The following is a 57,671-nucleotide window of genomic DNA, read 5'->3' as shown; positions in this document are numbered from 1 at the left end:
TTCAAATAAAATGCCATCAGAGCGTTCGACCAAGAACCCCTGAGCATGCTGCTGAGAAACAATCCTAATATAGTTTCTTTCTGTTAAAAAGGCTAAAAATTCCTCAGCGTGTTTGAGCACTTTTGGCAGCTTGTCATTTTTGAAATGGTTCGCTGTTTTTGCAAGTAAATCCTTTGCGATCGTATACTTTGCCCATTTTTTTGCCTCTTCGTTCAGCTCGGCTTTCTGAAGCGCGAATGTATGGAGAAGGTTTGCATATGATTCTCCGTCTTCAAGCTGGTTAATCTCGTGCCTTACATCTGCAAGCTGGCTTTGGAGAGCTGCAAATTCTTTTTCAGTTTCACCAAGTCGCAGCGTTTGTTTGGCCATCTCTTCATCGCTATCTTCTATTAATAAAAACGCAGCTATTTCTTCCGCCGTGATCGTCGTTATTTTTAATTGCCTGGAAAGACTGTCTAATTCGTCTGAGAGCTTCTCTTTCCTTTCTGAATCATGGGCAAGCTTTCGGAATTCTTCTGTTGTAGCCGCCCTTGCCAAGTTAAGCAATTTAACTTGTTCATCTTTAGTAACGGTTAATTCAGTCTCCAGTTCCTTGAGTTCTTCAGTTAATTCGGTTAGCTTAGCCAGTTTTTCGTCGTATTGAATCCTTTTTTCAAGCTCTGCTTTTACTTTGTTGCGCAGCAACAAGGCAGTTTCCTGAATCGATAGATGACTATTTTTTAAAAACTTGTCATTTAAGGTTTTAATCTGGGTTTCTATTTTTTCAAGGGAGCTTGAAGCAGTTCGATATTGTTCGATTAAATATTGCTTATCCCGATATGCTATTTTCAGCTGTTCAATCAACTGGAACGCATCGTTTAAATACTTTAAGGCAATATGGTCCGGCAGCAGCAAATCTTGCCCAAGCTTGATAAGCAATGCCTTATGGTTGATTGCATCCTGTTCCCACTGCTCAAAAGCAGAAATAATCCGTTCGTATTGCCCATTTTGCTCTTCCCATTTTATATGAAGCAAATGATACTTTTCTCTCAGCTGCATTTCCTTTTCAAGTTTTTCTGCTAAAAATGGCTGTTCACCCTTCGCAAACTCGGCAAACTTGTCTTTTAATATCTTTTCCTTTTCGCGCAGTTGTTCGATTTCAGCTCGAAGATCCTCGGTTCTATACGAAACCGTACTTTTACGGAACGAAATCAACACAAATAATGCTCCGATGGCCCCGACAGCGGTTAGCAGCCATTGGCTGCTCCATATCCCTACTACAATTAAAGCAGCAAACAATGCGACAAACGCTGTCCTTTGCGTCGTGAACAGCTTTTTCTCTTTGGCCGCCCTGCCCACTTCTTGTTTGTAGGCATTCTGCCGGGATGCCAGACGTTCTTGCAGATCAACGAGCCCAGCCTGAAGATCCTCCTGTTTGTCCGATTGGGCAACCCGTTTTTTAAGCTCCTCCACTTCATCGTCTGGGAGGAGTTGCGCTTTGATGCTTTTAAGTTGCTGCTCAAGGCTTTCAAGCCTAGCCTTTTCTTCATTAAACCTTCGGTCAAGATCATCCTTTTTTACTTTCAGGCGCGCTTGTGTCGAGTGGGCATCACTGATCTTTTCTTTCATAAATATACTTGTGTCGAGCATTAACAAGTCTTCTTCTTTAACTGTGAAATGGAGTTTTTCCCTTAAAGCTTTGACTTCCTGCTCCAATTTCTCCAACTTTAACTTGTATTGATTTTGCTCCTGCCTTAATTGTTCATATAAGGGTAAACTTTCTGAAGCATTCACGATTGCAGATTCACTGTTCAATAGATCTGTACAAACGGACAAATCCTCGAGCAGCGAAGCCGTTGCTGAAATTCGTGCAGTTAAACTATTCTTGCGGCTTTCATATTCCTGGGCTTTATTTTCAAGATGCTCGAGCCGTTCCGCTCCGTCCACCGGAAACTGGAGATTTTCGTACTGTTTTAATTCCTCCCTGATAACCGCCTGCTCTTTTACAACAGGATAAAGCTTTTTCCATTCCTCAAGCTTATTTATCTGTTTTTGTATGCGTGCATTTTCTTTGCTGAGATCGGTGATCCTGCTTTCGATCGTTTCTTTTTCATTAATCAAATCCGAGTATCTGCCATTTTGCTGTTCAGCTTTAAGAAGTTCGCTATGAAGATCGCGAAGCTTTAGCAGCTTTTCATTAATAATTGGCTTTTTGCCATTTGGCTTAAAAAGCAGCTCCATTTCCTTTTGCAGGCTGTTTTCTGCAATGAGCAGCTTGTCCGAGCCTACAGCGCCCGCAGAGAACAAAAATCTGCCCAGGTCTTCACTCTTAATGGAATGAACATTTTGCAGGCGATGAAGATTGAACGAAAAGATCGATTGATATAAATATTTATCGATATGGGAAAGCAAATCCTGAAGAAGTTCTTCCCCTCCATATGTACCATCCTCAAGCATTACCGAGACATCTCCGGCTGCTTTGCCTTTCACCCGCTCAATTACGGCTTTTCCCCGGCCTGAAAACACGACTGTCAGCTGTCCGCCATATTTGGCAGAGTTTTTCGGCTCATAGCGGAGTTCGGTTTGCTGTTTAGTGGGAAAGCCAAATAGAATACTATGTATGAACGACATGATTGTCGATTTCCCCGCCTCATTTCCCCCATAAAAAACCTGGAAGTCCTGCAAATCGGTAATTCTTGTATTCTCCAGCTTGCCGTATCCGTAAATATTGATTTCAAGTATTTTCATAACAATAAACCAACCTCCTTTCCGTTATTGATACAACAATCGGATCAGCAATTGTTCAGATTCCTTTATAAGCGCTGATTGCTCACTTTTTGTTAAACGTTCAAGGTATTTCCTTGCGGCAGGATGGCTGTATAACGAAGACAGAGTTCCTTCAGCATCATCATACTTGTCAATAATATTAAACAATTCACTGTAAAAATCAGCTTCGCTTTTCAATCGATCCCTGTCCCAATCGATTCTTTCTTCTATATGAATGGATGCTGTCCAGACGAATGACTCTTCATCCCGCTCTTGCTCCTGTAAAACCTCAAGCAGCTCCTCAGCAAGGACATTCGTTTGCGTTTCGAACGAGACGTTTTTTAAAGTGATCTGCAAAATAGTCGCCAGTCCTTCATGACGATGGTCTTCAAGGACCATGCTGCAAAGTTTGCATAAATCCCCAAACGTTGCCGCTTCTGAACGAGCCATATCCAATTCAGCTTTTTCCCAGATCACATCGGAAGCAGGAATAAATTCAAGTTTTGTTTCTGTACCGGCTAATGAAACAAAGTAACAGCCTTTCATGCCTGTTTCCTTCTTGTGGCGGCCTTGAATATTTCCGGGGTAAACGACCGCCGGCATCTCTGACAGCACCGTCCGTTTATGGATGTGACCCAATGCCCAGTAATCAAATTCCTTTTCGATCAGCTCTCGTAAATGAAACGGTGCATAGTTGCCGTGATCACTGTTTCCTTTATGATTGCCGTGCAGGATACCGATATGAAAGTCCGCACCAGTTTTTTTCACATAATCATTAATCCTGCGTTCAAGCACATGTTTTTTTACATAGCTGAAACCATATAAATGCACGCTGGTACCTTCACTAGTGTTATACGTTAATACTTCTACATTATCTCTGAAAATATGGACATTCGCCGGCATATTAAGCTCGACCCATGAGCCGCCTAAATGATCATGATTGCCATGAATCAAATAAACCTGGATATCGTGCTTGAAAAGCCTGTCCATCTCTTTCCTGAACCGGGTCTGGGCCCGAATGCTCCGGTCCTCGCCGTCAAATATGTCTCCGGAAATAATCAAAAAATCGACTTGGCGATTGATCGCCTCATCCGTTATTTTTCGAAAAGCCCGGAATGTGCTCTCCTGCAGCCTGTCAAATATCGCTTCCGGAAGATGCTTTAATCCGGACATAGGGCTGTCTAAATGAAGATCGGCCGCATGAATAAAGGTGATCTTTTTCATCAATAATTCCTCGCATCCGCTTTTTCTTCATTTTAACATTTTCAAAAAGCGAATGCACGTTCTTATAGAGGGTTTTTTTTCACGGAGTGGGCTGGTCGAGGATCAATGGCCTGCAATCTCCCAACAGTAGTTCTACTGATGCAACAAGTTACCATTTTACATCAAAAAACCCCGCCAAATCAGCGGGGTTAAAAGACTTAATAATAACAGACTTCGACCTTGCAGCATTTCGTACATTTCCGGTAGCCTTCAGCTTCAACAAAAACATGGGTACAATTTTGCTGAATCGTGAAAATACATTTTTCAAGCTCGATAATGTTATTTTTAAGCTGTGCAATTTCCTTTCTTAAACCAGGGACAGTATCTGCACCATGAGGATTAGCGATAAAGGGAAGATCCATGCTCGACAAACTCCTTTGCCTTTTCCTTCATTCCTTGTTCAACAACATCCTCTTCGAACTCACCTTCATTTATCCCCCGTTTGCGAATGTCGTGGGAAATTCTCATCGAGCAGAACTTTGGTCCGCACATCGAACAAAAGTGGGCTGTTTTGGCACCTTCTGCGGGAAGCGTTTCATCATGGTATTCCCGGGCCCGCTCCGGATCTAGCGATAAGTTAAACTGATCATTCCAGCGGAATTCAAACCTTGCCTTTGACAGAGCATTGTCACGGATTTGTGCTCCCGGATGCCCCTTAGCGAGATCGGCTGCGTGGGCGGCAATTTTATAAGCAATGACCCCCTCACGCACATCATTTTTATTTGGAAGACCGAGGTGCTCTTTAGGAGTGACATAGCAGAGCATGGCTGTACCGAACCAGCCAATCATTGCCGCGCCGATTGCCGAAGTAATATGGTCATAGCCTGGGGCAATATCGGTTGTTAACGGTCCAAGCGTATAAAATGGTGCCTCCTGGCAGATTTCAAGCTGCTTATCCATATTCTCCTTGATTAAATGCATTGGCACATGTCCGGGACCTTCAATCATCACCTGCACATCATGCTTCCAGGCGATTTTCGTGAGTTCTCCTAGCGTTTCAAGTTCGGCAAATTGAGCTTCATCGTTGGCATCGGCAATCGAGCCCGGCCGGAGTCCGTCCCCAAGCGACACCGAAATATCATAGGCTTTGAGAATTTCACAAATTTCCTCGAAGTTGGTATACAAAAAGTTTTCTTCATGGTGGGCCAGGCACCATTGCGCTAAAATCGACCCTCCTCTTGAAACTATCCCGGTTGTCCGCTTCGCTGTCATCGGAATGTAGCGCAGCAGCACCCCGGCATGAATCGTAAAATAATCAACGCCCTGCTCGGCCTGCTCAATTAATGTATCACGGTAAACTTCCCAGCTGAGATCCTCGGCGATGCCGTTCACTTTCTCCAGCGCCTGGTAGATCGGGACGGTGCCGACCGGAACAGGAGAATTGCGGATAATCCATTCCCGGGTTGCATGAATATTTTTCCCGGTGGACAAGTCCATAATTGTATCCGCGCCCCATCTAGTCGCCCATGTCATTTTTTCGACTTCCTCGTCAATCGAGGAGGAAACAGCGGAATTGCCAATATTCGCATTAATTTTCACATGAAAATTCCGCCCGATAATCATCGGCTCACTTTCGGGATGATTAATGTTAGCGGGGATAATCGCCCGGCCACGCGATACTTCATCTCTGACAAACTCCGGCTCCAAACCTTCACGGATGGCGATGTACTCCATTTCCGGGGTGACGATTCCCTTTTTTGCATAATGCATTTGTGTAACTGCCCGGCCCTGCTTTGCTTTCAAAGGTTTGGCAGCGATATTGGGGAAAGTGTCGATCTTTAGAGCCTGATCTTCCCGATTATAGCCGTTGTCTTCCGGCCTGACAGACCTTCCAGTGTATGCCTCTACATCCCCGCGTGCAAGGATCCATCCCCTTCTATGTGCGGGCAGCCCCTGATTAATATCAATCTTGTAATCCGGGTCCGTGTATAACCCGCTCGTGTCATAAACCCGTACCGGGCTATTTTCCTCTTTTTCTGAAAAACCTTCCGTCGGCTGCTGGGATATTTCCCGCATCGGCACTTTGATGTCCTCGCGAGAACCTTGTACATAAACCTTCTTGCTTCCCGGGAATGAAGTGTGCAGTTCAATTGCATTGTTCATCTTGTTTTTCCTCCTCAAATTTTATTGATTAAACCTTTTCTTCAAAAGCTTTACCTGTTCAGACCGGTTGGCAGAACGATGAATCGCAGAAATTACGGCAACCCCCGCCAACCCTTTCCCTGCCAGCTGATCGATGTTTTCCAAATTAATCCCGCCAATCGCTACGGCTGGAAGAGAGACCGATTCAATAATTTGTTCCAATGCACCCTCTGTGAGTAATTCCGCATCGGTTTTTGAGGAAGTCGCAAAAACGGCTCCGATACCAAGATAATCTGCTCCCGCTCTTTCCGCTTCAAGGGCTTGCTCAACATTTTTTACAGACACTCCCAGAATCATTTCTTTGGGGATGAAGGAACGGACGGCATCGGCCGGAATGTCTTCCTGACCAAGATGGATTCCCGCCGCGCCTACCGCCAATGCAACATCGATTCTATCATTGATCACTAATGGAACCTGGTATTTTTCAAGCATCAGTTTCAGCTGCTCCGCTTTCGCAAAAAAATCTTTTCCGGATGTATTTTTCTCCCTCAGCTGGACGAGCGTCACACCGCCTTTGACCGCCTCTTCAACATAGCCGACAAGCTCTTCTGCCGGGAGGCCGTCTGTTGTCACCAAGTATAGGTTCAGTAAGTCAGCAATTCTTCTACTCATTTAATCTCACTTCCTCTTTCCAGACATCCCCGTCGATTAATGATATTTCATCCCAGAGCCTTGTTTTAAAAGTACCAAGACCCTCACCAGAAGCGAGTCTTCTTGCGGCCCGTTCCCCGCAAATGCCCATCGTCGAAATGCCGGCAACCGCTGCTAAAAAAAGATTGTCGCCAGAGCCTGCAAAGCATCCTATCAAAGACGCTGTTGTGCAGCCCGTTCCGGTAATCTTTGTCAGGAGCAGGTCACCGTTCGCGATGCAGCATGTTTTTTCCCCGTCCGAAATGTAGTCTGTTTCGCCACTCACGACGACAATTGTGTTAAATCGCAATGCTGCTTTTTTCGCTGTATTGAAAGCCGATTCCGAAACCTCACCGGCATCAACACCTTTAGTGCTCGCAGTTATTCCTGCCAGACTTGCAATCTCACTATGATTGCCGCGAATAATTGCGAATTGAACCTCGTTTAGCAATAGCGCTGCTTTTTCATTTCGGTAATTCGTTGCGCCAACCCCGACCGGATCGAAAATAACCGGAATTCCGAGTTCATTGGCCCGCTTCCCGGCATTTACAATCGCCGAGAATGAACTGCTGTTTAAAGTCCCGAAATTGATGACGAGTGCGTTCGCATGAGCAACCATTTCGGCCGTTTCTTCCGGGCTGTCAGCCATGACCGGTGAACCGCCGATCGCCAGCGTAACATTGGCACAGTCGTTGATCGTTACGGCATTCGTAATATGGTGGACGAGAGGCTGTTTTTCTTTTAGCTTCAGAAAAAGCTTGCCAATTTCGTCTTTAAGCATGGCTATTCCTCCTTCAACGCAACACAGTTTTGTTCATACAAAGCGTAAAAATGGTTGGTTGGCCCATTTCCGTGGCCAATGTTTAAGCTATGTTTAATCGCGCCGGTGATATATTCTTTCGCATTTTTTACTGCTTCAACAATCGGCCAGCCTTTTGCGAGATTGGCCGCAATCGCAGAAGACAGCGTACAGCCGGTTCCATGCGTGTTCTTCGTGTCAATTCTCTGTTCACTAAAAATATGAAACTCATTGCCGTCGAACAAAATATCAATAGGATCCCCGGACAGATGGCCCCCTTTTAACAGGACCATTTCCGGCCCCAGCTTCTTTAATTCAAGGCAGGCGTCTTTCATTTCCTCCACGCTCTGAATTTTTTGTTGGAGCAGAACCTCTGCTTCCGGTAAGTTAGGAGTAATCACCTTTGCGATCGGGATGATCTGTTCTTTTAATGAATCAGCAGCTTCGCGCTGAAGCAAATGGTGTCCGCTTTTGGAGACCATAACCGGATCGACAATGATATTGGTTGCTTTCACACTGGTCAGCGCATCGGCAACAGCCGTAATAATGGTTGAGGTTGACAGCATGCCGATTTTCACAGCATCAACCGCAATGTCTTCATAGACCGCCTCTATTTGATCTTTGATAATCCCCTCAGGAATATTCGCAATTGAGCGAACTCCTGTTGTATTCTGTGCTGTTACCGCGGTAATCACCGACATTCCATAAACACGATGGGCCGCAAACGTTTTCAAGTCTGCCTGAATACCGGCTCCGCCGCTCGAATCAGAACCTGCTATTGTGAGTGCTGTTTTCATGTAAATTCCTCCCAAAAGGTACCTTTTTCAAAAACACATTGACAATAACCAATCCGATTGCAGCTCCAGCCAGGGAACTAAATACAAATGCCGGGATGAAGCCGAACAAAGCTGCATCCTGGCCAAGCAGGAGAACTGCAATCGGATAGCAGGCGACGGCGCCGATTATGCCTGTCCCGACGACTTCTCCTGCAAAAGCCATGTATGTTTTCTTTGTTTTCATAAACAACCAGCTGGCCAAACAAGCGCCGATCATGCTGCCTGGAAAAGCAAACACCGACCCGGTCCCGAGCATGTTTCTGAGCAGGGAAACGGTAAATGCCTGCATGACGGCATAGTATGGCCCGAGCAGCACCGCGGACAGCACGTTAATGAAGTGCTGCATCGGAAAAACCTTGGCGAACCCGATCGGGATAAAAAATGCATGGCTTGTTAGCGTGCCCACTGCAACAAGCAGTGCGGTTAAGGTGAGCTTTCTTGTTTTCCCCATAAAAAATCCCTCCAGTTTTAATAGGCACTGGGGGGATGGAATGGCAAACCGAAATTTTTGGCGTCCAATTTGCGGAGAATGCAAAAAGCAGACTCCAGCAATAGAGTCTGCGTATGTACGGTTTCGACAATACACTTCCCTACGCTGGTATTAACCAGATCAGGTATAAGGGTCAAAGACATAAACGGGTCTTAATCTCAGCCGGCCACGAATCCGGCACCCCCAGTGATAAACATATAATATTTTCATAGCTACTATATCATAAGTTTTTCCTTTTGCAAACCGCCTTAAATTGTCGAATGGCTTTTAAACTATTAGATAAAAGACGTGTAAAACCCACTATGGCGCACTGATGCCATTCATAAAAACTTTTTCCGTACCACGAGAAATCCCGCTTTATGCACAGACCATCCACCGATCGTCTGCATAAGCAGGGGGCATAGTTAATTCTTTTTCGTAAGCTGAAGTGCTTTTTTAATATCTTTGAACGAGTTTGACTTTCCGTACATTAAAACCCCTCCCTTATAAACGCGTGCCCCAAATACGGCTAATAAAATAATCGTCAGCAAGAGAATCGCGATGCTAAGAAGCGGTTCCCAAACTGGCAAAGTCAGCATACCAACGCGCATAAACATTAACATCGGCGCAAAGAAAGGAATGTACGATGTGACCGTGACAAACGAAGCTTCCGGCTGGCTTAAGCCTGTTATCGCAATCATAAAGCCTGCTACGACGAGCAGCGTCATCGGTGTAATCATTTGCTGGACATCCTCAATCCGGCTGACGAGTGAGCCTAAAAATGCGGCCATCGTTGCGTAAAGGAAATAACCGAGCAAAAAGAAGATAACTGCATAGATTATTGTTGCGAGTGGCGTTTCACCAAATCCAAAAAATTCGAAGAAACCGCCTTTCATCGTATCAAGGTTTTGTTCTATGGCAAAATATCCAACCGAAACCATCACCAATAACTGCGTTAAGCCGAGCAACGCCACTCCTAAAATTTTGGCAAACATCTGCTTAATCGGTGAAACACTTGAAATCAGGATCTCCATGACACGGGAAGACTTTTCAGTTGCCACTTCCATTGCAATCATGTTTGCATACATAATCACAGAAAAATAAATCACAAAAAGCAGGACGTAAACGAGCCCTCTTGCCTGGTTAAGCTCCTCTTCCGTTTTTGCGTTCTCCTCGAGAGCAATTTTGTCAAAAGTAACTGGCTCGTAAAGCCGGTTCAAATCCTCGGAAGAAAGATTAATTTGCGAAGCAGCCATCATCGTTTTCATCTGTTGCAGTGCGTTTTGCAAATCTGCTGAATCAGTTGTGTCGGCAATGCTCATCGCTTTATAGGTTGCGGATGGGAGTCCCGCCTCATCTAATGACAAAACAAGAAGGCCAGCAAATTTTTCGGCTTCGACATCAGCTGCAGCGTCGGCTTCAGAACCAGCGTATTTAGTCAGCTTTATTGTGTCATTAGCCGTAGCCAGCTGTTGCTCAAAAGGCTCATAAAGCTCTCCGCTCTTATCAAGCACTGCGATCGTGCCAGCTTCATCATCTTGATTAAAAAAGTCGATGATGTTTGACATATTGGTTAATCCGATCACAATGATTAAAGTGATCAGAGTCGTCACAATAAACGACTTTGTCTTTAGCTTGCTCCAGTATGTATGAAAAAGTATAATCCAAAAGTTATTTATAGGAATCACCTACTTTCTCGATAAAAATATCATTTAAAGAAGGCTCTTCTAATACAAATTTTCGCACGAACCCTTTTTTAGCTATTTCAAAAAATAATTGTTCCGCAACCTTTTCCCCTTCAATTTGCAGTTGAACTCCTTCTGTTGTTTGTTTCACCTTCGTAACCCCGGAAAAGTCCCTCAGAAAGTCCAAATTGAAATCAGCATGAATAATCAGGTTCTTCTTCCCGAAAGAACGCTTTATTTCCTTAAGGGCGCCCATTACGACTGGTTTTCCGTGATGCATGATGCATAAATGCTCACACATTTCTTCGACATGCTCCATCCGGTGGCTTGAAAAAACGATCGTTGTCCCGTTTTCTTTTAATTCAAGAACAGCTTCCTTAAGGAGCTCAACATTAAGCGGGTCAAGGCCGCTGAACGGCTCATCGAGAATAAGCAGCTTTGGTTTATGGATGACAGCGGCGATGAATTGAATTTTTTGCTGATTACCCTTTGAAAGCTCCTCTATTTTTTTATTCTTATAGTCGGGAACTTTAAAACGGTCCAGCCAAAAATCAAGCTCCTGAATGACATCCTGCTTCTTCATTCCTCTTAGTCTCGCGAGGTAAACAATTTGATCTTTTACGGTCAACTTTGGATATAAACCTCGTTCCTCTGGCAGGTAGCCGATCAAATGACTCGTCGTATAGTTGATTGGCTTGCCATCCCAAGTAATTTTCCCATCACTCGTATCGAGCAGGCCCAGAATCATCCGAAACGTTGTCGTTTTCCCTGCTCCATTCGCTCCTAAAAAACCAAACATCTCTTTTTCAGGGATAAGAATAGATAAATCATTCACTGCAGTGAAGTTTCCAAATTTTTTTGTAACATGGTCAAGCTGTAAAGCCATTTTCATTCCTCCTCTACCATATGTAGTACGGTTAACCGATTTAAAAAGTTTCCTTTCTCTTTTTGTAAGTTAAACTTTGCGTGCAAAAAGAAATTATGCAAGAATAATAGTGAGTAATCTGAATTTTATAATAAAGGGGTACTGTTATGAAAACGTATAAATTAACGGCGTTTGAAAAAGACGGGGAAAAGATTTTGGATGAAGCTTTTCATGCAAACAACGATGACGAGGCTAAAGCAGTTGGCGAAAAAATGCTCGAGGATAAAAATCTTCTCGACAAAACTCACCGCTGCACATCACCAAGTGGCAAACTCGTTTTGTTTCATCCATAGAAAAAGCAAAGGATCGCTCCTTTGCTTTATTAATCTTTATTTCCCAATAAACTTTGGCTGCCTTTTTTCTAGAAATGCCTGAATTCCTTCCTGGTGGTCGCGGGTTTGTCTTACTTTATATTGTCCGTGCTTTTCGAGTTCCAATGTTTTTAATAGATGTGGCCTGTTTCTTTCTGCCATGATTTTCTTTGTTTTCACCATTGCCTGTATAGGGCGGTTTAGCCAGTCATTTAATTTTTCGCTTAATGCCTCGCCGATTTCGTCTGCAACCTCCTGGATAAGACCCAATTGCATGGCTTCATCCGCAGACATAACCTTGCCATCCCAGATCAGCTGCTTTGCCCTTGTTTCGCCGAGCCGGCGCTCAAGGAAGAAGTGTGTACCCCCATCCGGGATCAGGCCGATTCCGATGAAATTCATGGCTATTTTACTTGATCGTTCAGCTAAAATATAATCGGTTGTTAACGCAAGGCTTAAGCCGAGCCCTGCAGCCGCCCCGGTAATTGCGCTAATAGTCAATTTTGGCATGCTGTAAAGGGTGACAATCAGCTCGTTAATACAATCCATCACTTGAAGGAAATCGCTTTCACTTATGCCCAAAAGCATTGACTTAATGTCGCCGCCGGATGAGAAAGCCCTGCCGTTTCCTTTAAGCAACACAATGTCAACATCATCACAAAGGCTTAATTCTTTCAATTTTACTGCTAATTCTTTAATCATTTCTTTATTGAGTGCATTTAAAGTATCGGGACGGTTCATTTCCACGGTTGCAACCCGGCCATCCACATGGACGTTTACCGTATTGGTGGCAAATTCAGTCTTCATTTGATCTCCTCCTTATCGACTCCGGTCTCGTTTCTATTATAAAACGAGAGCGCAGGATAAAAAAACAAATTTTTCGAAATAATTTTAAACGTTTGAAAACGAGACTGAATGCCAGTATACTGTTTTAAAAAAAGAATGTTAGTTAGAGAGGGATCAGCGTGACAACTTGTCGGGCTGGATCGCACAGTTATTTTATTTCCACCGTCAGACCAAGATTAAACATGGATGTCATTTAAGCAAAGTGCCCTGCGGAGCGAAAACTATCCGAAGAGACAGCTTGTGAAAAACCGATTGATGATTCAACATGTGTGCTGCACAATTTATCACTATGGCGATTCAGTGCTGCAAGTTAGTTCCGCCTTTGTCCGTTGGCCCGGCTTGCTGATGTTTTCATTTTTGCCAGGGCATTGCGGCCGCAGTTTAAGTAAGTGGCTGATCAATGCGATCATTCCTGGTTTAGCCGGGCCATCCTGTAATTTAATACAAACGATGGCCTGCCAGGTGCTGAAGGACCTAATTGCGCAAAACAGGGGAGATTAATTCAAATATTAAGAACGAACTTGCGGCTCGGTCGATTATTATATTTGTGAACATTAGCTTTCCTGCACCCGACCCTTACATAATTGATGGTACGAAACCTAGAGTAGATTATTGGTCGGTTTATGTAACCATTACATGTATTTTTGCTATTACATCACTTTTCTTGTTGTTATTCTCAATCTATCGCTCAATATTGACTATTCGTGAAGGCGACAAAGACAATTCGATTAGAAACATGTTTGTTTCCTTAGGATTGTTTATAATCCCCGAATCTTTCTTGTTCTGTCTAGCATTTCAATGGTTTTCCGATTATATTTAAGGATCAGATAGTAACATTTACAGTTATTAACAAGTATCATTCTATTAATAACTTTAATTAGATATATTAAAATCGAAACTTTGTGACATATAACTTTTCCCTTGTTCGTTTCTACTGAACACTTGCACCGTTACATGTTCATCGTCCTTCCAATGGAAGTCAAAATAATCTATTTCTTGAACATCATTGACTTCGAGTTCTTTATATTTATCTAGAACGCTTCCATATTCCCCATAATAAATACGAAGAGAATGAAATGCTGGTTCAGTTGTTCCTTCTTTTGCTTCTGTAAATTCTTCATACATTTCTTTAATTTCGACTATATTAACTTTGTTTGGAGATGTACTTACTGAAATTGAAAAATCACCAATAATTTCAGGTTCTTTGTTAATTTGACGTTCAGTATACCAATAGGTACCAGCGAAAAATAGACACAGTGCTAATAACAAAACGCCTACTGCTCTCGACAATACATCACACCCTATAAAAAGTAAATTATGTCATTTTAACATATTATTTATATATAAATAAGAGTCACTAGGATTTTTAAGGGTCAAATAGGGACATTCGTTGATTTTTAGAGTGTTCCAAAATTAATGTTAGGCGCTAATAACAACAAAAATTTATAAGTATAATAGAATTTCGAAAGGTCAAAACGTGCTTACCTGTTTTGACCTTTTCAGTGTTATGTTTGGATTCTTTATTTATTTACATACTTACTTCATTTCTAACATGCTCCATTAGCTTATCTGAAAAGGCATCAGCTATTTTGATCCCCTCTTCATCTGTATAATTAGGTACATTTGTATCAGTACCTAATACAATTCGGAGTGAAACAAGCGCCGGGTCCAAACTTACCATAGCACTTCTTGCAGCCAATCTTAGAGTATCTTCGTTGCTGACAAATTTATTGTTAAAGAATCGATTATAACGTGTGAAAACCTCTTCTTCGTAATAATTTCTAATGATATCAACAATTGACATTGAAGGGTCAGATAGGACCTCTTTGGCAATATTTACAGCATCAAAATCACTGAGCCAATCCTCAAACTTCATGTTACTTTCTAAGCTTCTGCTTCCTATGTGAGCATAAGCTGCGTTATACGTGCTCTCCAGTAGGTTGCTTCCAGCATATTTTGGTTCGTTCCTGTGGTCATAAGCATCTATAGCAACCGTGTATAAATCTCCTGCCCACCCTGCATAATCCTGGGTATGCATTCCAACCCATATGAAATCAGATATTATAGCTGACATTGTTGCCATCATATGTGGTGTATCAATTGGTTCTCTAGTAACAGGATCCGTGGCCCTAATAGGACTGTTTTCACCATACCTACTATGAACGAAAGCTTCAAATTCTTTATCTACTGGACCAGCAGTTCCGGTCCAAATACCACCCTCATAAACATCCCTGCGATAGTAATTTACTGTGAGTTTATTAGCTTCTTCAACAGAATTTCCAATATACTCAAGTGCTGATTGGTAAATTTCTTCTAACTGTCTGAAAAATTCTTGATTAAATTCATATGGAACTTCAACGGATGACTGTCCATTATCTCTGCCAGATTTAATATTATTATCTATTTGAATTCGTCCGTCGCCTGAACCAACCCAGACTGTTGAAATTTGATCAAAAGCCCAATTATTTGGCAATGGATATCCTAAATTTCCGCTGTATCCAGTAGACATTCCACTAACAAAACTTGTTGAAGCATATCCTTTTTCAGAAACTTTAATACATACAGCCCTTGGACCATACACCCCTACTTTATAGTAGTTTCCAAGATAGGCCATTTGTTCATTTATACCCCGGAAGTGGTCAACAATATCGTTTTCTGTTTCGTTTTCAATATGATGCCCGTAAGCATCAAAGTCAACGGCAAAATAAATAGTTGTCCCCCGCTTAAATCCATAATTTCTGGCTGCATTGTATGCCTCTCCAGCGGCCTTCTTCCCTTGTGCTCTACTGAAATATTTAATATCGTCCCCAAATGTTTGAAAGATAGGGAAAACAGTTAATCCAGCATTGAAAATATTATCTAATTCTCCTGGTTGTATCTTTTTATTTAACCCTCCTGGAACATTTGTAAGGTATCGACCCACTGTTTGATTTCCGGCACTCTTTAAAGCTTGAGCTTTTGCAAGGTCAATCATGGTTGAACAATCACACGCTGTACCCTTTCGGTTTGGATCGCCTTTACTTTGAAGTAAAGAAAGCCAAGTCAGCTTACCTGCAACTCCATCAGGAGTTAATATAGTAAACTTCTGAAATTCTATTACAGTAGTTTTAACACTTGTATCGTATTGGCTATTAAAGCTCCAGGGTCAAAATTTTTGAGATATAAAGCAAATTGGAACAGCTTTACGAAATTGCCGCTACTGCCAACGGATAACGTCGGAAGACGATCTGTTGTGGAAGGGCCTACTGCCCCAGTTTGTTGGCTTGCAGGAATCCCTTCTTCTGTTTGAATACCGTATATCAGGGCTCTGTTAGTTCCTCTTTGATAATGGCCATCACAAGGCTGTACACCAGCAGTACTAAAATAGTAGTAGTTCAGATCACGCTGTATTTCTCTTACTCTTAGGTCTCCACCGGCCATTAATACATAAGCATCCATTACTAGAAACGCCTTAAATACATAAGCATATACTTTTCCATCGCGAGCCGGCAGATTAGCATCTGTTTGCAATTTAATTACGGCATTCTTTGTTCCTTCTCCAAATGTCCCGGTAAATCCTCCTGGGTTATATCCCTTACAAAACATACCGCCTTGCAGAATTCTTACAATTCTTTGTCCTTGAAGAGTATCTGGTACCTTTCCGAGTTCCATTTCTCCCCAATTTCTAAAAGCTTGTGCGGTGCCATTTCCGAAATTGTCTACTGGAGTTAAGCCAAATTCAATTTGAAGAGCTCTTGTAAGAGCATACATTGTTGACCAACCTGTTTTTCCATTTTCCGGGGCCGGAATAAACCCGGGCATCCCTTGATAAGTTGAATTCACCCATCTTTGTACTTCATATACCATTACATCACCATCAAACATTAAACATCATCCTCCCTTAGTTTTTTTGTGTGACATATTCACTTTCACTTGAAGAAGTGGTATCTTCTCCATGCTTTTTTCAAGCTATTATGAACATGTTAATTATTAAAGAAAGTTTCATATAAATAGATACAACCCTCTTGAAAAAATTTTTATAAAGTAAAAAAGCCGTCATGCATATACTTAGATGATGTGTTCAGTTTTATTCAATATTTACAGTTTCCTTTTTTTTCAGCAGTTCAATCATTTGAAAATATCCTGGAATATTTTCCACATCGTAATTTCTAATGCAAAATAACAATTTCATTTTAATCTCCTCGGATAAATCTTCCCTATCTTGCTGATTTGTTTGATTAAGGGAGGACACAATTTTTGGAGAAAACAGCTCGATGACAGTATTCAGTGAATTATTATCTGTTTTGGAGTTTTTCACGAGTGTATATAAACTATCCTTCATTTTCCTTAGTGTCTGAACGTTGGTGAATCGCACATGTTCGGATTTGAGACATGCGGCTCGACTTTCAATCGCCAGTCCGTACCTATTCTGTTCACATTGAACGAGTGGTTAACCCCATCATTACTATATCTAGTGCGTGATCGTGAATCGAACCACATCCCGATGTTATAATCCCATCTTTGAAGTGTCATGGTGTATTTGATGTGCATGGTGTATTTATTCTCACATTCGCTGCAATGGCACTTGCTGAATAAGAAGAGCCACATACGGCAGCCGTGTTTCCCTTGAACAGACATTTGGATACGTTTCTCTACACGGCATTATGTTCCACCTCCTATTTATTTATTTTTCTTACATAATCATAAAGAAAGATTTAGAGTAATTTTCACAACCCGCAGATTAATATATTTAGTCCGCGGTACCATGTACTTTGTAATAAAAAAACCGCTCTAGTAATATCTACAGGAGCGGTTCTTTTTTAATATAACCCACGGGAACCGGGCCTGATCTTTAGATCAGTAAGTTATACATTAGCGGATGTAGAATGTTGATGAATAGAAGGTTCCTATATACTTTGTCTTCGGCAGCATTTAAATACATATCCACCCCAGCACCGAAAAAAATATTGCTGGAAGATGGGATATGAACAAGCAAAAATTAATTGATGTTTTAACTCCTGTCTTAGAAGCAGAAACAATTGTTAAAGAACAAGCTCAACAAAATGAAAAACCTTCTTCAACTTCCCATAAAGGCCGCACTCGTACAATTGAAGTTTTCAAAGATGGCCAACTGGTTAGAACAATCGAAGGATTGATCGAGACTTTCAAGTGGGCGAATGAAAATGCGATCTGCGATCAGGGCTGGGTGAAGCACAGTTTGAAAACTGGTACAAAATAGTCTCTGGTCGTAATTCTAAGAAGGTGGTTACCTGTTCAAGTAAGCCGAGTGATCGGTGTTTTTATCAGTTCGAAATATAAAAACAAAAAATCGGAGGTTCTAAATGAATTATTCAACTGCTTTTCAAAACACGATGATCGAACCGTTAATGCAACTAAAATGTTGGTTAAAAACGGATTCTGGAAGAAGGACAAAACACTTGATGAAAAGATCGTTCTCATAAATGTGGCTAAATCTCGTTTCTGAAGTTACCAAATTGAAAGAGCAGAAATCAGTTTTGATTCAGATGAAATCATGTACAATCAAACAGGTGGAGGTTTCTATGAACCTTGGATGACCCGAATAACCTTTTTCAAGAAGCTGAGCCTTGTAACTTTGCTTCAGGAGTTCATGCACCACATGCAAAACCAGATGGATCTGAAACTTTATCGAAAAGATATTGAAGAAGATGGTCGTGCTTGGTCAGTTAGCTTGTTCAAGGCTGCCACACCTAAAGCTTTCATGAACGCTGTAAATAAAGGAATTCTGCACTTCGACTGATCTAAATAAGACTGGACTTTTTCCAGTCTTTCTATTGACTTAAAATCTCTTTTTGTTAGTCTTAAATCAAAGGGGGAGATTTTTGAAATGAAGAAAATTGTAATCATAGCAGTATCTATACTTTGTGTTGGATTTGTGGCATCACAATTTATTAACACTGAAGGCACCAAAGCAGGGGAGAAACCAATAAAAAAATCCGAACCCATGGAACCCATCGAACAAGTTGAAGCTGCTGAACCGATTGAAGTTGCTGAACCTCCAATTGAAAATGAGGCTGCTGAACATCCAATTGAGACTAATATTTCTGAGTTCCAAGTGGAAGCTACCGAATTCAATAGTCTTGAAGGATTCGTAAACAGTACGCAAAGGGATTGGACTGAAGTGAATACCGTAGTGTATATGCAGATGATCGAAACGCTGAATTACAGTTATCCAACTCCGTAGTGCGTTATATTAACTATTTCGAAAACGAGATCAAAGAAGCTGGATTGAGCAAAGAATTTTCTGAATGGCAGAACGTAGCGTTTGAGATTTCTAAACATGATCCTGAAAATTATGAAGAGTTGGTTTCAGAATTCGAAACGTCTCTGAATATGATACATACGAAAATGAATGAGGATACGGGGTCCAAATAGCTATTCAGACATTATAAAATGTGTATAATTATTCTATAAGTAGTGTTCGAAGTGGACCAAACTTTAAAAGCTATTTAGCAACTAAGAACCGATATGAACCAACGGTTCGATAAAGTTGAAAAGAAGAGAAGAACATCACTAACCTGGCTTTCGGCTCCAATGACGATACGATTGTGCAATTCTAAAACGCATCGATAAGAATACGGAAGACTTGAATAAAGATGTTGAATATCTAACTGGTAAAGCAGGCAATCATGAAAGAATCTTGAACAGACTTCAAAATAATGAAGGACGATTTTTTTATGGATAAAAAATATACAGTTGAGCAAGTTCTGGAGATCATGAAAACTTGAAAAACGCAGAACGCTGGAAACTACTTGATAAGATGTACGATGAGTATTATAACCAGGGACCGATGTACCAAAGAATAATAATGGTTTAACTCCAATTTAAAACTGGAGTGCGTTTCCATTCTCGTAATTCTCAAGCAAGCTGTGTCTGAAACTATGAGGGTTCATATCAAGGTGTACGCCAGTTTTTTTTTTCAAGAATCTTTCTGAAGCTTACTGTCCAATTGTACAATGTTTCATATATGGCAGCACGTTTATTTTCATCTTTACAAACAATCCCCATTTCAGGAATGTTAACTTCTCCGCTTTGTTCCAAGTACATCTTGGCAATTTCTCTCGTTCGAGAAAGATACATCAGAATGGTTCGCCAAATGTACTACTCTTACTGGCCAGACCTCAAAGGCCTTCTACTTACTTTCGTTTCTTCTTCTGTACCTCTTCACCTGTGAATGGATCAATATATTCCATCATACTTAGTTGTTCTGCGACTACATCATCTTGTATCTGATTACGGATATATTCTTCCATTACCTTTTTGTTGTTCCAACTGTATCTACATAATATCCAGTACACCAAAACTTTCGGTTCCCATATCTGTATTTCAAATTTGCATGACGATCAAATATCATTAAACTACTTTTTCCTTTTAAATATCCTACAAATGAGGACACACTTATTTTAGGGGGAATACTCACAAGCATATGTACGTGATCTTTACACGCTGTTGCTTCTATAATCTCCACACCTTTCCTTTCACATAGAGTGCGGAGTATTTCACTGATGTCCTTTTTAATTTTCCCATAAATTACTTGTCTTCTATACTTCGGTGCAAATACGATGTGATACTTACAATTCCAAGTTGTGTGTGGTAAACTATTAGTATCTTTTGACATAAAAACTCCTCCGTATGCTGTTATTTTGGTTGGCGAACCAAAAATATTTTAGCACCTCGGGAGAGTTTTTTTAATACAACGCTGAAAGCTTTTTGGAACCCTAGGCCTAGCCTAGGGTTTTCTTTTCTATAATAATAAAGACCAGGGTCACTTCAGCGTGCCCTGGCCTTTTTATCATTAATTTCTTTGCAATATATCCTTTTGCACGTGGTCGCGCAGCGTTCGCTTCAGGAATTTTCCTACCGATGTTTTAGGAATTTCCTTCATAAAAATAATTTCATCGGGCAGCCACCATTTCGCAAATTGCGGCTCAAGGAATTGTAACAGCTCTTCCGCCGATGTTTTCCCTGTATAGTCATCCTTTAAAACAACACATGCTACCGGGCGTTCTTGCCATTGTTCATGCGGAACCGCGACAACAGCTGCCTCAAAAACAGCTTCATGGGTCATCAGCGCATTTTCAAGATCAACGGAAGAAATCCATTCGCCGCCGCTCTTGATTAAATCCTTCGTCCGGTCGACAATTTTCATGAATCCTTCTTCATCAACAGTTACGACGTCCCCGGTGTAAAACCAGCCATCCTTGAATGCTTCAGCTGTGCGCTCATCCTTATAATATTCGGAGGCAATCCAAGGTCCGCGTAACGCCAATTCCCCCATTTCCGCACCATCCCATTTTATTTCCCCGTCCTTGCCAATCACCTTCATCTCTAATCCTGGAACTAAAATGCCCTGCATTGCTTTGATGTTGATTTTTTCATCGTCCGATAGTTGTTCCTGATAACTCTTAAGGTTAGAAATGACGACAAGCGGGCTTGTCTCTGTAAGGCCGTATGCATGCATAAATGGGATGTTATGTTTCTTCTCGAACGCATGAATGATCCCTCTCGGTGCTGCAGCTCCACCACATAAAACGGCTCTTAGGCTACTCATGTCATAGGTTTTTTCATCGAGCTCTTTTAAAAGACCGAGCCATATCGTCGGTACTCCTGCCGTAATCGTCACCTTTTCCTGCTCAATTAATTCAGCGATCAGCTTCGGGGTAAAATATGGCCCTGGCATGACGAGAGTTGTTCCAAACCACACTGCAGCAAATGGGAGTCCCCATGCATTGACATGAAACATCGGAACGACGGGCAGGGCAATATCCTTCTCACTCACTCCTGCACCATCCACCAAACCAAGAGCCATGCTATGGAGGACAATTCCCCGGTGTGAATAAACTACTCCCTTCGGATTGCCGGTTGTTGCTGATGTATAGCACATTCCAGCCGGAGCGTTCTCATCCAAATCATCCGGGTATTCGTAACTGTCATCTGCACTGGCAAGCAGTTTTTCATAATGGTAAACCGGTTCAAGTGTCGTTTCCGGCAATTCTTCTTCATCGGTCATGATGATATAGGCTTGAACGGTGGTAAATTCACTGTGAATTTTTTCGATCAATGGCAAAATGTCGGAATCTATCAATAGCACTTTATCTTCGGCATGATTCACTATATAAGCAATATGCTGCGGTGACAGTCGTATGTTAATTGTATGCAGCACAGCCCCGCTGCACGGAATCGCAAAATAGGCCTCGAGGTGGCGGTGATGGTTCCACGCCAGTGTACCCACCTTATCACCTCTTTCAACACCGAGCGTTTCGAGACCATCTGCCAGCCTCCGTGTTCTTTCGGCAATTTCTTTGTAAGTAAACCGTTTGATGCCGCTTGCTGTTCTTGAAACAACCTGCTTTTTCGGAAAATACTTTTCTGCCCTGTTAATCATTTGTGTCAGTGTTAATGCTGTCTGCATCATTGATAATCCCTCCCGTTTAAAGTAATCGCTTTCATTTTGATTTCATAATAGTCTATAAAGTTTGTTTTTAATTCATTCTCCACATTCACAAAAGTCCCTGTTTTATTTTGAATTTTCAAAAATATTCTTGAATGAGTATATCACATTTACGCCCCGGATTTCTATCAGAGGGATATATGGAAAGAGTTATAAAAAAACCGAAATTGCGTTCTGGACCGCTTATGTTCCAGCTACTGTTAAAAGTCAAAACTCCTGCCTTTACTTAGGCAGGAGTTTCTTCCCGGGAAAATAATTCTTTTAAGATGTTCAGTTTTTTAACAGTATAATCCGCAAAGCTGTCATTATAAGTCTTCGGATCCTTCGGGTTCGCAAAATGTGTGATTTTTCCTGTATGCGGATCAATAAACTTGCTTGCCGCTCCGCAGCCAAGGCCGATGATCGTTTGCTGTTCTTCCATAATCATGATGTTATAGATGCTCTCCTGGTCCGGGAATGCATACCCGACATTTTCAAGATTTCCGAGTATGTTTTTTTGCCGATACAGGTAATAAGGAACATAGCCATGTTTCTTCGTCCAATCCTCGGCCATGTTCATCATTCTTTCCACTTCAGCACGGTCCGCCACCTTGTACTTTTGCTTGTTTTTCGTCATTTCTGACGCCCGCTTAAATGACAGAGTATGAACTGTCAACGACTCCGGCATCAGTTTCTTTGTCTCGCTTAAACTGTGTGCAAACTGATCCGTGCCTTCGCCTTGAAGCCCGATGATCAAATCCATGTTGATATTATTCATAGCCTTTTGTCGTGCGAGGTGGAACTTTTCAATCGTTTCTTCAACCGTATGATGGCGGCCGATCGCCTTGAGCGTTTCCTGCGTATACGATTGCGGATTAATGCTGATCCGGTCGATGTTCCATTTTTTTAATACTTCAAGTTTTTCAGGGCTGATCGTATCCGGGCGGCCCGCCTCAACCGTCATTTCACGGATGTCGCGGACGTTTGGAAATGAGCTGTACATTTCCTCATAAAGCATATCCATCTCTTCTGCTGAAATGCTTGTTGGCGTACCGCCCCCGTAGTAAACCGTTGTTATTCGAATATTATTTTTCTTCAGCCATGCCCCTATTGTACGGATTTCAAAATGCAACCCGCCGAGAAAAGAATTGACTGTGCCTTGCCTTCCGTTGATGGCATAAGCCGGGAATGTACAATAGGCACATTTTGTTGGGCAGAAGGGGATGCCGATGTAGATACTCACTTCTTCCTGAAGACGGTAAAGATCAGGCACAGCTGCAAGCTGACGATCAACAATTTGCTGCATCAACTGGATCTTTTCGTCTGAAATCAAATAATCCTCCTGAAGCTGTTTATGGGCTTCTTCACGAGGGACGCCTTCCTGCAATTTCCGGTGCAGCAGCTTTGTCGGCCGTACACCCGTCAAAATGCCCCATTTTTGGATGATGCCAGTATGCTCCTGCAGAACCGTTAAATAAACATGTGAGATGGCCGTTTTAATTTTTGTGAACCGCTCCTTTTCCGTGTCCTCTTCGGCTAATTCCTTTTCAAAAGATGCACGGTAATGATTGCCGGATTGATCTTTGAGGATCGCATTCACCGCAATCTTTTTGGCTGTTTCATGAAGTTGAAGCTCGATCGCCAAATCAGCATTTCCGCCTTCTTCCAGCAACACTTCTGTTTCTTCATAAAAGAGGTTCGCGATTAATTGAAGCGGCCTGGTAAAACGTTCATCTTCTATTCCTTTTATATAAATTTGCAAAGCAATCACCTTTCAAATATAAGCTTCCTTCAGTGTACTGAATCGTCTTATTGCGGTCAACATGAGGTGACCGTGAAATCCCTGAAAAAAGAAAAGAGCACCCCAAATCCGGAGCGCACTATACTTTAGCTATTTTTTCAGGATATTCATCTTTTTTAAAAAATCTATCGGATGCTGTTTACGGAAATGTTCCTTCACCATGTAAGAAACTCCATGCTCATTATTGGAGCGGGTCACCCAGTCTGCAGCCTTTTTCACTTCATATGGCGCATTGCCCATTGCTACCCCGAGGCCTGCCGCTTTGATCATCTCTATATCATCAAGTGCATCACCGATGACGACCATTTCTTGCCGGGCGATTCCCAAATGCTCGCCTAAATAGATCAGGCCGCTCAATTTTGAGACGCCGCCCGCAACAATGTCGAGTCGCAGATCAGATACTTTTACAAAATCAACCTCGGAAAACATCGACTTCATCGCTTTTGTCGAGTCTTCCAAATCCTCTTCATGTTCAAAATACACTTCTATTTTGGGCGGTGCCACTTGCTGATCAATAAGCGCTTCACTTAAAATTTCAACAAATTGCTGGGAATAAAACACGGGATCACCTGTTGTGAATACTGTTTTAGCCAACATGTTATGATTGAGCTTATATTTATTGGCAATGGAAAATCGTTCATGAACAAGCCTGATCTGGCATGGAAAAGCTTCGAGCAGCTGGACAATTTCAAAGGCAATATCTTCCTTTATCCGTTTAACGAATAGGGCATCTTTTTCAAAAGGGCCGGAAATGTATCCACCCCTGTGGCTGACAAGCACTGAATTTATTTTCAAAGCCCTGGCGGCTTTTTTTGCAGATGGAAAGCTCCTTGAGGTAACAAGCGTGACATAAATGCCTTTGTGTTGAACATAGTCTATCGCTTCTTTCGTGGATTTATGGAGTTTTCCGTTTGATTGTAAAGTGGTTCCATCAATATTTAAAGCAAGCAAACGGTAAATCATCATTGTGCCCCCTATTCTTTGGTGTCACTCCTTATAACAGGTTTATGAAACCTTTGCGGGGAATAGAACATGCTTCAAAGAAATCGTCGTTAAGACAGCATTACTCGGTTTGGAGCAAGCCAGTATTAAGATGCTATCACAACCATGTTTCTGCCACCCTTTTTCGCTTTGTACAGTGCATTATCTGCCCGCTGCAACAAATCCCTGGCTAAATCGCTTTCCCTTAGTTCAGCCACTCCAAAACTGCAAGTATCACCTGCATCATGCCCGTAGGTGTCATTGACTTTTTGGCACCAACAAAAAAAGACCCTGTTCCCAGGAGCCTTTCATAACAGCATTGCAGATCTGCGCAATCAGCTGGAGCTGTTTTATTGATTTTCTATATTTCCGTACAGTTCTTCCAAAGGCTTCATGATGATTTGGTTCAATTCGGAAATTAACATGCTCATCCGCTGTTCCGCTTCCATCAGTTTTGAAATTTTCTCATGCTGCTGGACCAGAGCCACTGCTTTCTGGGCTTGGTCGACTTCATCCTGTGCAATTTCCTGACCCGCCATCTGTTTTTGCTGTAACTGCATTTGGATGTTGCGAAAATTTTCAAACATTGTTCGTGCTGAATCATCAGCATTTACTTCCTCATAGATTTTTTTGAGTAACATATATTCATCGCTGCCTCGAACAGCTTTTTCAAGATCATAGGCAGAATCGTACACATTGATCGCCAAAAATAACACTCCTTTTTCTGGAATTCCACTACACTATACCAAACTATGCAGCAAAAAGCGAGCGCGTTCACCCGGACCGTTTCACAAAAGAAACACCGATTCAGTTCAGATACTTTTTGCAAAATACTTCCCTTTTACCATCCTTCGAAACGATGCTTTTCAATTGCACTCCCGGCCCGATTGCTTCTTTAAAATGTTTCACAAACCAGCCTGCCGGTTCATACGATACCATATCAGCTTTCGCCCATTTTTCATTTGAAAGTGACTATGACATGCAAATGAGGAATGCTTTATGAGTATTTCCCCGATAGTAATCTCAATTGCGCCGATCAAAATATTTCAAGAAAAAAACCATTTTATAAAGATCGGGAAAAAACTCCTTGATAAGTGGGGGATAGAAGAAGGAGCTACCATAAAAATGCGGATCGGCAAGCGGGTTGTCGATGCGGCTGTTATTGCAACCAGGCTTGAGGCACAGCTTTTTCTAATTCCCTCTTTTACTTTGAAGGAAATGCTGCTTCCGGTTCAAAGCCTTCAACTTATAGTCCACTATCTGCCGGAACACGAAACGATTTCGTTCGGGCCAGTACTTGCCCTGTTAACGAGCATAGGTGAGACCGTCGCTGGCGAGCCCGATTTTGGCCCATTGCATGCATTTTGTGAGGAGATGCATCATGGCCTTTCCAGCCAGGGAGGTTTGTTTTACGTTTTTAACTTTAAGAATTTTCATGTTGATGCAATAGAGGGGTATTATTTCGAGAATGACGGCTGGAAACAAATGATCCTCCCGGCTCCCGATGCGATCTATAACCGCAATCCAAGCCGCACACTTGAATTATCGCGCTACTATGAGAGGTTTCAAGCGGGTGTCGCTGCCATCGGCATTGCCCTGTTTAATCACCGCTTTCTTTCAAAATGGGAAATCCACGAAATGCTGGAGGCCGAGGAGCACCTTCTCCCTTACATCCCAGTAACCAAATTATTCAATCGAGATAATCTCACCGAAATGATCTCTGAATTTGATTCACTTTACTTAAAGCCTATTAACGGCAGCCAGGGCAGAAACATCATTCAACTGACCAGAATGGACGACAACGATTTTATGATTAGCTCATCAAACTCCTGGTTTGCCACGTCAGAACATAAAAGCCTGGATGAAACGATTAAACAGATTGAATCCCGTTTGCATAACAATATTTATCTCATTCAACAAGGAATTCCCCTCATATCAATCCATAACCGAAAGCTCGATTTCCGGCTTTTATGTCATAAAAACCTGTCCGGGAGGTGGAAAGTAACTTCGACGACCGCACGAATATCTGCGGAGCACCAGTTTGTTTCGAATATCGCCCGCGGTGGAGAAACGATGCGCCCGTTAAAGGCACTCTCGTTATATTTTGATCGGGTATCAGCTTTACAAATAGCGGCTTTAATGAAGGAAGTAGCTCTGGAAACCGCCACCATTGTCGGTGAACGGACAGATGGACTCACGATTGAACTTGGCATCGACATCGGAGTTGACTGTACAGGAGGAGTCTGGTTGATTGAAGTCAATTCAAAACCATCGAAAAATTTTGAAGAACACGATACGAAAATTCGTCCCTCGGCTAAAGCAATAATTGAATTTGCAACATCATGGGCACTAAAGCCATTTCAACTGGAGGAGGAGTGATATATGATCAAGTTCGGTATTATGGCCCTGCATCTGAACAGTGAAAATAAATATGTAAATGAAATTGCTTCAAGAGCCGCCAGCTTCGGGATCGAATGCTTCCGGTTCATCCCTTCGCAAATCAACCCAGTTACGATGCTTGTCACCGGGCATAGGTATGACACAGAAAGGTCGCGCTGGAATGCAGCGGAATTTCCGATTCCTGATATTCTCTATGATCGCTGCTTTTACGGCGATGACCGCCACTCTAAGCAGTGTATTCCGATTGTTAGCTGGTTAAAAAACAACCCGGACATTACTTTCCTCGGTTATGGCCTTCCTAATAAGCTTGAAATTTATGAAGTGTTGGCGTCATCACCACTGGCACCCTACTTGCCTGCTTCAAAACCTGTATCATTGCCTGAAGAAGTTTTAAATGAATTAAAAAGGCACAGGAAAATCATTTTGAAGCCTGTAAACGGCTCGGGGGGAAACGGAATCTATTATTTAGAAGTCCAAAAAGAAGGAATTCTTGCGAAAACGGAAAAACAAGGTAACCAAGTTAACTATCTTTTTTCAATCAAAAGCAAGCTGTCACGGTGGCTCGAGTCGTTACTAACTAAAAAAAAATTCTTAGTGCAGCCTTATTTGCAACTAACAGACGATCAAGACCGGCCTTTTGATGTCCGGGTCCTTCTCCAAAAGGACGCAAACGGTCATTGGCTTGAAAGAGGACGGGGGATTCGGACCGGCAAAAAAGATGGGATTCTTTCAAATTTAAGCGCCGGGGGAGTCGCTGCCCCTTTTCGAGCCTGGGTTGATAAAGTCGATCCGTCACTCAAAAATTTTATTTGCGAGGAACTTGATGAGCTATTAGTAAAAATTCCTGCTGTTCTTGAAGATTCATTTATGCCGCTTTTTGAACTTGGTGTTGATATTGGCATTACGAAAGACGGCGCTGTTTGGATTCTTGACCTTAATTCAAAACCGGGCCGCAAGGTGATTTTGCAGTCCCTGCCTCATCTTCAGGAAGAATTATTTTCCGCACCGCTTCTTTACGCAAAAAAAATCGGCAGCGCCGTACAGAAAGAGAGGAAACGGTACAATGAGAAAACGCTATCCAATTGAATTCTCCGCAAAAATTGATGACGTGGTTTATTATCCCGCCGAATTTCCGTTAAATGGGACCACTTTAAAAATTGCTTTTGGAAGCAAGTCGGTTGCAGCAATTATCCTCCCCCATCCCGAAGCGGAAAATGTGATCGTCATTAGCAAGAACATCCAGGCTCAGTTAAAAATGCCTGAACTGACAAGCCAGCTGCATTTATTTGTCGAAAACGAGACATTGTTTATAGGCCCTCTTGTCGGTATTTTCACAGCCGGTTTTACACCGTTTCCGCTAAGGCCGGTCGGGGATAGGTCATTGTTTTTCGCCAAGCTGCTCTCCGTGCAAAAATCTGTGGGCGTGCTGCCATTTGTCTTTGGAGAGAAACATATCGACTGGGAAAATGGGCTGATAAAGGGGTATTTTTATCAGCAAAAGGGCTGGGAGATCATCGAGGTTCCCTTTCCAAATGTCATTTATGACCGGCTCCCAAACCGGCGTACGGAAAAGCTGTTTGAGTTAAAAAAAGTGAAAGAACGCCTGCAAAACGATTATTTAATTCCTTGTTACAATCCCGGCTTTTTTAATAAGCTTGAAATTCACGAGCGGCTGCTCCAGGAAGATGCTCTGTCTCAATATTTGCCGGAAACCCACCCATTCACATCGTTCTCAAATATTGAACGAATGCTGGCAGATTACGGTCATGTGTATATAAAACCGATCAACGGCAGCCTTGGGTTCGGCGTCCACCAAATTATCTATGATAAACGGGGTGGGGATTATTATTGCCGGTATCGCGATGAACACGGAAAAAACAAACTAAAAAAGTTTGCTTCATTGGAAATATTAATGCGCCACATATTTTCCAATCAAAGTCTTTCAAAAATGCTCATCCAGCAAGGTATCGACCTAATCAGGCACGAAAAGCGCCAGATTGATTTCAGGATTCATACAAACAAGGATGAAAGCGGGACATGGCAAGTCACCGCCATGGCCGCAAAAATTGCTGGTCCGGGAAGCGTTACAACCCACATAAACAATGGCGGAGCGATCAGGACGATCGAGGAAGTTTTTCCTGATGAAAATGACCAACAAGCTTTTTTAGAAAAGCTGACAGATGCGGCTCTTGAATTAAGCAAAGGGATTGAAAAAAACATCGATGGGTTTATCGGTGAGATTGGCTTTGATATGGGGATCGACAGGAATGGCCGTATATGGCTGTTCGAAGCAAATTCAAAGCCGGGACGATCGATTTTCAAGCATCCCCGCTTAAAAGAGTTTGAACTTTTGACCCGAAAATTCTCATTAGCCTTTGCCGTATTTTTAGCAGAGCAGGCGATCACAAAACCAGAGGAAGTATTCAAGTGATTCTTCATTATAGTCAAATTGAAAAGCTCTGGTGTATTTTAACCGGTGCTGGGCCAAGGCGCACGTTCGCGTCCAATCAACAGCATTTGCCGGTGCGTCCTCTAGCTGGCCAGGGTCCCGTGCTCTCTATCCCGATTGATTCGCCGTCCAAAAATGCCGGACCGTTAATCGGGATTATGACGGCCCGAAAGAAAAATGGTGGCAGCATAGCCGGAAACGGCCAGCTGTTTGCCGCTATCCAAAAAAAAATAATCGGAATGGGCGGCATTTCTGTCGTATTTACTCCGGACCGGCTTACAGAGTCAACTATCCAAGGCTATTTATATGTACCGGGCAAGCAGAAATGGATTGAAGTTTCTGCGCCGATTCCGGATCTCATCTACAACCGGATTCCCTTCAGGCAAGCTGAAAAAACAGCAGAGACGATTGAAGCCTTCATAAAATTTGCCGACCAAAACATTCCGATCTTTAATCCGTGCTTTCTTGATAAATATGTCCTCTATGAAATTCTTAACCAAAATGAAGAGATGCGTCCCTACTTGCCAGCGACGATCGCCGTGCACAATGATGGTGAGCTGCAAGATTTTCTTGACAAGCATCACTCCATCTATTTAAAACCGCGGGTCTCAGCACAGGGGAAAGGGATTTTTCGGGTAATGAAGGATTCCGAAGGTACAATTGCGCTCGAAAGCAAACGCAAAAAAATCAGCTTCGGCAGCTATGCGAAATTTTGGGCCCATCTCAGTCCCACTGTTGAAACGAGCAAGTATATCGCCCAGGAAGCCGTCACACCTGCACGGCTAACTGGCCACCGCTTTGACTTTAGAATCCTCGCACATTGGGGGGAAAATGGCTACCGTCCGACGGGAGTAGGCATCAGGCAATCGGGACAACAGGAGTTGACCACCCATCTTCCGAACGGCGGCAAGCTTTTGCCGTACAGCCTGGTTCGCAGCAGTGAACACGATCAATTTATTGAAAAGATCGTGCGCATATGCGGCGAATCCCTTTCTTCGGAGCTGGGCTTTTTCGGTGAATTTTCGATTGATGCCGGAATCACAGCAAACGGCGAATACGTCCTTTATGAAATCAACTCCAAGCCGATGTCGTTTGATGAGCCGGAGATCGAGGAACAGCGGGTTAGGAACCTCTGCAACTTGTTCTTCCTTCGCTCCGGATTTCCCATACCGACGCAATGATCCACAACAGGCCTGCTACATGAGAGCCTGTTGTTTTATTTTGTTCGGTACTGACGGTAAAATGAAGCCAAGGAGGGATTTGCAGAATGTTAACACATTTTCAGTATAAACCGCTATATGCTAATAACCAGCTCCCGGGCTGGACGTTTTCATTTTACTTACAAAAGAAAAAATACGAAGGAATTTATCACCAAAGCGGGAAAATTGAGTGGACATCGATAGAGCCGAATCAAGAGATCATTGCAGATGTCCAGAGCCAGATTCATGAATTGATGTTATATCATGTATATGAGAAATAGTCTTCTGTTTGAAAAGCCAGCACTTTTTCCATAATTGAAAATATAAACACTGGACAGCAGGTCAGGAACGCGGACATTGAGGCGCGAAATTGTACGGTCGACGAAAAATGGTTGCTCTGAAACGCATTTCATAGTTTATGATCCAAGCAGGACATTGAGGGGCGTAATACTCGGCGGTTTCCCGCCAGTGGCGTGACAATCAATGTCTTCTTGCTGCGTCTGTTTTTCTTTTCGCTACTAAGTTTGCAACCTTTCTGCTTGTACCACTAACTGCTATAATGAGAGGTATCAAACCTTAAAGAGGAAACGTTATGTTTAAACAACTTTTATCACTTTACCCCGGTGCAGTGCTCGCGTCCAACCCTCCTGATCAATTAACTGCCGGTTACAATTGGTTCTTGTCCCCTGATCAGGATGAGTGGATCGGCATTCCCCAAAAAAACTTAAGCGAAAAAGAATTGGACTTGCTTAATGCCTTGTTCGGGAGCTTTGGGCAGCCAGCAGCAATTTACCGGGGCTACCAGGAACAAAGCTGGCATGATTTTTTATTTGCAGCAGGAAAGCCTCCCGCTTCCGATCATGCTCCAAGAAGGATGATCCAGTTTCAGTTCAAAGGGGAAAGCCTGAACAAAAACGAAATGGAGCCTGCCTTAAAAGGTTTTTTTGCGGATGATTGTATCGTTATCTGGCTAGGTGATCGATCAGGACTTGTGATTGAGGATAATAAAGGCTACATAATGGGCGAGGATGATTTCCATTCATTGGCCAATACACTGGAAAGTGATTTTTATATCAAAACCTATTTCTATTTGGGCAAGTTTTTATCTATTAACGAAGAAATGAGTCGCCGTGTTCAGTACGAAGCTGAATTCTTTCAAACAGGAATAAAACTCCTCACGAAGGAACGGATCTACACGTTTGAAAAAGTTTTTCCTGCGCTGCTGTCTGCTTCGATGCCGGAAAATTTGCGCCGTCATTTAACGCAACAAATTTTACCGGTCTTTCAAGAGGAGCCTGAAATGCTTCATACAATAAAAGTTTTTCTGGAAAACAATTTGAATGCTTCTTTAACAGCTAAAAAGCTATATATCCACCGCAACACCCTGCAATACCGGATTGACAAATTTACCGATAAAACCGGGATCAGCTTGAAGGACTTTAACGGAGCGATAACTGTATATATTGCCTGTTATTTATACGAATTAAGCTAACTTTTGATTTTTCTGCAAGTTGCCCAAAAACGCCCCTCACTTTTTGTGCAGGATGTCCATACTTTATTCTTCTATTATTCGATAGACTAAGTTCAAGCAGAATTAATAGGAGGACGAACAAAATGGCTGAATTGAAATTGGATCATATTTACAAGGTTTATGATAATAAGGTAACCGCGGTTGATGATTTTAACCTTCATATTAAGGATAAAGAATTCATCGTTTTTGTCGGTCCATCCGGATGCGGTAAGTCGACTACATTAAGGATGATCGCCGGGCTTGAGGAAATTTCGCAGGGTGATTTTTATATCGACGGCAAACGTGTCAATGATGTCGCACCAAAAGACCGCGACATTGCAATGGTTTTCCAGAACTATGCCCTTTATCCGCATATGACTGTTTATGATAATATGGCGTTTGGCTTAAAGCTTCGAAAGTTTGCTAAAGATGAGATTGACCGCCGTGTTAAAGACGCTGCGAAAATCTTGGGCCTTGAGCCATATTTAGACCGCAAGCCAAAAGCTCTATCCGGTGGACAGCGCCAGCGTGTCGCCTTGGGCCGCGCCATTGTTCGTGACGCGAAAGTGTTCTTGATGGATGAGCCGCTCTCCAACCTTGATGCAAAGCTTCGTGTGCAAATGCGTGCTGAAATCGCCAAGCTTCATCAGCGTCTGCAAACGACTACAATTTATGTAACCCATGACCAAACCGAAGCGATGACGATGGCAACACGTCTCGTTGTCATGAAAGACGGGATTATCCAGCAGGTCGGTGCTCCTAAAGAAGTATACGAAAAGCCCGAAAATGTTTTTGTTGGCGGATTTATCGGTTCTCCCGCGATGAATTTCTTTAACGGCATGCTTGAAGAAGGAAAATTCGTGATTGGCAATGTAGCTGTTGCCGTGCCGGAAGGAAAAATGAAGGTCCTTCGTGATCAAGGTTACGTCGGAAAAGAACTGATTCTTGGAGTCAGACCTGAAGACATTCATGATGAGCCTGTTTTCATCGATGCTTCAGCCGGTTCCAAAATTTCCGCAGTCATTGATGTTGCTGAATTAACAGGAGCGGAAACGATGCTCTACTCCAGCGTTGATGCACAGGAATTTGTTGCCCGCGTTGATTCACGCACTGACATCATTCCGGGACAAACTCTTGAGCTTGCGTTCGACATGAACAAAGTCCATTTCTTCGATGCTGAAACTGAACTGAGAATTCGCCCGGCTGCAGAGGCGGTTGCTGCGGTATAACCAAACCAAACAAAATCTGGCCTAAAAAGGACATATAAGTGACCTTTTTAGGCCAGATTTTTTGTATAAAAACTAATGCATGTTAACAATCATTTATAAATGAGGGCCCAAAGTGTGCTGTCTGAAAGAAACCAACTTTCTTCGTTAAAATGCGGGGACGAAAAAGGTAGAGTTAGAATTATTCTTTCACCAGCAAAACTTTTTCTAATCCACATTCGCTGCATGTAAAAAGATGCGGGCATTGCTGGTTTGAATATGTAGTTGGATAGCCGTCTTCCAGTTTCATTTGGTCAATTGGCATATACGGGCTGTAATCATCGTAGTAGTCCATGATTCTTCCTTGCTCCGCCAATGGCTGCCCGCAAGATGGGCATGCGACTTCCAATCTCCTAAAACCGTTGCAAATCGGGCAGGCAGACATCATGGTTGCTCCTTTCCAAGTAGTATCTTTAGTGTTTGTTTTTCTTATGAATTATAGTTTGGCCAACTTCAGGAAATTATTGCGCTTTATTCCTCTGATAATCCATCAAATAAAACGCATACTAATAGCGCATTAGCATTTCCTTCATGATGTTGGGTTAAACCAAGCAGGTAGCAGGCCACGCCTGCGGCCGGTGCGAATCCGGCTAACCCAGCCAAAAGAATTCAAATGAGGAGATGATTACTGATGTCTAACAGAAGTGGATCCTCCAACAAACTGCTTGTTCCGCAAGCTGGTCCGGCTCTTGACCAGTTGAAAAATGAAATTGCCCAGGAGTTCGGAGTGCAGCTGGGCGCGGATCAAACTGCCCGCGCCAACGGTTCTGTCGGCGGTGAGATGACAAAACGCATGGTTGCTCTTGCTCAAGCTCAGCTTAGCGGACTGCGGCGTTAATTTGAATTTCTTATTCTGAAGTTGCCCCCTTCTCATCTGAAGGGGGCATCCTTGTTACACCATCTTTTCCGGCTTAACCCAGAGGTTATATTGCTCTTCGTTCACATAGCCTGAGCGGAGCGCCGCTTCCTTCAGGGTAATATTCTCACTAAACGCCATCTTTGCAATTTCAGCTGCTTTTTCATAACCGATCTGAGGGTTCAGTGCTGTGACGAGCATGAGCGAATTTTCGACATGGGCTGATATCGTTTCCAGGTTCGCTTCAATTCCAACTGCGCAATTTTTATTAAAGGAATCGATGGAGTCTGCCAGAAGCCGAATGCTTTGCAGGCAATTGTAAATGATAACCGGTTTAAAAACATTCAGCTCGAAATTCCCCTGGCTTGCAGCAAAGCCGATCGCCGCATCGTTTCCGAATACCTGGCATGCGACCATCGTCACTGCTTCACTTTGGGTTGGATTGACTTTTCCCGGCATGATCGAGCTCCCCGGCTCATTGGCGGGAATCGATATTTCCCCGATTCCGCTCCTTGGACCGCTCGCAAGCCAGCGGACATCATTGGCAATTTTCATTAAATCAGCTGCCAGCGCTTTTAAAGCTCCATGGACATAAACGATTTCGTCATGGCTCGTCAGCGCATGAAACTTGTTCGCTGCTGAACGAAAATCGTGTCCCGTTTGTTTCGCAATTTCCTTTGCCGCTTCCTCGCCAAATCTGGGGTCAGCATTAATTCCTGTTCCAACGGCAGTGCCGCCGATCGCCAGATCCAACAAATAACCATCTGCTTCACCAATCATCTTTTCATCTTTTTCAAGCATGCTACGCCAGCCGCTGATTTCCTGTCCTAAAGTGAGTGGAGTTGCATCCTGCAGATGGGTTCTGCCGATTTTAATGATGTCTGAAAAGGCATTCTCTTTTTCCTTAAATGTTTCCGCTAAACAACGGACAGCCGGCAAGAGCCGTTCTTTTACTGCGAGATATGCAGCAATATGCATCGCTGTCGGAAACGTATCATTGGAACTTTGCGACATGTTCACATCATCGTTTGGATGTACCTTGGCATTGTTGTCCTCCAATAATTCGTTCGCCCGTTTAGCGATCACTTCATTCACATTCATATTTGACTGCGTACCGCTCCCGGTTTGCCAGACAACTAACGGAAAATGATCGTCGTATTTGCCGCTGATAATTTCTTTACTTGCCTGCACGATCGCTTGGTTCTTCTCATTGGAAAGCTTGCCAAGCCGCTCGTTAACGATCGCTGCCGCTTTCTTGATATGGGCAAAGGCATAGATGAGTTCGATCGGCATCTTTTCAATGCCAATTTTAAAATTATCCTTGCTTCGCTGCGTCTGAGCTCCCCAATATTTAGCGGCCGGAACCTTCACTTCACCTAATGTATCCCGCTCAATCCGGTAATCTGTCATTTGCCTGCCTCCCTTCCCTTACCCTTACATTATTTATTCTTTTCCCCAATTCTCCAGCTTTTAAAATTATGGAAGTCTTTTTTTATATGTGGTTCTGTGATAAAAAATCACTCTCAGCAATTTCCGACGGATTAATTGTGGCTCTTAATATATTCAATCGTTGCTTTTATGCCCTCGCTGTATGGTGTTCTCGGTAGCGATCCAATATACTGTTCATATTTCTCTCCGTCCAATACGACCGGTTCTTCATTTAAATAAAACATTTCAACCACTTCCCGCATAGTGGAATTAAAAAGACCCAGAAATCTAATCATATTTTTTGATACAGTTGCGACAGATCGTTGATAACCAGTGATTTCGCGAATCATTTTTACGATTTCCTTGCCGGTAATAACGCCATACCCGGGAATATTCCAGTTTTGTCCGAATGCCTCCTTACTTAAAGCGAGATTAACAATTGCTTTGGCACCATCTGGAGTATAGATGAATTCCCTTTGAATGCTTTGATCACCTATAAACATAGATTTCTTATTTTTCACTGCACTTTGAAAAGTAAAGTGTAACAAAGTATTTTTTGCGTTCGGGCCGTAAAAATCGGGGCAATGGGCGATCAATGCCCGGGCACCTGATTGTTTAACCATATTCTCTACTTCAAGGCGGATTTTCCCCTTTTTTGTGTGAGGATTTTTTGCTGTTTGCTCAGTAACCTTTATGCCCGAGCTTCTGCCATAAGCATAAATATTATCGACGATCACAAGCTTTGCCGAATGGTCTTTGGCTGTCTTAACAATATTGGACATAAAACCCATCAACTTCTTTTCCCAATCAGGGTAAGGGATGTTCGCAGACTGAAAAATGGTGTCTACTCCCTTTGCAGCATTGCGCAAATCTTCTTTATTGAAAATATCTCCTGCAAACACCGACACATTCGGATCATTATCAAATAGTTGCTCTAATTTTTTCTTTGTCCTCGCAAATGCGGTAACTTTAATTCCTCTGTTCGATAATTCTTTTGCAATTGAATAGCCCATTCCTCCTGAAGCTCCTAAAACCAATGCATTCTTCATAGAAATTTCCCCTTTTCAAATAATTAATTGAACATTGGTCAATACTGTTTAAAAAAATGTAGCACCAGTCAATAATGCTGAAAAATTTAAGCGAGCGCTTTTAATAAAAAATTCACATGGGCAGCAGCCATGTCTTTTACTTCTTCATATCCCACAATATGCCGGCAATAATGAGTTACAAAACCATGCAAAGATAAAAATATAGAAAAAATTTCCTGAAGGGAAAACTCGCCGTCAGACAATAAGTGAACAGATTGCGCAAACTTTTCATAGCTATGATTCGGGCCATTATTGATAAAATTACGGACTTCATCATCTTTGATCAGGAACATAATTTCATAATGGCTTTGATACGTAAGTCCAAATTCTATGTATCCAAGGAAGATTTGCTTCAGTTTTTCCTTCGGCTCCAACTGCTGATTCATTACTTCATCCAGTTTTTCATCCAACATCAGAAAATGTTTTTCCACAAGCGCATAAAAAAGCTCCGCTTTATTCTTAAAATGATAGTAAAGAGCCCCGTGGCTGTATTTCAGTTCCGTTGCAATCTGCCTCATTGAGACATGCTGGTATCCCTTGGCGGTAAACAAATCTCTTGCTGCATCCATGATCATTTCACGTGTTAATTCCTGCTGTACAGACTTTCTTGGTGACATGGTGTCCTCTCCTTATTAACCACTGTTCAATTAAATATTAATACGACAATTGGATTCTGTCAATTGAGATTTCCATCCTTGGCCAGTAAAGTTTCTAATAGCCTGACAGCGGAGCGAAACAGTCACAACACTTGCTTAGATGTCATCAAAATGAGGTATATACATTCACCGTAAAACTTTTTTTAGTACTGCCCCGCATAAGGTCAGTCAAAACCATAAAAAAATGCCCGGGAGTTCCGGACAGTTTAAGAGGCCTTAATAATTGAATAGCCGATAAAATAGCCAAGCACCATGATACTTGCAATCGTAAGCGTCACTGAAAATAACTCCATATAAAAAATCCTCCTTTTATTGAAGTTGTTGATTATTTTTAACATATCATGAAATCTTGACAACTAATTGTGACATTTATCACCGATTGGTGACAGCTACGTGACAGTTTTATGAACGAAGACGGAAATGAAACAGAGAGGCAACCAAATAGGCGCCTCTCCTTATTTATCCTGCGAGCGTGTTGCTTCCCTGCTGCAGCTGATACATTTGATAATATTTCCCCTTCAATTCCATCAGCTCTTCATGGCTGCCTTTTTCAACGATAGAGCCGCGGTCTAAAACAAGAATTTGGTCGGCATTTCGAATCGTTGAAAGCCGGTGGGCGATGATAAACGTTGTTCGACCTTTTTTCAATACTTCCATTGCCTCCTGGATGATTGCTTCCGTTTCTGTATCAATGCTCGAAGTGGCTTCATCCAAAATCAAAATGGCCGGGTCATAGGCAAGTGCACGCGCAAATGAAATTAACTGCCTCTGCCCACTTGAAAGTGTACTGCCTTTTTCAATAACCGGCTCATCATAGCCATTCTCGAGGTTTCTAAAAATCCGGTTTGCGCCAACATCAGACAGCGCTTTTTCAACCTTTTCCCGGCTGATTGACGGATCATCGAGACTGACATTGGAAGCAATCGTCCCGGTGAACAAGAACGGGTCCTGCAACACAATGCCCATATGGCTGCGCAAAATTTGCCGCGGCATTTCTGTAATATCCTTTCCATCAATCACAATCCGGCCTTTCTGGCTGTCGTAAAATCGGAACAGCAGGTTCATTATTGAACTCTTTCCAGACCCGGTGTGGCCGACAAGTGCAACTGTTTCCCCATGCTTAGCCTCGAAATCAATGTTTTTCAGGACATACTCGCCTTCCTTGTATCCAAACGAGACATTTTCAAAGACAACATTCCCTTTGTAGCGGGGAACTTCAGTCTCACTTACGTCGATGCCTTCTTCGTCCATCAGCTTGAATACCCGTTCACCGGCAACGAGTGCCTGCTCCAGATTTGCCAGCTGGTTAACGATTCCCTGGACCGGATGGAAAAGCCGGTTAATATAATCGACAAACGCATAAAGCATCCCAAGCGAAATGACCGCAGAAGGCGTTATCGATTCAGCGCCAAAGTACCAGATAAAAGCAACAAATACGATATTTCGCAGCACCCCAACCAGGTTATGGGAAGTAAACGAATTGAGGCTCAACAGTTTATTTTGATATGAAAAATGATCGTTATTAAGAGCTTCAAATTCCTTCTGCGTTTCCTTCTCCCTGCTGAAGGCCTGGATGATGTTCATTCCCTGGATCGACTCGTTGATCATGGCATTTATATCGCTCACTCGCGCACGAATTACATGATTATATTTAGAGGCGAATTTTCGGTAAACCTTCATCCATACATATAAAATCGGCAGGAGCAGCAAACAGATCGCCGCCAGCTTCACATGTAAAATAAATAAAGCCACATAAATACCGGCTATATAAATAGCACTAGTGAAAAAGGTTGATAACACCGTCACGTATAATTCCCTGATTGCTTCAGTATCATTGGTGATCCGGGCGACGACCTTTCCGGCAGGAAGGTTATCAAAATAACGAATCGGCAGACGCTGAATTTGCCCGAACACATCCTCGCGCATCTTTTGGATAATCCGGTTTGCCGACTTTTGCAGATAATAGCGCTGTCCATACTGGAAAAAAGCAGCGATGACGATCAGCACAAAATAAACGCCAAGCAGTTGAATGATCTTCGGAATTTCAGGCCGATAAAACTTAATCAGCTCGTCACCTTTTAAAAGTTCCGCATTAAAACTTTCTTCTTGTTTACCCTTCTTAATCGTTAACGTCCCGTCGCTGAAGCTTCTTTCTCCATCTAGTTCAACCGCGTCTTCGACAAACACAAATTCCCTTCCTGCCTGAAGAATTCGGACTTCTGCCAATTTCACCTCGTCTTCAGCAAGATAATGATCACGTTTATAATAGTTCCCTTTATAGGAAACCGTATCTTCACCTGCTTCTGTTTGGTACCAGACAGATTCGATTCCCATAATATGCTGGTCAATCACCCGTTTGGCAATGAACGGACCGGCCAGATCAGCCATTACCGCAATTGTCAGCATCGCAAGTGCGGCGATGATAATACTTTTATAGCTTAACGCATACCGAAACAATCGTTTCCCTGTTCTCATGAGAGCACCTCCTCTTCTGCAGCTGCCTCTGCCTGCTGCCTGATGTATTGCTCTCTATACCAGCCGTTGCTGTTCATTAATTGCTCATGCGTTCCTGTTTCAATCACTTTACCGCCATCAAAAACGATAATATTGTCAGCGTGCTGGACAGCAGACATGCGGTGCGTAGTAATGATCGTTGTTTTTTCGCTTCGCTCGCTGCGAATGTTATCAATAATCTTCTTTTCCGTTTTTGCATCGACCGCTGACAGCGAATCGTCAAGTATGAGGATTTCCGGATCTTTGATCAAGGCCCGGGCAATCGAAATCCTCTGTTTCTGTCCGCCTGACAGGGCAACCCCTTTTTCCCCGACAAGAGTATCGAGCCCATCTGGAAGCATCTCAAGATCTTTTCGGAAAGCAGCAAGGTCAATCGCCTTTTGCAAATCAGCTTCGCCGGCATCCGTCAAACCAAACAGAATATTTTCCTTAACCGTTCTTGAAAAAAGAACATGGTCCTGAGGCACATAGCCAATCCAGCCCCGCGTTCTTTCGAGAGCCTGTTCATTGATCGGCACTTCCGATACAGCCAATTCTCCCGGGCCGGCCGGATACTCCCTTAACAGCTGCTTGATAAAGGTCGTTTTCCCGCTGCCAGTTTTGCCGACGACTCCGAGCGTTCCCCCTTTTTCCAGCTTCACATTAATGTTTTGCAGGTTATCACCGTTTGATGATGGATACCGAAAAGAAAGTTGGTCAAAAGAGATTGTTTCTGGTTGATCGACGCTGACCGGTTGCAACGGATCTTTGACATCCTCTTCATATGCGAGTGTTTCCTGCACCCTGTCAAGGGAAGCATTGCCCCTCTGCATCACATTGATTAATTCTCCAATCGCAAACATCGGCCAAATCAGCATCCCAAGATACACATTGAAAGCGACAAGATCTCCGAGGGTAATCGTCTGTTGAAAAACCATATGTGCACCATAACCAAGCCCGATTAAATAGCTTAACCCGACGATGACTTTAATGGTTGGATCAAAGAGAGAGTCAATTTTTGCTACTTTAATATTTTTGTTGTATACATCTTCAGTTAATCGATGGAACTTCTCTCCATCCGCTTTTTCCTGCACGTATGCCCGAATGACCCGGACTCCTGACACTGATTCAAGCACCCGATCATTCAATTCACCAAAGGCATCCTGGGCGCTCATAAACCGTGAATGAATTCGCTTCCCGTAAATATTCATTAACAACGCCATGATCGGAAGCGGCAGGATGGCAGCCAGTGTCAGCTTCCAACTGATTAAAAATCCCATTGTAAAAAGAATCGTCAGCATAAAAATAGTTGAATCAACAAGCGTCAATATGCCGAAGCCTGCCGTCACTGAGATTGCCTTTAAATCGTTTGTTGCCCGGGCCATTAAATCTCCGGTCCGGTTCTTTTCAAAAAATGTCGGCGTCATTTTTAATAAATGGCCCATAAATTGCGACCGAAGCTTCCGTTCCACTAAAAAAGCCCCGCCAAATAATTGGTACATCCATACATAGGTGATCCCGTAGGAAATGACGGTAATCACAGCTAAATAGCCGAGATATTGAAAAACCTTTTCGATTGTCATGGAGCCGATGTGAATGTCATCGATAGCCATCCCGACTAATTTAGGCGGCATGACGTCAAGAATTCCGACAATAACAAGGAGCACGATCGCAACCGTGTACCTTTTCCAATTTTCTTTAAAAAACCAGCTTAACTTCTTAAATACTGAAAACATCTGTGTGTTCTCTCCTCTCGTCAGCAAAGTTGTTTACGACTAACCGCCTTCAAGCTCCCCAGTGGAAATGCCAATTCTCTCTGTTTGAATACGTAACATTCTTTGTTCCTCCTTTGATTTGTTTTTATAGAAAACGGGATTCTCCCGGTTTTCAAGGTTTTTTGGACAAAAAAAGGACATACCGCAGCATGCGATATGTCCAGTTTACAGGCAGACAAAACGGCACACGTTACGCAATAACGCAACCTGTACCGAATTTCCACTTAAGTAAATTCAGGCAAAAAATGTAAAAGGGCAGGTTACGATCTGTTTGTATGAAGTTGTTTCGCTAGTTAGTTGAATTAAGATCATCGGTAACCCTCCTTTTGCTGTAAATTTTTTCTTCCTTTGTAAGGTTATCACTGGATTCAATCAAAGTCAATCGCTATTTAACTCAGTTTTTCGCGATCTATCAAATCATTTTGTCGATAAAAATAGTCGTTTCCTTGGCAAGATCGATTTCTTTTACTTCACTGTCATCAATATGAAACGATGATTTAAAAACTTTAACGATCGGGCGCTGCGGCAATCCGCGGTTTTGCGAAACCACGACACCAGTTTCACCTGTAGTCAGCTTTACGTGGCTTCCGTTTGGATAAAAAGCGACAGACCGTAAAAAATTCCAAACGGTTTCATGGTCATAATGCAAATTCGTTAAGGCCATTATTTTCTCACATGCCTCATAAGGATAAAGCGGCTTTTCCGCTGTTACTCCATAAATCATATTGTCATAGTCATTCGTCACAGCTACAATCTTTGAAAATAGATGAATATCCCCTTCAGTCAGGCTGCGCGGATCTCCTGATCCATCAAGATGTTCGTGGTGCTGAAGTGCTACAACAGCTGAGAGTCTGCTCACTTCCGGGTTTTTTCGCAGCAGGTTAAAGCCTTTCCACGTATGGTCATTTTCCTTACTGTTGGATTCAGGCTGGTCCGGGGTGATCTTTCCAATATCGTGCAAGAGGGCGCCTACTGAAAGATCCCGTAGCTTTGATCGGTCGAGACCCATCTTTAATCCTACTAAAACAGATAACACACAAACATTAAACGAATGCAAAAAAAGCGCATTATCATTAGTGCGAATATCATTTAAATGAGCGAGTACTTCTTTTCTTATGGTGATCTCATCAATAATCGAACTTGCTACCTTGCTGACTGCTTTTAACTTAAAATCCTTCTCGCCGGTCTGGACGTATTGATATAGAGTCGAAAGTAAGGAGGCTGCTTCCCGTTTTGTTTCCTGCCCTATGACATCTTCTTCATCTATTATTATTTCCGGATTACTGCTGTCCTTAATATACAGGGCCGTAATCCCCATTTGCCTTAGTCTTGATAATAGACCAAACGTTAACAGGACATTTTCTTCAAGTAGAGCCCTGCCGTCACTTGCGAAAATAGGTTTTGCTAAGTATTCACCCTGGACGACTTGATCGATGGGCATGTATTTCATCTGTAAATCCCTCGATTCCACATGTATGTTAATATAAGTGAACTAAAATATGACCTATTATGCAAGATTAATTTTCATATTCTTTTGAAAAGGTTAGCTTGAAAATCGTGTCTTAACTAAGCCTATCAGACGTTGAGCAAGAAAATGGAGTCTCTAGTCTCCGCACCCGCTATCTCCGCCGGAAGCGCCGTCGCTGCAATCACCAGTAAAAAAGCCTCCAACACTCGTATTTGAGTGAATTCCTGAATGATAATTCCCCCGTGCTTTCCCCCGGAATGAAGATCCGCCAGTTAAACCAATAATGATAATGATCAGCACAATACCAATAAGAATTAAAGCCATTCCCATCACTCCTCGCGTCTATTTAATCTATATACGAAATTTAACGAAAAAGAGATTCATTTGTCAGAATATTTTTCACAAACAAGACAAAGAACCTCCTTTCCTCATAAAATAGACTATTTATGATAAATCCTCTTCAAATGTTCCCTTCACAGTCGGTTCACCTTTTTCAACCATGACCTGTCCCAGCGCGATGACCGTATCAATCCGGTAATCTGTCTTAGTTAAGAGCACCAAATCAGCATCCTTGCCTTCTTGAATAGTTCCTTTTTCTTTCAATTTCAAAATAGTGGCCGGGTTCTCGGTGATCACGCGAATGGCCTGGTCCAATGAAATCCCTTCATCGAGAACAGTATCCCGCACTTCCTTATATAAGGTTGACACCTTGCCGATTTTCAGGCGGGTAAACTCACCGTTTGCATTAAATTCAGGCAGGCTTGCCTGCCCGTCTGATGTGAAGGTAATTTGTGAAATATCGACACCGGCATCAAGCATTCTTTTTAGGCCTTTGCTGCATTTCACTTCCCCTTCTTCAAGAAATTTCGGAATTGAGCTTGTTGTAAAATCAACATAACCACCTTTTTTGGCATAGTTGATGCCTTCTGCAAACAGATGGGGGTTACGGTTTATATGAGTTGGGTAAAACTGCCTGATCGGAATGTCCGTTTTTTCAACGACTTCTTCAATGATGTTCAAATGATCCAGGCTGTCACCGACATGGACATTGACAATACCGGCTTTTCCCGATAAAAGCCCGCCAATTCGGGCAGCTGAAGCGATTTTCGCCATTTCGTCCACTGTCGGCTGAGAAGACCTGTGATCGGCAATTGCTATTTCACCGGCACCAATTATTTTATCAACAAGAATAATATCATCTTCGATTTTTCCTGTTAATGTTTTGACAGGCACCTGGTATGAACCCGTTTGTACATAGCAAGTAATTCCTTCTTCTTCAAGGCCGCGCGCTTTCGCAATTAAGCTCGCCATCGTTCTAGTCGTCCCATCAGTTCCAATGACCCCGATCAATGTAGTTACACCCGAAAGAGTCGCGTCGGTCAGTTGAATTTCCGGTGTTCTTGTTTTGTAGCTTCCCTCTCCGCCCCCGCCAATGATGTGAACATGTGAGTCGATAAAACCGGGAACAACGATTTTTCCTTCTGCGTCTATGACCTTGATGTCGACAAAATTGTCTGGCACTTCGATCGTATCTTCAATAAAACCAATCTTTTTATCTGCAAGCAAAATATCTTTCTTCCCTAAATAATCCGGGGCATACACTTCCCCATTTTTAATCAGTGTTAACACGGAAAATCTCCTTTCATGTTCAGATGAGAATGACAATCCTCTGTCATATTTAAAGTTAAGTAGATGGTAAGAACAGTTGTCATAGAGCCTCTTCTAATCTAAACAAAATGCCCCTTTTCTATTCATAGCCGGCAGCCTGTCGGTCCTTAAGGGCTGCAACATTTCCAGCAAATGGGCCAGCCTTCAAGTTGGCGTCGATGTTTAACCTTTGTAGTGGCGGGTAAATATTCATTAAGCCAAGATAGAATAAGGAGATAAGATAATGAAAGAAATCATGTCTTCAAACGTACTTGTTCAAAATAAAGTGACGATCAGAAAAATGCTTGACATTCACCAGGCATCCAGACAATTTAAAGGTAATACCTATTTATATAGTAAGCATAAAGCAGTCGATGCCGCAAATTTATCCAAACTCGTATCCTTCTTTTTAACCGTAAAACCGCAAACAACGCTAAAAATCATTGTTGAAGGAACAGAGGTTGACAAACAAATAGCAGCATTACAGAAATTATTCAATCAGGATATTTCAGTACTACGCATGACAGAGAAGCGCTTAGCCGCTAATTCTGATTCATTTCAAATATAAGGGGGCAGCGGCATTACTATGATTCGGACAATATTAATGATTATTGGGGCTATCGTCGTTATCGGCGCCTTAGTCAGCTGGTTATTTTAAAAAAATCCCGGGTATGATTAAATCATGCCCGGGTTATTTATATCATTTTTTTAACTGCTAATTGTCAAAACTCCATTTCCTCCTGCTGGATCAATCATCATCGTGTTCGCCGCGATTTTTCCGCTTCTTCTCCCATTTCTCTGCTTCTTTTTTAAGTCTATCCTTCCATTTTCCTTTTTCTTTTTTAATGGATTCCCCGAATTCTTCCAGCTCCTTTTCAAACTTTTGCCGCCTGCTTTTTTCTTCATAGTCCGAAATACGCGGGACATTGAAGAATGCAGGTTCTGTACCTTGTAAAGCACTGCTGATGATATTCTTGAAAACGAGCGCTGCACCTTCGCTGCTCGTCGTCGTTAAATAATGACTTTCGTCGGTATGATCATACCCTACCCACACCGCACCTGCTAGCTGCGGTGTGTAGCCGACAAACCACTGGTCCTTTACCCCATTAATTCCTTCAATCGGAACTTCGGTCGACCCGGTTTTTCCGGCCAGGTCACGGCCCTCGATTTGTGCTTCTTTTCCTGTTCCGTCTTCGACTACTCCCAACAGCATCGTCGTCATTTTATCGGAAACTGCTTTTGTCCTAACTTTTGTGGTCTTTTCCTTCCATTCGCCAATCGTTTTGCCATCCGCATCAATAATTTTTGTGATCGCATGGGCTTCTGCCTTGTTACCACCATTGGCAAATGCGGAATAAGCCTCAGCCATCATTAAAGGTGAAACACCCTCCTGAAGTCCGCCAAGTGCTAACCCAAGATTCCTGTCCTCCTTCTTAAGAGGAATTCCGAAACGTTCTGCCGCATCCATACCTGATTCAATCCCCAGTTCGTTTAGTAACCAGACAGCCGGGAGATTTAAGGACTCCTTTACCGCTTCATACATCGGTACTTCGCCCAGATAGATGTCCGTATAATTGTGCGGCTCGTAATCACCAAACTTCATTTTTTCATCCTTCAACATATCTTCAGGGCTCCAGCCATTCTCAAGTGCCGGAACATAAACGGACAGTGGTTTCATCGTTGAACCAGGCTGGGCTTTTAATTCGGTTGCCCGGTTGTAGGCACGAAAAACATGGTCTCCTCTGCCTCCGACAAGTGCACGGATTCCGCCTGTTGCCGGATCAAGCAGTACCGCGCCACTTTGGACGATTTCATCTCCGCTTCCTTCAGGAAATAAACTGTCATTTTGATACGCCGTTTCCACCGCTGATTGCATGCCGGGATCAAGCTCGGTATAAATCTCGTAGCCCCCGGTTAATAACTCATCCTGGGTTAAGCCGTATTCCTCAATTGCCTCCGCAAAAACATGGTCAACATAGTGCGGGAATTGGCCATGGAAAGGGTCTTCACCTTTATCATTAAGTAAAATCTCTTCACTGAGTGCTGTTGAATATTGTTCATTCGTGATAAACTTGTTTTCCTTCATTTGCGCAAGCACCGTGTTCCGCCTATCAACCGCCTGTTCAAAATCCTTATAAGGATTCCAGGCAGACGGCGCTTTAATAATACCGGCCAACATTGCCGACTCACTTATGGTTAACGCCTCTGGTTCTTTACCGAAATATTTGGCAGCAGCACTGTTAATTCCCCATGCTCCCTCACCAAAATAGATTTGGTTAAAATACATTTCCAGAATTTCATCCTTGGAATATTCTTGTTCAATTTTTCGCGCTAAAAACAATTCTTCTGCTTTTCTCTTGTATGTCTTCTCCGGTGAGAGCAGTGCGTTTTTCGTCAACTGCTGGGTGATCGTACTGCCGCCTTCAACAATTCCGCCTGCTGTTATATTGCGAAAAAATGCTCGCGCAATGCCGATAAGATCAATTCCGTTATGACTGTAAAAGCGTTGATCCTCAATCGCAATCACCGCATTTTTCAAGTCATCCGGAATTTTCGATATCGGGACGCCTTCATTTCTATTAGCGGAAATTTTACTTGCTATTTCGCCCCTTTGGTCATAAATCACCGTTGACTGTGCAAGTCCGGCTTCTAAAGTGCTAATATCAGCCCTGCTGGAAAACACATAGAAAAAAATTAATATTCCCAATAGGGAGACTGCCATCGCAAGAATCGCCATTTGAGTCATATGCTTTCGCTTCCAAAACTTCGACAACCGTGAAAATGTTGAGCTTAGTCTTTCCATTACGTTCACTACCTTCGTTCTTCTCTCCAATTCTTTTACTTTAAACAATTTTATTAATTTGTTTTACCCGCAAAAACAGGAAACAATTCCACAATTAACCGTGACATAATGAAAAATGCATATAAAAAGAGCTAAAATGCGGATAACTTCGCGATTCAGCTCCTTTTTTATGCAGTTTTACGCCGCTTCAGCATAATTTTGGATTTTAATTCAGGCATTTTGTCAAATAATAACAGCAACATAAAGCAGATGATTAAATACATAAATGTAAAAATATTAGGTATGCAGAGGATCCACAACCACTGGCGAACTGTAAGATCTGCGAATATTTGCAGTATAACGTTTACCTGAAGCATTTCCCTTCCGATAAAAGCCCCTTCGACAAGGATGTATAAAGCTGTATTAGAACATATGTAAACAGAAAATAATACAAAATAATTTAGCTTTTTTGATTTAAAAAACACCACTTTTGTAAGGATTGTCCACACTATTACGACAAACGGAAAAATAATAAATATCGCTCTTTCCGGAGTCATGCTCCCCTCCCCCAATCCAAAGTATGTTCAGCTGGGATCGTCTTCCTGAAGTTCAACAAAGCGTTCCCTTGCAGCTTCTTCGTCAAAGCTGCTATATATGCGATAATGATCTTCATCAAGAATGCGAAAATGCTGGCTAATAATATTTTGCTGGAGAATAAACCCGTTTGCTTTCGCCACTTCCCGCCACCACATTTTCCCGCCAAGTGTCTTTTCTTTCCGGAAGTCGATGCCTTCGCGGGCAATAGTCTCAAGAACTTCGAGCGGTTCATTTCCAAATAAAAACTTTACCGTCTCTGTTTCCCGAAAAAGAGCACAAACGGTCACAACGGTTGACCACCCTGCAAAAGCTCTTCCCTTTTCAATCTGGACGAGGGTTTTCTTGGAAACGCCAATCACTTCGGCCATTTTATCTTGCGTATACCCCGCTTCAGTTCGAATTAATCTCATCTTGTCAGAAACCTTCATCACAATTTCTTCTCTAGTCATTGCCGGTCAGTCCTTCTATAGCTTTTAGTGTAATTTTACACCAATCTTCTTAATTTTAAAATCTTTTTTTGAAAATTTATTTCTATTATTTGAGTAAATTTCACAATGTAACAAGCTAAACCGAAAAACGAATGAAGGTGTCTAAATTAACAGGAGTATGCCGTAAGAAACGAATGATACTGTCTTAATTATAAATAACCGTTCGTTTTTCAGTTAAAGAATGCTTTTATGAAATTCACTCATTTAAAAAAATAGACCAAAACGCTAAGCGAATTGGTCGATCATCATGTTAACCTGCCAACCTCATAGGTTGATCATTTTTTTCGGGGCCGCTGAGATAATTAACATGACGATTACTGCACTTAAAATAAAGCTTGGCAGCATATATGTTCCATTATAAACGAGCGAATAGAGTGCTACCGGCTGGCCCTTCGGCGCAAATTCTCCGAAAAAAACGATGCCGGCTGTAACATGGCACAGGTAGCGCAAAACGCTGCCGATAAATGTACCCGCTATTAAGTAAGTAATCCATTTCCTTCTATCATTCTGCCGCAGGCCGTTCTGAAGCTGAGCAGCAAACAAGCCGGCAAATCCAAGCGTTCCAAAAGCAATCAAGTAATCAACGATCCCTTGAACCGGAGTGTAAATTTGCGCATAGCCAAGGATAAATTGGAGCAGTCCCAACAAAAATCCGGTTAGCAGTCCTCCCTTAAGCCCCCAGCGAAAGGCCATTAAAAATACTGGTACAGCCGCAATCGACACTGATCCTCCCTGCGGCCAGATTCGCGCAAACACAAATGCAGAAACAAGATCCAGCAAATAAGCAAGTGCTGTGAATATGGCAACCTCTACTAAAAATAACGTTTTGTTCTGTGTCATTCTTCTTTCCCCCTCTAAAAGTGTTCAAGGAGTCCGAGACTTGCCTCTATAAGCTGCTATAACGCAAAAAAAGCAATCAAGGGCAGGAATCCGATGGCCCAATATTGCTTTCTATCCATCAAACCACATCCCTGCGCTAGCATTAACTAACAGGTTCATAGGGTCAGAACTCGAAGCTCACTCTCAGCTGCAACATGCAGCCCCCCTTGTGGAACTATTCAACTATATAAAGTAATTCATCTCCGAATATACTATGTTTCAGCGTGATTGGCAAGAAAGATATTATCTTTATCCTAGATTGTGAAATTTACTCGATTAACAAAAAAAGACAAAGGATTTTGGCAGCTGTCAGCGAATACATTGATAAACTGTGAGACAGGAATCAAATTAATTGGAGGATAGAAATGCTAGCCGTTACGAAAAGGAAATTAGTCGACTTCCTTGTGAAGGAAAAACATGCGCTGTTGGACGAGTGGGACAAGGTATTTTTAATTTCGGAAGATGATCCATTTAAAGTTAAAATTAAGAAAAATGGAGAAGCAATGTACGAAATCATTCTAAATATCTTTTCTGAAAATGAGGAAGATGTCGAAAATCATGTCCGCAAGCTTGCCTATATAATCGGAGCGGAACGCGTCAGAGCTAATATAAACATTGGAGACTTTGTTTACAATGTGAATATCGGGAGATCGATCATTTTAAAAAATTTAAACAAGTTAAACTTGGAGTGGCCAGATTTGCAAAAATCAATAGACAGCATCAACTACTGTTTTGATAAATTTTTATATTATGCTGTTACGTATTATTCTGATGCGAAAAACAAAATCATTGAGGAAAAATCAAATTTTATTGATAACACTCACAAGGACAGGCTCACTTTGCTGGGACAAATGACTTCAAGTTTTATCCATGAATTTCGCAATCCCCTTACATCCATTCAAGGGTTTATCCAGCTTTTAAGAGCAGACTATCCAGAAATGAAATATCTGGATATAATTGGAAATGAGTTGGAACAGCTCAATTTCAAAATTTCCCAATTTCTGCTTCTGTCCAAAAAAGAATTAATCGGCAAAGAGAAAAATATTTTTTCCTTGAATGAATTAGTTGATGAAGTGTTGATTTTTCTTTACCCAAGCATCTTGGACGCTAAAGTTAAGGTCTTAAAACAAATGGAAGACAATATCAATATAATGGGCTATAACGATGAGATACGTCAGGTGCTTATCAATATTATTTTTAATGCGATTGATGTCCTAAGCCAATATCGGAGTGATCCGGTCCTTGAGATAAAATGCAGCTTACTGAACAAAAAATTCATTAAGCTCGATGTAGCGAATAACGGTCCGATGATTCCAGAAAATCTCCTTAATACGATTTTTGAACCTTTTGTAACCACAAAGAAACTTGGAACAGGACTGGGATTATTTGTTTGCCGTGAAATTATTGAAAAACATAAAGGATCATTAACATGCCAATCTGAAGCAGAAAAAACGGTATTCAGTATGGCTCTCCCCCGTACCTGAGTGCTCTTCTGATCCTGAACAAGCACAAAAATCCACTCCTGGTACTTAACTATGAAGTGGATTCTTTTTTTTAACTCGATTTCCCATTAACGTTTATGTAAAGAGCATTCACAACAGAAACGAGAATATTCTTCACCCAAAAAGCGTATACAAATGAAAAAACTCCTTATAGTATTAAAACTAATATTTGCTCAGGGGAGGGGAATTTTATGTTCTCTTTGAAGGTTAATCAAGAAATTGAATTGCAATTGCTTCAGCTAAGGGATGCTGAAGAGCTCTACCAGCTTGTTGATTCAAATCGCCGGCATCTCAGGCAGTGGCTTCCCTGGGTCGACAGTATGAATTCTCCCCTTCAATATCATTCGATCATTCCAATGTGGTTAAAGCAGTTTGCCGATAACAATGGGTTTAACTTGGGAATCCGCTACAATAAAATTCTCGTTGGATCATTAGGCTTTCACCACATTGACTGGCACAACGAGCAAACAAGCATCGGCTATTACCTGGCAGAGCAGGCCCAGGGCCGCGGAATTATGACAAAATCCGTTCAAGCCTTGCTTAATTACGCCTTCTATGACCTTGGATTAAATCGCATTGAAATCCGCTGCGGGACAAGAAATATAGCAAGCCGCTCAATTCCTGTCAGGCTTGGCTTTACAGAAGAAGGATTGATCCGCGATGGAGAAAAACTGAATGGTTTTTTCCATGATTTAATTGTTTATGGCTTGCTTGCAAGGGAATGGCGCAACCTATCATGATCTTCATTTTAAGCATGAATGTTAAAGGTGAATGGTAGTCCAAGATATTCAAGGTACAATAGTTATAATAGGATAAATATATTCCCGAACCATATTCATAACTGTGCTTTGATGGCCATAAAGTATCAATATAACAAATTAGTGAAACTGGAACGTTTGACTGTATGGTTGAAAATCTTTATAATTATTTATAATTATTGGTAAATGTTATCGACAATCAGGCGAGTGCTAATTGTGCTGTATTAAAGTCAGTTTTTCCCGGCGGGATGGAGAGCGGTCTACGGCCCTTCCTCGTTTGTCCGGTACTGCAGCCTTGGTACGGTCGATACAAACGATTGAGGTGATTTGATGGGGCATTGTACCGAATTGGTGAATTAGCAAGCATTTCAAATGTTTCTAAAAGAACGATAGATTACTACACCGGTCTTGGCCTGCTACAGGCCCAGCGGTCCGATTGCAATTACAGAATTTATTCAGAAGAAGCTTTCAACGATTTAAAATTTATTGAGGAATGCAAAAAAATGCATCTTCCTCTTGAAGAGATTAAAAGAAAACTAGAAATCAAAAAATCAAAAGATATTCGTGAATCAGAAGTTGAGAAGCATATAGATGGTGTGACCAGCCAGATGAAACAGCTTCATAATGAATTATCAACTATCCTGCCTCTTATTGAAAAACTGGAAGGCCAGCAGAAAAAAGAGCTGTCTAACAAGCTTTCTATTGAAAGCACGGCTTTGATGCAATCCCTTTTGATTTTAACGAGTTGATCTTTAGGTTATTGGGAGGTGACTCCTTACTCGTGTGTTTGGCGAGCTAAGGGAAACTATTTGGACATATTAAACTTGGTTTTAATAGCCATTTTAATTGCTTTAACGGCTTTTTTTGTCGCATCGGAATTTGCGATCATTAGAATTAGAGGTTCCCGGCTTGACCAGTTGGTTGAGGAAGGCAACAAAAATGCGATTGCCGCCAAACGAGTGACAACGAATCTTGATGAATATTTATCGGCCTGCCAGCTTGGAATTACGATTACCGCTTTAGGCTTGGGCTGGCTCGGTGAACCGACGATTGTACGGATGCTTCATCCGCTCTTTGAACGGTTTGATATTCCAAGCTCATTGTCACACGTTCTTTCGTTCGGAATAGCTTTTGCATCCATTACCTTTCTTCATGTTGTGGTAGGTGAACTGGCTCCAAAAACATTGGCCATCCAAAAAGCAGAATTTGTAACTTTAGCCATGGCAAAGCCGCTTATCGGCTTTTACAAAGTCATGTACCCGTTCATTTGGATCCTAAATGGTTCTGCCCGGATGATTACAAAAATGTTTGGCCTGAAGCCTGCATCAGAGCATGAGCTGGCCCATTCAGAAGAAGAACTTCGCATGATCCTGTCCGAAAGCTATGAAAGTGGTGAAATTAACCAGTCAGAGTTTAAGTATGTAAATAAGATTTTTGAGTTCGATAACCGGATAGCCAAAGAAATCATGGTACCCAGAACCGAAATGGTGTCACTTTCAAAAGCAGATACGCTGGAAACGTTTATTCAGGTTGTCCAGGAAGAACAATTCACCCGTTATCCCATTATCGACGGGGATAAGGACCACATTATTGGACTCGTAAATATTAAAGAAGTGATGACCGAATTGATTGGAAATGAACAACTCATAACGAAAACCCTTGAAGAACATGTTCGCCCAATCATCAGGGTAATTGACACAATCCCCATCCATAACCTGCTCCTTAAGATGCAAAAAGAGCGAATTCACATGGCAGTGTTAATGGACGAATACGGGGGAACCTCCGGGCTTGTAACAGTTGAAGATATCCTCGAAGAAATTGTTGGTGAAATTCGCGATGAATTCGATACCGACGAAATCGCAATGATTCGAAAAGTAAAAGAAGATCATTATATTATTGACGCAAAAGTACTTGTCAGTGAGGTAAACGATATGCTTGGACTTGAAATCGACGATGAAGATATCGATACGATTGGCGGCTGGGTATTAACTGAAAATTATGAAGCAAAAGAGGGAGATATTGTTTCCGTCCATTCCTATCATTTCAGAATACTTGAAATGGAAGAGCACCAACTTAAGTATCTTGAAGTGACAAAGGTACAAAAGGCTGAACAGACGGTCGAAACGATCTCACTGCCACAATCAGAGGAAGTACTCTCAAAGGTTTATGGAAACTAATTTAACCCCCGTTTTGCGGGGGTTTTTCTATATGGTCATTCATTTGGAAATACAATCGTAAACTTGGTTCCTTTCTGCTTTTCGCTCACGACGTTAATATTCCCGTCGTGAAGCTGGACAAGCTGCTTGACGATCGACAAGCCGAGCCCAAATTCACCGAACATGCTGCTTGTCCGCGATAAATCGGCTTTATAAAAACGGTCCCAAATTGACTCAATTTCCTTTGTATCAATGCCGATTCCGGTATCTTCTATTTCGATAACCGTTTCTTTACCCGTTTTCCTTGCCTTTAAGGTAATGTTTCCGCCAGTTGTAAATTGGATGCTATTTTTAACAATATTAATCAGGATTTGGGTAATGCGGTCATAATCGGCGTAAACAGTGTCATGTTCATTAGCATCAATGATAATCTTATTTCCCTTTTCCCTTGCAAGCACGAAAAGCTGTTCTTCAATTAACTCAAACATATCATGCAGATGAATCGATACTTTGTTGAGCTTAATTTGGTTGGAGCGGATTTTTTCATAATCAAGGTTTTCATTCACAAGCCTGATAAGCCGTTTTGCTTCCCTATCGATTAAATCGAGGCCCCTGTCTTTCTCATTCTCGGGAATCAAGTCGTTTTTAAAGCCTTCCACCAGGCCGCTGATTGTCGTTAACGGGGTTTTCAACTCATGCGAGACATCGGCAATAAATTTTCGCCGTCTGTTTTCAAGCCTGTCTATCTCATCATTGGATTCCTTTAAACGCGAAGCCATTCGATTAAAGTCTGTCGCTAAATCATCAATCTCATCCAAGTTTATGTTTGGGATATTCACATTATAATCCCCGGACGAAATCATCGAAGTCGCTTTCCTCAACTGCGTTATTCTCTTAATTAAATTTTTTGATAAAATCCAGCTTAACAAAATCGTTGCCGCTAACGAAATAAAAATTGTGTAAAACAAATACTGGTTTAATTGGCTGATCGTATTAACTGCACCGCTGATTGGGGCAAGCAGCATGATGCCGCCCGCTAATTCCCCGCCGAGAATGTGCGGAAGCGCAACGAGAGTAACCTCTTGCTCAAACCGCTTCAAATCATGCCTTACCGAAACTTTGTTTCCTTTTTCAATTTGCGCCCATTCCTCATCTGTCAGCTGAATCAATGGCTGCCGCTGAATTTCCGGAAACAATACCCTGCCTTCGCTGTCAAAAAGGAAAAAGCGGATATTTCTCGCATTAAGCATTTGGCTGTAATAAAGCAAATATCTCTCATCACCATCCAGCCCTGAAGATACGTCACTCAATACTTGTTCACCGTATGCATTTAATTCCTCTACTTTATTTTCAAAAATATAGTTTTCGACGAATTGTGAAAACAGCAGGCTCAATATTAAAAAGGCAAGAATAAGAATGCCGATATGGCTGATCAGAAGCTGGTAAAAGTACTTAATTTTCATCAGATGTCACCGATTCATCAAACTTGTAGCCAATCCCCCACACAGTATGGATGAATGGCTGTGATGGTTTGCCGATTTTCTTTCTGAGTCTTTTAATGTGAACATCGACAGTCCGTTCGTCTCCGTAAAATTCGTAACCCCAGACCCGGTCTAAAAGCTGCTCGCGTGAAAAAACCTGGCGGGGATTTTTCACAAAATAATAAAGCAGATCAAATTCCTTCGGAGTTAAGCTTGTCAACGGCTCCCCATTGTAATATGCTTCCCTTGACTCTTTGCTAATCTTGAAAAACTGTGAGGTGATAAAGTGATGATCAGGGCTTTTCGCATTTTCAGTTTGGAAACGGCGCGTGACAGCTTTAATCCTTGCCATCAAAGTAAGCGGGCTAAAGGGCTTTGTCACATAATCATCTGCTCCCATTTCAAGCCCGAGCACCTGATCCGATTCACTGTCCTTCGCGGTAAGCATTATGATTGGAACTGAGCTAAGCTCCCTTATTTTTCTGCATAGCGTCACACCATCCATGCCCGGCAGCATCCAATCGACGATAATTAAATCCCAGTTCTCTTTATTAAACACATCGAATCCTTCATGCCCATTATTAATGAATGTCCCTTTATAACCTTCTTTCATAAAAAACATTTCAAGCATGGAACAAACACTTTCATTATCTTCAACGACAAGAATATTCATGCTCCATCCCCCCTGGTTCCTTACTATATCTATATTAGGCTTTTAAGTTTACGATCTGTTCATTAAGCAAAACGAATAATAATAATAGAAAACCTATACTATTCAATTATATACCACGTATATGAGCGGTCAAATTTGCAACATAATGAAAAATTAAACAATAAAACAGCTGTACAAAAATCGTACAGCCGTTAACTCCGTATTACTATAGATTTGTATTAATTTACTGCTTCGTTATACGGTAAGGGCTTCATCTTCTTCTTTACTCACTGATGATGAATGGGATCGATGATAAATCGCATTGATTTCGCCGCCGAGCACGAGGGCGAGGCCTGTCAGGAATAGCCACAGCATCAGAATGATCACGCCGCCAAGGCTCCCATAGGTAGCTGAGTAGTTAGCGAAATGGTTCAAGTAAAATGAAAAACCGAGCGAGATCAGCTGCCAAACAACCGTAGCAAAAATGGCACCTGGCAAGACATGCTTAAACGGATAATGTTTATTTGGTGCAACCTTGTATAAAACGGCAAGGATTACGATCATAACCGAAATGGCGATAACCCATCTTAACACCCTAAATAATATTTCGATTTGCTCAGGGATATTCAAATATGAATTTAAAAAATCGATAATTACATCGCCAAATACAGGCAGCATTAACGCAATAATTAAGGTAAGGATCAGGCCGAATGTTAACCCGATTGAGACAAGCCTTGCCTTAATAAACGATCTCGTCTCTTCCACGTCAAAGGCAGTATTCATGGCGCGAATAAACGCCCGCATCCCATTGGAGGCCGACCAAATAGTCCCGACAATCCCGAACGTTAATAAACCCCCGTTTGGTTTGCTAATGATTTCGACGATATTTTCTTGGAAAACATTCGCTGTTTCTCCGGGCATTACAGTCTGCATAAAGCCGATCGCCTCCTCTGGATCGATAGACAAATAAGGAAGGAGTGACAGCAGCAATATGATCATCGGAAAAATTGACAGCATGTAATAATAGGCCTGTTCTGCCGCCAAACCCGTAACCCTGTCATCCTTTATTTCTTTTCCGAGTTTCTTAACAAAGGGCATAAGTTTATCCTTCATGTCCACCTCTCCTGACTGCTATTTGCATCGTTTCTCTCTCTTTTCCCGCTCGTCAAGGAATTTAACCGTCCTCTGTTCTTAAAAGGTGTAGAGTAGAAAACAGGAATTAGATATTGTCTTCTTGTCCTCGGGTTTCAGGGTGTTCCAC

Annotated in this window: 53 protein-coding genes, 2 pseudogenes and 2 riboswitches (1 of these 57 running past the window's edge); of the genes and pseudogenes, 18 read left to right on the top strand and 37 right to left on the bottom strand. The window is 42.2% G+C overall.

Annotation, left to right across the window (positions count from 1 at the left end; genetic code table 11):
* The 10 genes from CVD23_RS05920 to CVD23_RS05875 all read right to left on the bottom strand — a co-directional run.
* A protein-coding gene (locus tag CVD23_RS05920) for an ATP-binding protein (RefSeq protein ID WP_101665457.1) crosses the window boundary here: on the bottom strand, positions 1-2,727 show its 5' portion. It extends 282 nt beyond the left edge of the window; only the first 2,727 of its 3,009 coding nucleotides appear in the window; its start codon is at positions 2,725-2,727; its stop codon lies beyond the left edge, outside the window.
* A 24-nt stretch (positions 2,728-2,751) separates the two neighbouring features.
* A complete protein-coding gene (locus CVD23_RS05915) occupies positions 2,752-3,969 on the bottom strand; it encodes a metallophosphoesterase family protein (RefSeq protein WP_101665456.1) in 1,218 nt (405 codons plus the stop codon).
* Positions 3,970-4,166: 197 nt separating this feature from the next.
* Complete coding sequence (locus CVD23_RS05910; protein WP_101665455.1) at positions 4,167-4,370, bottom strand: hypothetical protein; 204 nt, start codon at positions 4,368-4,370, stop codon at positions 4,167-4,169.
* On the bottom strand, positions 4,348-6,111 hold the full coding sequence (thiC, locus tag CVD23_RS05905; RefSeq protein WP_101665454.1) for a phosphomethylpyrimidine synthase ThiC: 1,764 nt from the start codon (positions 6,109-6,111) through the stop codon (positions 4,348-4,350). The genes CVD23_RS05910 and thiC overlap by 23 nt, the downstream gene beginning before the upstream one ends.
* Before the next feature lie 21 nt (positions 6,112-6,132).
* A complete protein-coding gene (gene thiE, locus CVD23_RS05900; RefSeq protein ID WP_101665453.1) occupies positions 6,133-6,762 on the bottom strand; it encodes a thiamine phosphate synthase in 630 nt (209 codons plus the stop codon).
* A complete protein-coding gene (gene thiM / locus CVD23_RS05895; protein WP_101576790.1) occupies positions 6,755-7,561 on the bottom strand; it encodes a hydroxyethylthiazole kinase in 807 nt (268 codons plus the stop codon). Before thiM ends, thiE begins: the two co-directional genes overlap by 8 nt.
* Before the next feature lie 2 nt (positions 7,562-7,563).
* Positions 7,564-8,376: a bifunctional hydroxymethylpyrimidine kinase/phosphomethylpyrimidine kinase gene (thiD, locus tag CVD23_RS05890; RefSeq protein WP_101665452.1), complete on the bottom strand. Its 813-nt coding sequence runs from the start codon at positions 8,374-8,376 to the stop codon at positions 7,564-7,566.
* Entirely contained in the window at positions 8,345-8,866 is a 522-nt protein-coding gene (gene thiW, locus CVD23_RS05885) for an energy coupling factor transporter S component ThiW (RefSeq protein ID WP_101665451.1), read from the bottom strand. The genes thiD and thiW overlap by 32 nt, the downstream gene beginning before the upstream one ends.
* A 119-nt stretch (positions 8,867-8,985) precedes the next feature.
* Positions 8,986-9,100: riboswitch (TPP riboswitch) on the bottom strand.
* A gap of 209 nt (positions 9,101-9,309) precedes the next feature.
* Positions 9,310-10,563 (bottom strand): ABC transporter permease, encoded by a 1,254-nt coding sequence (locus CVD23_RS05880; RefSeq protein WP_101665484.1) that lies wholly within the window; start codon positions 10,561-10,563, stop codon positions 9,310-9,312.
* Positions 10,556-11,455: an ABC transporter ATP-binding protein gene (locus tag CVD23_RS05875; protein ID WP_101665450.1), complete on the bottom strand. Its 900-nt coding sequence runs from the start codon at positions 11,453-11,455 to the stop codon at positions 10,556-10,558. Before CVD23_RS05875 ends, CVD23_RS05880 begins: the two co-directional genes overlap by 8 nt.
* Before the next feature lie 146 nt (positions 11,456-11,601).
* Between CVD23_RS05875 and CVD23_RS05870 the strand changes: the two genes are divergently transcribed.
* The gene (locus tag CVD23_RS05870) at positions 11,602-11,787 is read left to right on the top strand and encodes a YhzD family protein (protein WP_101665449.1); all 186 of its coding nucleotides are present in this window, start codon (positions 11,602-11,604) and stop codon (positions 11,785-11,787) included.
* A gap of 36 nt (positions 11,788-11,823) precedes the next feature.
* Here the strand turns inward: CVD23_RS05870 and CVD23_RS05865 are convergent, their stop codons facing one another.
* A complete protein-coding gene (locus CVD23_RS05865; RefSeq protein ID WP_101665448.1) occupies positions 11,824-12,612 on the bottom strand; it encodes an enoyl-CoA hydratase in 789 nt (262 codons plus the stop codon).
* 225 nt (positions 12,613-12,837) lie between these two features.
* Here CVD23_RS05865 and CVD23_RS05860 point away from each other — a divergent pair, with 225 nt between their 5' ends.
* Positions 12,838-13,152, top strand: a complete 315-nt coding sequence (locus tag CVD23_RS05860; RefSeq protein ID WP_101578477.1) for a hypothetical protein — start codon at positions 12,838-12,840, stop codon at positions 13,150-13,152.
* A 372-nt stretch (positions 13,153-13,524) separates the two neighbouring features.
* Here the strand turns inward: CVD23_RS05860 and CVD23_RS05855 are convergent, their stop codons facing one another.
* The 3 genes from CVD23_RS05855 to CVD23_RS22680 form a co-directional block, all read right to left on the bottom strand.
* Positions 13,525-13,941, bottom strand: coding sequence for a hypothetical protein (locus tag CVD23_RS05855; RefSeq protein ID WP_101578478.1), 417 nt, complete (start codon positions 13,939-13,941; stop codon positions 13,525-13,527).
* 238 nt (positions 13,942-14,179) lie between these two features.
* Positions 14,180-15,625 carry a glycoside hydrolase domain-containing protein gene (locus CVD23_RS22685; protein WP_308314921.1) on the bottom strand — a complete coding sequence of 482 codons (1,446 nt, stop codon included), beginning with the start codon at positions 15,623-15,625 and terminating at the stop codon, positions 14,180-14,182.
* 122 nt (positions 15,626-15,747) lie between these two features.
* The gene (locus tag CVD23_RS22680; protein WP_308314920.1) at positions 15,748-16,515 is read right to left on the bottom strand and encodes a peptidoglycan-binding protein; all 768 of its coding nucleotides are present in this window, start codon (positions 16,513-16,515) and stop codon (positions 15,748-15,750) included.
* A gap of 1,099 nt (positions 16,516-17,614) precedes the next feature.
* Here CVD23_RS22680 and CVD23_RS05840 point away from each other — a divergent pair.
* The 3 genes from CVD23_RS05840 to CVD23_RS05825 all read left to right on the top strand — a co-directional run bounded on the left by CVD23_RS05840 (position 17,615) and on the right by CVD23_RS05825 (position 18,853).
* Positions 17,615-17,869, top strand: a complete 255-nt coding sequence (locus tag CVD23_RS05840; RefSeq protein ID WP_101665446.1) for a hypothetical protein — start codon at positions 17,615-17,617, stop codon at positions 17,867-17,869.
* 399 nt (positions 17,870-18,268) lie between these two features.
* A complete protein-coding gene (locus tag CVD23_RS21840) occupies positions 18,269-18,409 on the top strand; it encodes a hypothetical protein (protein WP_180955562.1) in 141 nt (46 codons plus the stop codon).
* Positions 18,410-18,496: 87 nt separating this feature from the next.
* Positions 18,497-18,853: a hypothetical protein gene (locus CVD23_RS05825; RefSeq protein ID WP_101665443.1), complete on the top strand. Its 357-nt coding sequence runs from the start codon at positions 18,497-18,499 to the stop codon at positions 18,851-18,853.
* 710 nt (positions 18,854-19,563) lie between these two features.
* On the opposite strand, the gene CVD23_RS21620 is transcribed toward CVD23_RS05825, so the two are convergent.
* From CVD23_RS21620 to CVD23_RS22325, 8 genes and pseudogenes are all read right to left on the bottom strand, one after another.
* Positions 19,564-19,749 carry a hypothetical protein gene (locus CVD23_RS21620; protein ID WP_142382885.1) on the bottom strand — a complete coding sequence of 62 codons (186 nt, stop codon included), beginning with the start codon at positions 19,747-19,749 and terminating at the stop codon, positions 19,564-19,566.
* 56 nt (positions 19,750-19,805) lie between these two features.
* Positions 19,806-20,287: pseudogene (tnpA, locus tag CVD23_RS05815) on the bottom strand (IS200/IS605 family transposase).
* Positions 20,288-20,464: 177 nt separating this feature from the next.
* Positions 20,465-22,084, bottom strand: a complete 1,620-nt coding sequence (locus tag CVD23_RS05810) for a long-chain fatty acid--CoA ligase (RefSeq protein WP_101578305.1) — start codon at positions 22,082-22,084, stop codon at positions 20,465-20,467.
* 262 nt (positions 22,085-22,346) lie between these two features.
* A complete protein-coding gene (locus CVD23_RS05805; protein ID WP_101665483.1) occupies positions 22,347-23,861 on the bottom strand; it encodes a coproporphyrinogen III oxidase in 1,515 nt (504 codons plus the stop codon).
* A gap of 129 nt (positions 23,862-23,990) precedes the next feature.
* On the bottom strand, positions 23,991-24,863 hold the full coding sequence (locus CVD23_RS05800; RefSeq protein WP_101578306.1) for a Cof-type HAD-IIB family hydrolase: 873 nt from the start codon (positions 24,861-24,863) through the stop codon (positions 23,991-23,993).
* A 125-nt stretch (positions 24,864-24,988) separates the two neighbouring features.
* Positions 24,989-25,102: pseudogene (locus tag CVD23_RS22785) on the bottom strand (hypothetical protein); the annotation flags it as partial.
* Between the two features lie 129 nt (positions 25,103-25,231).
* Positions 25,232-25,588 carry a YlbF family regulator gene (locus CVD23_RS05790; protein WP_101578308.1) on the bottom strand — a complete coding sequence of 119 codons (357 nt, stop codon included), beginning with the start codon at positions 25,586-25,588 and terminating at the stop codon, positions 25,232-25,234.
* A 100-nt stretch (positions 25,589-25,688) separates the two neighbouring features.
* Positions 25,689-25,820: a hypothetical protein gene (locus CVD23_RS22325; RefSeq protein ID WP_257985633.1), complete on the bottom strand. Its 132-nt coding sequence runs from the start codon at positions 25,818-25,820 to the stop codon at positions 25,689-25,691.
* Positions 25,821-25,880: 60 nt separating this feature from the next.
* Between CVD23_RS22325 and CVD23_RS05785 the strand changes: the two genes are divergently transcribed.
* The 7 genes from CVD23_RS05785 (at position 25,881) to CVD23_RS05755 (ending at position 33,668) form a co-directional block, all read left to right on the top strand.
* Complete coding sequence (locus tag CVD23_RS05785; RefSeq protein ID WP_101578309.1) at positions 25,881-27,260, top strand: YheC/YheD family endospore coat-associated protein; 1,380 nt, start codon at positions 25,881-25,883, stop codon at positions 27,258-27,260.
* Positions 27,261-27,263: 3 nt separating this feature from the next.
* On the top strand, positions 27,264-28,367 hold the full coding sequence (locus CVD23_RS05780) for a YheC/YheD family endospore coat-associated protein (RefSeq protein ID WP_101578310.1): 1,104 nt from the start codon (positions 27,264-27,266) through the stop codon (positions 28,365-28,367).
* A complete protein-coding gene (locus CVD23_RS05775) occupies positions 28,345-29,712 on the top strand; it encodes a YheC/YheD family endospore coat-associated protein (RefSeq protein ID WP_101665441.1) in 1,368 nt (455 codons plus the stop codon). The genes CVD23_RS05780 and CVD23_RS05775 overlap by 23 nt, the downstream gene beginning before the upstream one ends.
* Complete coding sequence (locus CVD23_RS05770) at positions 29,709-30,911, top strand: YheC/YheD family endospore coat-associated protein (RefSeq protein WP_257988041.1); 1,203 nt, start codon at positions 29,709-29,711, stop codon at positions 30,909-30,911. Before CVD23_RS05775 ends, CVD23_RS05770 begins: the two co-directional genes overlap by 4 nt.
* Positions 30,912-30,997: 86 nt before the next feature.
* Complete coding sequence (locus CVD23_RS05765) at positions 30,998-31,210, top strand: YheE family protein (protein ID WP_101578312.1); 213 nt, start codon at positions 30,998-31,000, stop codon at positions 31,208-31,210.
* Positions 31,211-31,521: 311 nt separating this feature from the next.
* Positions 31,522-32,421 carry a PucR family transcriptional regulator gene (locus CVD23_RS05760; RefSeq protein ID WP_101665440.1) on the top strand — a complete coding sequence of 300 codons (900 nt, stop codon included), beginning with the start codon at positions 31,522-31,524 and terminating at the stop codon, positions 32,419-32,421.
* Positions 32,422-32,543: 122 nt separating this feature from the next.
* The gene (locus tag CVD23_RS05755) at positions 32,544-33,668 is read left to right on the top strand and encodes an ABC transporter ATP-binding protein (RefSeq protein WP_101578314.1); all 1,125 of its coding nucleotides are present in this window, start codon (positions 32,544-32,546) and stop codon (positions 33,666-33,668) included.
* A 178-nt stretch (positions 33,669-33,846) separates the two neighbouring features.
* Here the strand turns inward: CVD23_RS05755 and CVD23_RS05750 are convergent, their stop codons facing one another.
* The gene (locus tag CVD23_RS05750; RefSeq protein ID WP_101665439.1) at positions 33,847-34,089 is read right to left on the bottom strand and encodes a hypothetical protein; all 243 of its coding nucleotides are present in this window, start codon (positions 34,087-34,089) and stop codon (positions 33,847-33,849) included.
* A gap of 243 nt (positions 34,090-34,332) precedes the next feature.
* Here CVD23_RS05750 and CVD23_RS05745 point away from each other — a divergent pair, with 243 nt between their 5' ends.
* Positions 34,333-34,542, top strand: coding sequence for an alpha/beta-type small acid-soluble spore protein (locus CVD23_RS05745; RefSeq protein ID WP_101578316.1), 210 nt, complete (start codon positions 34,333-34,335; stop codon positions 34,540-34,542).
* A gap of 54 nt (positions 34,543-34,596) precedes the next feature.
* Here CVD23_RS05745 and fumC read toward each other — a convergent pair whose 3' ends face one another.
* The 8 genes from fumC to iadA all read right to left on the bottom strand — a co-directional run bounded on the left by fumC (position 34,597) and on the right by iadA (position 45,097).
* Entirely contained in the window at positions 34,597-35,970 is a 1,374-nt protein-coding gene (fumC, locus tag CVD23_RS05740) for a class II fumarate hydratase (RefSeq protein ID WP_101665438.1), read from the bottom strand.
* A gap of 131 nt (positions 35,971-36,101) precedes the next feature.
* On the bottom strand, positions 36,102-37,037 hold the full coding sequence (locus tag CVD23_RS05735; protein ID WP_101665437.1) for an SDR family NAD(P)-dependent oxidoreductase: 936 nt from the start codon (positions 37,035-37,037) through the stop codon (positions 36,102-36,104).
* Between the two features lie 86 nt (positions 37,038-37,123).
* Complete coding sequence (locus CVD23_RS05730; protein WP_101665436.1) at positions 37,124-37,693, bottom strand: TetR/AcrR family transcriptional regulator; 570 nt, start codon at positions 37,691-37,693, stop codon at positions 37,124-37,126.
* 498 nt (positions 37,694-38,191) lie between these two features.
* Positions 38,192-40,207: an ABC transporter ATP-binding protein gene (locus tag CVD23_RS05725; protein WP_101665435.1), complete on the bottom strand. Its 2,016-nt coding sequence runs from the start codon at positions 40,205-40,207 to the stop codon at positions 38,192-38,194.
* A complete protein-coding gene (locus CVD23_RS05720; protein ID WP_101578321.1) occupies positions 40,204-41,961 on the bottom strand; it encodes an ABC transporter ATP-binding protein in 1,758 nt (585 codons plus the stop codon). Before CVD23_RS05720 ends, CVD23_RS05725 begins: the two co-directional genes overlap by 4 nt.
* A 451-nt stretch (positions 41,962-42,412) precedes the next feature.
* Entirely contained in the window at positions 42,413-43,450 is a 1,038-nt protein-coding gene (locus CVD23_RS05715; RefSeq protein ID WP_101578322.1) for an HD-GYP domain-containing protein, read from the bottom strand.
* Between the two features lie 153 nt (positions 43,451-43,603).
* Positions 43,604-43,792, bottom strand: coding sequence for a hypothetical protein (locus CVD23_RS05710; protein WP_101578323.1), 189 nt, complete (start codon positions 43,790-43,792; stop codon positions 43,604-43,606).
* A 120-nt stretch (positions 43,793-43,912) separates the two neighbouring features.
* Positions 43,913-45,097 carry a beta-aspartyl-peptidase gene (gene iadA, locus CVD23_RS05705; protein ID WP_101578324.1) on the bottom strand — a complete coding sequence of 395 codons (1,185 nt, stop codon included), beginning with the start codon at positions 45,095-45,097 and terminating at the stop codon, positions 43,913-43,915.
* Positions 45,098-45,359: 262 nt separating this feature from the next.
* On the opposite strand from iadA, the gene CVD23_RS05700 reads away from it, so the two are divergent.
* Positions 45,360-45,683: an HPr family phosphocarrier protein gene (locus CVD23_RS05700; RefSeq protein ID WP_101665434.1), complete on the top strand. Its 324-nt coding sequence runs from the start codon at positions 45,360-45,362 to the stop codon at positions 45,681-45,683.
* Positions 45,684-45,863: 180 nt separating this feature from the next.
* Here CVD23_RS05700 and CVD23_RS05695 read toward each other — a convergent pair whose 3' ends face one another.
* The 3 genes from CVD23_RS05695 to thiT all read right to left on the bottom strand — a co-directional run bounded on the left by CVD23_RS05695 (position 45,864) and on the right by thiT (position 49,822).
* Entirely contained in the window at positions 45,864-47,918 is a 2,055-nt protein-coding gene (locus CVD23_RS05695) for a transglycosylase domain-containing protein (RefSeq protein ID WP_101665433.1), read from the bottom strand.
* A gap of 563 nt (positions 47,919-48,481) precedes the next feature.
* Positions 48,482-48,943 carry a helix-turn-helix transcriptional regulator gene (locus CVD23_RS05685; protein WP_101665432.1) on the bottom strand — a complete coding sequence of 154 codons (462 nt, stop codon included), beginning with the start codon at positions 48,941-48,943 and terminating at the stop codon, positions 48,482-48,484.
* A 303-nt stretch (positions 48,944-49,246) separates the two neighbouring features.
* Complete coding sequence (thiT, locus tag CVD23_RS05680) at positions 49,247-49,822, bottom strand: energy-coupled thiamine transporter ThiT (protein WP_101578329.1); 576 nt, start codon at positions 49,820-49,822, stop codon at positions 49,247-49,249.
* Between the two features lie 111 nt (positions 49,823-49,933).
* A riboswitch (TPP riboswitch) is annotated at positions 49,934-50,039 on the bottom strand.
* A 187-nt stretch (positions 50,040-50,226) separates the two neighbouring features.
* Between thiT and CVD23_RS05675 the strand changes: the two genes are divergently transcribed.
* The 4 genes from CVD23_RS05675 to CVD23_RS05660 all read left to right on the top strand — a co-directional run bounded on the left by CVD23_RS05675 (position 50,227) and on the right by CVD23_RS05660 (position 54,298).
* Positions 50,227-51,345: a histidine kinase N-terminal domain-containing protein gene (locus tag CVD23_RS05675; protein ID WP_101578330.1), complete on the top strand. Its 1,119-nt coding sequence runs from the start codon at positions 50,227-50,229 to the stop codon at positions 51,343-51,345.
* A 209-nt stretch (positions 51,346-51,554) separates the two neighbouring features.
* A complete protein-coding gene (locus CVD23_RS05670; protein WP_101578331.1) occupies positions 51,555-52,103 on the top strand; it encodes a GNAT family N-acetyltransferase in 549 nt (182 codons plus the stop codon).
* Between the two features lie 356 nt (positions 52,104-52,459).
* Complete coding sequence (locus tag CVD23_RS05665; protein WP_101578332.1) at positions 52,460-52,870, top strand: MerR family transcriptional regulator; 411 nt, start codon at positions 52,460-52,462, stop codon at positions 52,868-52,870.
* 60 nt (positions 52,871-52,930) lie between these two features.
* A complete protein-coding gene (locus tag CVD23_RS05660) occupies positions 52,931-54,298 on the top strand; it encodes a hemolysin family protein (protein ID WP_101578333.1) in 1,368 nt (455 codons plus the stop codon).
* 35 nt (positions 54,299-54,333) lie between these two features.
* Here CVD23_RS05660 and CVD23_RS05655 read toward each other — a convergent pair whose 3' ends face one another.
* From CVD23_RS05655 to CVD23_RS05645, 3 genes are all read right to left on the bottom strand, one after another.
* Positions 54,334-55,740 carry a sensor histidine kinase gene (locus tag CVD23_RS05655; protein WP_101665431.1) on the bottom strand — a complete coding sequence of 469 codons (1,407 nt, stop codon included), beginning with the start codon at positions 55,738-55,740 and terminating at the stop codon, positions 54,334-54,336.
* Positions 55,730-56,431, bottom strand: a complete 702-nt coding sequence (locus CVD23_RS05650) for a response regulator transcription factor (protein WP_101578335.1) — start codon at positions 56,429-56,431, stop codon at positions 55,730-55,732. The genes CVD23_RS05655 and CVD23_RS05650 overlap by 11 nt, the downstream gene beginning before the upstream one ends.
* Positions 56,432-56,665: 234 nt before the next feature.
* Complete coding sequence (locus CVD23_RS05645; protein WP_101578336.1) at positions 56,666-57,523, bottom strand: YihY/virulence factor BrkB family protein; 858 nt, start codon at positions 57,521-57,523, stop codon at positions 56,666-56,668.
* Positions 57,524-57,671 lie beyond the last annotated feature (148 nt).

Source organism: Bacillus sp. V33-4, from assembly GCF_002860225.1.
GTDB lineage: Bacteria > Bacillota > Bacilli > Bacillales > Cytobacillaceae > Bacillus_BJ > Bacillus_BJ canaveralius.
This window is presented reverse-complemented; position numbering and strand designations above follow the sequence as displayed.

Coding starts and splice junctions, on each gene's coding strand:
- CVD23_RS05915 (WP_101665456.1), bottom strand. CDS start 3,969: ATGAAAAAGATCACCTTTATTCATGCGGCCGATCTTCATTTAGACAGC.
- CVD23_RS05910 (WP_101665455.1), bottom strand. CDS start 4,370: ATGGATCTTCCCTTTATCGCTAATCCTCATGGTGCAGATACTGTCCCT.
- thiC (WP_101665454.1), bottom strand. CDS start 6,111: ATGAACAATGCAATTGAACTGCACACTTCATTCCCGGGAAGCAAGAAG.
- thiE (WP_101665453.1), bottom strand. CDS start 6,762: ATGAGTAGAAGAATTGCTGACTTACTGAACCTATACTTGGTGACAACA.
- thiM (WP_101576790.1), bottom strand. CDS start 7,561: ATGCTTAAAGACGAAATTGGCAAGCTTTTTCTGAAGCTAAAAGAAAAA.
- thiD (WP_101665452.1), bottom strand. CDS start 8,376: ATGAAAACAGCACTCACAATAGCAGGTTCTGATTCGAGCGGCGGAGCC.
- thiW (WP_101665451.1), bottom strand. CDS start 8,866: ATGGGGAAAACAAGAAAGCTCACCTTAACCGCACTGCTTGTTGCAGTG.
- CVD23_RS05875 (WP_101665450.1), bottom strand. CDS start 11,455: ATGGCTTTACAGCTTGACCATGTTACAAAAAAATTTGGAAACTTCACT.
- CVD23_RS05870 (WP_101665449.1), top strand. CDS start 11,602: ATGAAAACGTATAAATTAACGGCGTTTGAAAAAGACGGGGAAAAGATT.
- CVD23_RS05865 (WP_101665448.1), bottom strand. CDS start 12,612: ATGAAGACTGAATTTGCCACCAATACGGTAAACGTCCATGTGGATGGC.
- CVD23_RS05860 (WP_101578477.1), top strand. CDS start 12,838: ATGTCATTTAAGCAAAGTGCCCTGCGGAGCGAAAACTATCCGAAGAGA.
- CVD23_RS22685 (WP_308314921.1), bottom strand. CDS start 15,625: ATGATTGACCTTGCAAAAGCTCAAGCTTTAAAGAGTGCCGGAAATCAA.
- CVD23_RS22680 (WP_308314920.1), bottom strand. CDS start 16,515: ATGTTTGATGGTGATGTAATGGTATATGAAGTACAAAGATGGGTGAAT.
- CVD23_RS05840 (WP_101665446.1), top strand. CDS start 17,615: ATGAACAAGCAAAAATTAATTGATGTTTTAACTCCTGTCTTAGAAGCA.
- CVD23_RS21840 (WP_180955562.1), top strand. CDS start 18,269: ATGCAAAACCAGATGGATCTGAAACTTTATCGAAAAGATATTGAAGAA.
- CVD23_RS05825 (WP_101665443.1), top strand. CDS start 18,497: ATGAAGAAAATTGTAATCATAGCAGTATCTATACTTTGTGTTGGATTT.
- CVD23_RS21620 (WP_142382885.1), bottom strand. CDS start 19,749: ATGTATCTTTCTCGAACGAGAGAAATTGCCAAGATGTACTTGGAACAA.
- CVD23_RS05810 (WP_101578305.1), bottom strand. CDS start 22,084: ATGATGCAGACAGCATTAACACTGACACAAATGATTAACAGGGCAGAA.
- CVD23_RS05800 (WP_101578306.1), bottom strand. CDS start 24,863: ATGATTTACCGTTTGCTTGCTTTAAATATTGATGGAACCACTTTACAA.
- CVD23_RS22325 (WP_257985633.1), bottom strand. CDS start 25,820: ATGGTATCGTATGAACCGGCAGGCTGGTTTGTGAAACATTTTAAAGAA.
- CVD23_RS05785 (WP_101578309.1), top strand. CDS start 25,881: ATGAGTATTTCCCCGATAGTAATCTCAATTGCGCCGATCAAAATATTT.
- CVD23_RS05780 (WP_101578310.1), top strand. CDS start 27,264: ATGATCAAGTTCGGTATTATGGCCCTGCATCTGAACAGTGAAAATAAA.
- CVD23_RS05775 (WP_101665441.1), top strand. CDS start 28,345: ATGAGAAAACGCTATCCAATTGAATTCTCCGCAAAAATTGATGACGTG.
- CVD23_RS05765 (WP_101578312.1), top strand. CDS start 30,998: ATGTTAACACATTTTCAGTATAAACCGCTATATGCTAATAACCAGCTC.
- CVD23_RS05760 (WP_101665440.1), top strand. CDS start 31,522: ATGTTTAAACAACTTTTATCACTTTACCCCGGTGCAGTGCTCGCGTCC.
- CVD23_RS05755 (WP_101578314.1), top strand. CDS start 32,544: ATGGCTGAATTGAAATTGGATCATATTTACAAGGTTTATGATAATAAG.
- CVD23_RS05750 (WP_101665439.1), bottom strand. CDS start 34,089: ATGTCTGCCTGCCCGATTTGCAACGGTTTTAGGAGATTGGAAGTCGCA.
- fumC (WP_101665438.1), bottom strand. CDS start 35,970: ATGACAGATTACCGGATTGAGCGGGATACATTAGGTGAAGTGAAGGTT.
- CVD23_RS05735 (WP_101665437.1), bottom strand. CDS start 37,037: ATGAAGAATGCATTGGTTTTAGGAGCTTCAGGAGGAATGGGCTATTCA.
- CVD23_RS05730 (WP_101665436.1), bottom strand. CDS start 37,693: ATGTCACCAAGAAAGTCTGTACAGCAGGAATTAACACGTGAAATGATC.
- CVD23_RS05725 (WP_101665435.1), bottom strand. CDS start 40,207: ATGAGAACAGGGAAACGATTGTTTCGGTATGCGTTAAGCTATAAAAGT.
- CVD23_RS05720 (WP_101578321.1), bottom strand. CDS start 41,961: ATGTTTTCAGTATTTAAGAAGTTAAGCTGGTTTTTTAAAGAAAATTGG.
- CVD23_RS05715 (WP_101578322.1), bottom strand. CDS start 43,450: ATGAAATACATGCCCATCGATCAAGTCGTCCAGGGTGAATACTTAGCA.
- CVD23_RS05710 (WP_101578323.1), bottom strand. CDS start 43,792: ATGGCTTTAATTCTTATTGGTATTGTGCTGATCATTATCATTATTGGT.
- CVD23_RS05700 (WP_101665434.1), top strand. CDS start 45,360: ATGAAAGAAATCATGTCTTCAAACGTACTTGTTCAAAATAAAGTGACG.
- CVD23_RS05695 (WP_101665433.1), bottom strand. CDS start 47,918: ATGGAAAGACTAAGCTCAACATTTTCACGGTTGTCGAAGTTTTGGAAG.
- CVD23_RS05685 (WP_101665432.1), bottom strand. CDS start 48,943: ATGACTAGAGAAGAAATTGTGATGAAGGTTTCTGACAAGATGAGATTA.
- thiT (WP_101578329.1), bottom strand. CDS start 49,822: ATGACACAGAACAAAACGTTATTTTTAGTAGAGGTTGCCATATTCACA.
- CVD23_RS05675 (WP_101578330.1), top strand. CDS start 50,227: ATGCTAGCCGTTACGAAAAGGAAATTAGTCGACTTCCTTGTGAAGGAA.
- CVD23_RS05670 (WP_101578331.1), top strand. CDS start 51,555: ATGTTCTCTTTGAAGGTTAATCAAGAAATTGAATTGCAATTGCTTCAG.
- CVD23_RS05655 (WP_101665431.1), bottom strand. CDS start 55,740: ATGAAAATTAAGTACTTTTACCAGCTTCTGATCAGCCATATCGGCATT.
- CVD23_RS05650 (WP_101578335.1), bottom strand. CDS start 56,431: ATGAATATTCTTGTCGTTGAAGATAATGAAAGTGTTTGTTCCATGCTT.
- CVD23_RS05645 (WP_101578336.1), bottom strand. CDS start 57,523: ATGAAGGATAAACTTATGCCCTTTGTTAAGAAACTCGGAAAAGAAATA.